A 42,841-nucleotide genomic window follows, 5' to 3' on the forward strand; every position below is an offset into this window, starting at 1 on the left:
GGTGCGGTCGAGCTCAGGGTGGGGGCGTCGAGCGCCGACGTCCGCGCCGTCGTCCGGCTCGAGCTCGTCGGCAGCACCCGTCAGGTCGGCGCCGACCGCGTGCTCCTCCCGGACGTCGAGGTCGTCGCGGGCTGATGCAGGTCGACGGACCGCTGGAGCAGGTGCGCGAGCACCGCACCTCCGTCGTCCCGCCGGACGACCTGGAGCCGTTCTGGCGCAACGCTCTCGACCTTCCCGCGACCCGCGTCGAGCTCGAGCCGGTCGAGTCCGGGCTGGTCGCGGTCGAGACCTTCGACGTCACGTTCACCGGCGCCGACGAGCACCCGGTGCGGGCGTGGCTGCACCTGCCCGCCGCCCCGCTGCGCACCGGACGGCTGCCGGCCGTCGTCCAGTACCAGGGCTACAACGGCGGGCGCGGTCTGCCGCACGAGCACGTCTTCTGGGCCACAGCCGGCTACGCGCACCTCGTGGTCGACACCCGGGGACAGGGCAGCGGCTGGACGACGGGCGCGACCGCCGACCCGGCGGGCGGCGGCCCCGCGCAGCCGGGGTTCCTCACGCGGGGCGTCGAGAGCCGGGAGACGTACTACTACCGGCGGGTCTTCGTCGACGCCGTGCGAGCGCTCGACGTGGTGGCGACCCACCCGGCGGTCGACCCCGAGCGGGTCGTCGCGGCCGGTGGCAGCCAGGGCGGCGCGATGGCGCTGGCAGCCGCCGCGCTCGCGCCGGGAGCGGTGGCGGCACTGCTGTGCGACGTGCCGTTCCTGTGCGACCTGCCGCGTGCGGCGGCCGTGGCGCAGGCCGAGCCGTACCTCGAGCTGGTGCGGTACCTCGCCGCGCACCGCGACCGGGTCGCGCAGACCTTCGCCACGCTGGCCAGCTTCGACGGCGCCGTGCTGGCCCGGCTCGCCACCGCGCCCGCGCTGTTCTCCGTGGCGCTGATGGACCTCGTCTGCCCGCCGACCACGGTGTTCGCGGCGGTCAACGCCTACGGCGGCCCGGCCGACGTCGAGGTGTACGAGTTCAACGACCACGAGGGCGGCGAGGCGTTCCACCGCAGCCGCCAGCTCGAGTGGCTGCCTCGGGCGCTCAGTCGACGACGACCTGGAAGTTGACCGGCCGGCTGCCGGGGAAGGCGACCTGACCCGACGCGTCCAGCATCTTGAACCGCACGAAGCAGAAGCCGCTGGCGCCGGGCACCGTGATCTCGGCCGTGACGTCGACCAGCTTGCCGGGCGCCGTGTCGGGCACCGGGACGTCGGCGATGGTCTGGCAGGTGTCGCGTCCCTGGGGCAGGTCGACGCGGTGCAGCGTGTAGCCCTTCCAGGCGACGGTGCCGGCGTTCTTGAGACGCCACACCTTGTCGACCGTCGTCCCGTGGGCGACGTGCGCGCAGTCGGGCAGCGTGATGTCGGCGACGAAGGCGGCCTTGTCGCCCTCGTGGGTCGGCCCCTGCACCGGTGGGTTCTGCTGGTGCACCGGGCAGTCGGCCGCGAGGTACCGGTGCGGCGGCGTCGCGGCGGTCGGCGCGTGCCCGTGCGTCGCCGCCCACGCGACACCGCTGCCCGCCACCAGCAGCACCGCCACGAGCGCGACGAGCACGACCCGGCGCCGGCGGGGCCGTCGTCCGGTCGGCGTGGTGCCCCCCGGCTCGGGAACGGTCGAGGACGGCCCGGACGGCCCGGCCGCGGGCAGCGCGTCCTGCGGGTCGGCGACCGGGACGTCGATCCTGCCCCGGGTCGGCACCGCGGCGGCCGCGCTCGGCACGAGCACCACGGGCGTCGTCCGGACGACGGCCGGGCACACCGCGCGGCTGGCGCGCTCCCAGCGCTCGCGGTAGTCCGCCGGGTCGGCCCCGCAGGCCTTGACGAACTCGACCGTGGTGCCCCAGCTCGGCAGCCGGTTCCCTTGTGCCGCTTCGTGCAGCGTCGTGTGCGAGATGATCCGCGACCGACCCGACATGACGCGGAACGACGGCTTGCCCGCCGCGTCGCGCAGTGCCGTCAGATCCGCGGCGAACCCCTCGATCGCCGCTGCTCTCTCGAGCGCCTTCGTGTCCCCCACGGCCGCCTCCTCGCAGCACGCGCCCGACGTCGCCGGGCTGCGGTGGGGACGTTACCGGCAGACCGGGCGGCCCGGAAGGGGGAGAAGTCCCCGTTCCGGGCCGCCTGGCGACCGTGGTCGTGACTAGCCGGTGATCACGATCCCGGTGTAGTACGACTGCAGGATCGCGCGGTAGCCCTTGCCCGCGTTGGCCTGGTCGCGCGAGCCGTACTGCGACATCCAGTTGCCGTCGACCCAGCCACCGCACGCGGTGGTCGTCGAGCAGTAGTGCGCCTGCAGGACGTTGCCGCTGCGGGTCATCCGCACCGTCCACGTCCGGTCGACCGCTGCGCTGGTCGAGGCCACCGCGGACGACGGCCGGTAGACCTGGTCACCCGTGTCGTCGCGGACGTCGTAGCACGCGCCGCCCGGCGTCTTGCGGGTCGAGTGCAGCGCCCAGTACCAGGCGTAGCTCTTGACCGCCATGGCGCCGGAGTCGAGCGAGGCCGCCGGCCAGCTCGACACCCACTCGTTCGGCAGCACGTTCTTCACGTAGGTCTTGAAGTTGACCCGGTCGACCCGCCCGAGCCCCGTGCGGTACACGAGGATCGTGGTGGGCAGCGTGGTGTTGGTGCCGTCGGTCTTGCAGCCCGTGGGCGGTGCCGACGACAGCAGCTGGTGCGAGGCGTTGTTGTTCTTCAGCGTGGCGTTCAGGTTGCCGCGGGTGCCCGCGCCGAAGTCCTGGTGCGACCCCGCGAAGTTGCTGTTGAAGTACACCCGCACCGTCTTGCCGGTGCGGTTCCACACCGACGCCGCGTTGTTCTTGACGCAGAGCCCCTGGCCGTTGCCGGCTCCCTTGAACTCGTAGCAGCTCGGCTGGGTGGCTCCGTAGTCGTCGAGCGAGTCGGTGAAGTCCGAGATCGACCCGGCCTCGCCGCTGTTGAAGTAGTAGCAGAACTCCCCCGCGTCGCAGTGCCCGTCCCGGGCTGCCGCCGACGCGGACGGCGCGAACGCCAGTCCGGTCAGCAGCAGACCCAGCACGGCCAGCAGCGCGGAGAGCGCCGTCCTGGTCCTGGTCATGTCCGTCGTCCTCAGTCGTCAGGTCGTCAGGTCAGTGGACGTTGTAGCCGCGGGCGTGCCAGAAGGACGTCGGGTCCGGGTTGTCCAGCGTCGGGTCGCCGACGCTCTTGGCCGCCAGCGTGTGCCGGCCCGGACGCATCTCGACGTGGGTGTGCGCGGCGCCGCTGGACGACACCCCGTGCCACGACTCGTCCGCGATGACCTCGCCGACGCTGATGGCGTCGCCGATGGTGACGGCGGCCCGCGGCGCGGTGTGCAGGTAGATGACGGTCTTGTCGAGCGAGGCGTTGTAGACCGCGATGGTCGACAGGCCGCCGCTGCCCGTGGAGCCGCGGACCACGTTGATCACGGTGCCGGCGACGAGCGCGTGGACGTCGGAGCCGACGCTGCGCGCGATGTCGATGCCCTCGTGGCGCCCGGGCGTGCTCTGGTAGCCGTCGAAGCCGCAGGTGATCCGGCCGCCGGTCGCCTTGTACAGCCCGTACGACATGTCGGTGCGCGCCGCGAACGGGCCGAAGTCGTGCGAGGCGTTGTTGTTCTTCAGCGTCGCGTTGAGGTTGGCCTTGTCGCCCGCCGCGATGGTCTGGTACGAGCCGCCGTAGCCGCTGTTGAAGAACACACGCACCGCCACGGAGCTGCGGTTCCAGACCGAGGCCGCGTTGTTCTTGACGCACAGGCCCTTGCCGTTGCCGGCGCCCTTGAAGTCGTAGCAGCTGGGCTGGGTGGTGCCGTAGTCGTCGATCGACCCGGTGAAGTCGGAGACCGAGCCGGCCTCGTTGCTGTTGTAGTAGTAGCAGAACTCGCCGGCGTTGCAGACGCCGTCGCGCGAGGCGGCGAAGGCGGGCGAGCTGGCCGCGAGGGCCGGGACGGAGACCGCGAGCGCGAGGCCCGCCGTCGTGAGGGTCTTGCCGAGCGTCTTCATGGTGTCCTCCGGATCGGTGGTGGTGCCTGCTGTCAGGTGGTGCGTTCTGTCGGGTGGTGCCTGCTGCCAGGTGGTGCGGTGGTCGTGCGCGGCCGGCGTCACTGGGCGCGCTGGTACTCCTCCCACGTCACGATGGGCACGTGCGGGCCGTCGTCCGCCGCCCGGTCCGCCAGGCCGTTGAGGCCGAGGTAGTAGTCGCCGGTCTGGTGCTGCGCCTGGCTCGACAGGTCGGTGTCGTTGATCGCCGCGGCGTGGATGTGCCACGGCCAGTCGCCCTGGCTCGGGTTGCGCACCCAGGCCGCGAAGCCGACCTTGCGCAGCGTCTTGGCCACCGTCGTGCGCGTGCTGGCGGTCATGCCGGTGACCGAGATGTCGACGACGCCGCCGCCGTCGTGGGTGCCGGCCGACGTCGGGTCGCCGCCGGGGTTGTACGAGCCCTGCTCGAGCACCAGGTCGCGACCGAGCAGGCGCTCGGCCTCGACGATCATCGCCTTGGTGCGCGTGTCGACGAGCTGGCCGTCCATCGAGACGCGAGCGCCCGGCGTCACGACGTGCGCGACCGTGTAGCGGTTGGTGCCGAGCGAGGTCAGCGAGGTCTTGCCGGGCAGGCCGTTGGCGTCCAGGCCGGTGTAGCCGAGGGACTTCTGGAACCGCTGGTAGGCGGCCACCGTCTCGCTGCCGAAGTACCCGTCGACCCACTGCTGGTCGAGCATCCCCTTGGCCTGCAGCGCGCGCTCGACCGCCAGGACGCTCGCCTTGGCGCCGGTCGTGTACGTGTGGTCGGCCCGCCGCGGGTCGATCTGCGCGGCCTTGACGGTCGCCTCCACGTCGACGACGGGCAGCGCGGCGGCCGTGGCGCTGGCTGCTGACGCGCCGACCGGCACGAGAAACGCGACGGCGAGGCCGACGGCGAGGGACTGGCGGAACGGCATGAGACCTCCAGGTGCGGGGTGGCGGACCCCCCTGCGGGCCGCCGGCGCACACCCTGCGCCCGGACGCCAGGTGTCCGGCACCCCCGTCGCGCGCCCGGACGCCGCTCCCTGCTGTCAGCAGGGCGCTGACCTGCGAGGACGTCGGTGTTGTCAGACTGCGCCGCGCCCTGGCCTGACAGCCCGCGCGCCGCGTGGGGCGGGGCTCAGCGGCCGGGCGGCACCGTCTCGACGGGTCCGCCGCCGAGGTGGAACGGCGTCGCCGCCGGGCCCCGCTGCTGCGGGCAGCCGGCCAGCACGCGGGCGGACGCCGAGCGCTCGGCGTCCGTCATCCACAGGCCGTAGGCGGCCTTGACCGCGACCTGCCGGGCGACGTACTGGCAGCGGTAGCCGGTGTCGGGCGGCAGCCAGGTCGCCGCGTCGCCGTCCCCCTTGCGGCGGTTGGTCGGGCCGTCGACGGCGAGCAGGTTGAGCGGGTCGTTGGCGAACTGCTCGCGCCGCGCCGCGTCCCACTGCTGCGCGCCCTTCTGCCAGGCGTCGGCGAGCGGGACCACGTGGTCGACCTGCACGCGCGACGACGTCCCGGGACCGCGCACGAACGCGACCGAGCGACCGGTGTACGGGTCGTCCAGCGTGCCGCGCAGCACCACGCAGCCGTGGGTGCCGGCCTTCAGCACGTACGCGTGCAGGTCTCGCCGCAGGACGTCGTCGCGGGTGTCGCAGCCGTTGCGGTCGGTGTCGCTCCAGGCGGCGCCGAAGGCCGCGCGCTCGTAGCCGGTGCGCGGCGCACGCCCCTTCACCGGCACGCGGGCGAGCGCCGCGAGCGACGTGCCCGCGGCGCCGGCCTCGGTCGCGGGGACGGCGGTGGCTGCTGTGGCTGCGGGGCCGGCGCTGGCTGCGGTGGTTGCGGTCGCTGCCGGGCTCGGGCGCGGGTCGGCCGCCGCGCCGAGCCCCTCGCCGCTGGTGCGCAGCACCGCGCTGATCACCGAGGTCACGAGCACCGCGATCGCCACCGCGGCCACCAGCCCGGCGACGGCGGACGGCGCCCAGCGCAGCGGCGGCGGACGCAGCAGCTCGGTCGTCGCGACGTCGTGGTGCTCCACCGGGTGGGCGGGGACCCAGAACGTCCAGCCGGCTGGTGCGGGCGGCCAGGAGTGGTCGGGTTGCCAACCCGCCGGCGGCGTCCAACCCACCGGCGGCTGCGGCCACCCGGGCGGTGCGTTGAACTGCATGCGCGACCCCTGCTCCACGGCAATTGTTCGCCTGGCGCAGCAGCATGCCCCGCCCGGTGGCGCGGCGTGGGTGCTTTCGCGGAATGTCCCCTTCGCGTCAGCTGCGCGTCTCGCGCCGGTCCTGCACCAGCAGCGCGACGCCGGCGGCCACCACCAGCAGGCCGATCACCAGGATCGGCGTGCCCGGTCCGGGCAGGGGCACCAGCGCGATGCCGGCGCCGACCAGCGCCAGGCCCACCACCACCGTCGTCCGTGCCACGGCGGGAGCATCGCAGCCGCCCCGGCGCCCCCGCAGCGCTTTCGCACCATCTCAAGCAGACGGGCTCGAGAAAATGCGCTCGGGAGAGCCAGCGGCGGCCGGCGTGTCGGCGCGGGCGACGGCGCCGGTGACCAGCAGGTACTGGGCCGCGACGTAGGTGGCCATGACCGCGGCGTCCTGGCCGCCCACGTCCACGCCGGCGATGCCGAGGCCGATCAGCAGGTCGGACGCGACGAAGATCCCGCCGCCCCACGCCAGGCGCGCGCCCAGCGCGGAGGCCGAAGCGCCCATGGTCGCGAGCGCCGCGCTGTAGACCAGCACCGGCCAGCGCAGCTCGCCCAGGTGCGGACCGACGGCGAGGTTGGCCGCGACCCAGCCGGCGCCGTAGGCGAGGGCGGGCGCCGGGCGGCGGCGCAGCGCGTCGAGCGCACCCAGCTCGGCGAAGTGCCGCACGTAGCAGCCCTGCGCCACCAGGAAGGCGCCCATGCCCGCCAGCCACGCGGGCGTCGACCCCGACATCAGGGCGACGTCGCCCGCGGTGCTGGCCGCCAGGGCCGAGAGCAGCCACGGCGACGGACGACGACCCGCGGCCCGGGACGTCGCGACGGCCAGCGCCGCGATCGTCGGCACCAGCAGCGGCTTCGTCGCCAGCACCAGCGGCCGGACCTCGAGCAGCTGCGCCGCGCAGTGCACCGCGCCCAGCCCGAGCACCGCGATCCGCAGGGCGGGGACGAGGCGGGGTCGGCGCACCGGCGCAGCCTAGCGAGGCCGCGCCGGTGCGCTCCCGGGCCGAGCGGTCAGGCGGCCGCGACCGGCACGCCGTCGGCCGGCACGTCCTGCTTGCGGGCGTTGATGACCAGGCCGGCCACCAGCAGCGCGAAGCCGAACATCACCGCGCCCCAGAAGAAGGACACGTGGTAGCCGTGCACGAACGCCGACGGCAGCAGCCGCGGCGCGTCCTGCGGCGAGCGCAGGTTGTCGGCCATGTAGCCCGTCACCGCGCCGGCGAACAGCGTGTTGAGCAGCGCCGTGCCGAGCGACCCGCCGATCTGCTGCGAGGTGTTGAGTACCGCGCTGGCCACGCCGGCGTCGTGCGGCTCGACCCCGAGCAGCGCCGTGCTGGACGCCGGGATGAACACCCCGGCCAGGCCGAAGCTCATCAGCAGCTCGGGGATCAGCACGTGCGACCAGTAGGCCGTGCCGACGTCGATGCGGGTGAGCAGGAGCATGCCGACCACGGCCATGACCAGCCCGGGCACCATCAGCGGCTTGGGCCCGAAGCGCGGCAGCAGCTGCGCGACGATGCCGGCCGACACGATGATCCCGCCGCTGAACGGCAGGAACGCGAAGCCGGCCTTGAGCGGGCTGTACCCCAGGTTGATCTGGAAGTAGTAGGTGAGGAACAGGAACATGGCGAACAGGCCCGCGCCCACGAAGAGGAACACCAGGTAGGACCCGCCGCGGTTGCGGTGCGTCACGACCCGCAGCGGCAGCATCGGGTTGGGGCTGCGCCGCTCCCACAGCACGAACGCCACGAGCAGCACCAGGGCGAGGCCGAGGAAGGTCAGGGTGGCGCCGTTGGTCCAGCCCTTGACCGACGTGTCGCCGGCGATCTCGGGGTGCGCGGCGCGAGCGGCCTCGGTGAACCCGTAGACCAGCGAGAACAGGCCACCGGTGGCGAGCAGCACGCCCGGCACGTCGTACCGGGTGTCGCCGTGCGCCTTGCTCTCGTGCACCAGCACGGTGGCGGCGGCAGCCACGACCAGCGCGACCGGCACGTTGACGCCGAGGCACCAGCGCCACGAGGTGTACTCGGTGAGCGCACCGCCGACGATCAGGCCGATCGCGGCACCGCCGCCGGCGAGCGCGCCGAAGACGCCGAACGCCTTGGCCCGCTCCTTCGGCTCGGTGAACATCACCGTGACGATCGACAGCGCCGCGGGGGCCATCAGCGCGGCGAACGCGCCCTGCAGGCCTCGGGCCGCGAAGAGCAGCTGCTGGTTGGGCGCCAGGCCACCGAGCGCCGAGGCACCCGCGAAGCCGAGCAGGCCGATGATGAAGGTGCGTTTGCGGCCGGTGTAGTCGGCGATGCGACCACCGAGCAGCAGGAGCGCTCCGAACGCGAGCGTGTAGGCCGTGACGACCCACTGCCGGTCGGCGTTGCTGATGTCGAGCGCCTTCTGCGCGGACGGCAGTGCGATGTTCACGATGGAGGCGTCGAGGATGATCATCAGCTGCGCGGCGGCGAGCACCGTCAGCGCCCACCACCGGCGCGGGTCGGGGGCGTCGGCGCCGGTCTCGGCGGACGCGGGGGCAAGTGAGTCGGACACGGGGTCTCCCGGAGAGCTGGCCAGAACTGCTTGCGTGATGCAAGCAAGAACCTAGGGAAGCCCACCGACAGTCCCGATCGCACGATCTTTTTCCGCCCGTTCACCGACGCGCAACGGGCACGAGGGGGCGAACCGGGCGAACCCTCCTACGTCCGCGCCTCCGCCGGCGCCCGGCGCGACCGGACGTCGCCCGTCATGTCCTCGAGCTCGCGGCCCTTCGTCTCGTCGACCTTCCAGAGCACGAAGAAGAACGACAGCAGCGCGAACGCCGTGTACAGCCCGTAGGCGAGCACCAGCGAGACCGCCGAGAGCGGCGGGAAGGTCGTGGTGATGATGAAGTTGGTGATCCACTGCGCGGCGGCGGACACCGACAGCGCGGCGCCCCGGATCTTGTTGGGGAACATCTCGCCCAGCAGCACCCACACCACGGGTCCCCACGTCGCGCCGAACGACACGACGAAGAGGTTGGCGCCCACCAGCGCGATGCCCGACCACGGGCTGCCGAGCTGCGGCGTCTTGGTGCCGTCGTCCGCGACGGTGATGACCGCCTGGGTGAACGCCAGCGTCATGGCCCCCAGCGCCACGACCATGCCCGCGGACCCCGCGAGCAGCAGCACCCGACGTCCGATCTTGTCGACGAGCGCGATGGCCACCACGGTGACCGCCATGTTCGTCACCGCGGTGATCGCCGAGATGACGAACGAGTCGGACTCGCTGAAGCCCACGGCCTGCCACAGCGTCGTCGAGTAGTAGAAGATCACGTTGATGCCGACCAGCTGCTGGAAGGCCGACAGCGCGATGCCGACCCAGACGATCGGCATCAGCCCGAAGGTGCTGCCGCGCAGGTCCTTCATCGACGGCGTGTGCTCGCGGTCGATCGTCTTCTGGATGTCGTCGATCTTGCGGTCGGGCTGGCGCAGGCCGACGAAGCGGCGCAGGACGTCGGCGGCCGTCTTCAGGTCGCCCTTGGCCACCAGGTAGCGCGGCGACTCCGGGATCTGCAGCGCGAGGACGCCGTAGACCAGCGACGGCACCACTCCCACCAGGAACATCCAGCGCCACGCCGGCAGGCCCAGGATCTGGTCGTTCGCGCCCCCGGCGGTGTTGGCCCAGAAGGCGTCCGAGAGCAGCGCGACGAAGATGCCGATGGTGATCGCCATCTGCTGCAACGACCCCAGCCGCCCGCGCATCGAGGCGGGGGCGATCTCGGCGATGTAGGCGGGCGCGATCACCGAGGCGATGCCGATGCCCAGACCGCCCACCAGGCGCCAGAACGCGAGGTCCCACACCGAGAACGCGAGACCGGCCCCGATCGAGCTGGCGAAGAAGAGGACCGCGCCGATCAGCATCACGCGGGTGCGGCCCCACCGGTCGGCCCAGCGGCCGGCGTACCAGGCGCCCGCCGCGCAGCCCAGCAGCGCGATCGCGACGACGAAGCCGGTGACGAAGGACGAGAGCTCGAACTGGCTCTCGACCGCGTCGACCGCACCGTTGATCACCGACGAGTCGAAGCCGAACAGGAAGCCGCCCACGGCCGCCGCCACCGAGAGCATGACCACCTTGCCGTGGTGCTCCTGGGCCGAGCTCGACGGCGCGGCGTCCTCTCGCGCGTCCGACATGGGTCGTCCTCTCGCTCGGCGGTACGAAGATCGCGGTCCGGGACAGTTCTACGCCCGCCGGACAAACCCGGCCACCGGGGAACCGCTCGCGCGCCGTCCGTGACCGGCGTCTCGTCGCACGTGGTCATGACCACCCCCGCGGCGCCGGTAGGATGGAGGACGTCGGCGCGCGCCGTCGAGCTGAACGGGTCCGTCCCGGGCGGCTGGCGGCCCCAGGCACGTCACATCTCGGCGCTCCGACACCCCACCGGCCAGCAACCGCTGACGTCCGGTGCCACGGGTGCCCCCTGGAGCGCCCGGCGTGTCGACGCCTCGCCAGCAGCGCCGCTGTGCGGCTCGTCGTCGTGCCAGCCGTCACGAAACGAGTTCACCCTCTTGTCTTCGCACCACCCCAGCACCGACCGTCAGCGCGTGCGACCCGTCAAGGTCGCCGCCGACAACGCCTTCCTGGCCCTCGGCCTGCCCGAGCTGCTCGTCGAGCGGCTGGCCCGCGACGGCGTCACCGCGCCGTTCCCGATCCAGGCCGCGACCATCCCCGACGCCCTGGCCGGACGCGACGTCCTCGGCCGCGGCCAGACCGGCTCCGGCAAGACCTTCGCCTTCGGCCTGCCGATGCTCGCGCGGCTCGCCGGCGGCCGCACCAACCCGCGCAAGCCCCGCGCCGTCGTCCTCGTGCCGACCCGCGAGCTCGCCATGCAGGTGCACGACAGCCTCGAGCCGCTCGCCCACGTCATGGGCGTGCGGGTCAAGCTCGTCGCCGGCGGTCTGCCGTACCACAAGCAGATCAGCGCGCTCGAGCGCGGCGTCGAGGTGCTCGTCGCCACGCCGGGCCGCCTGACCGACCTGGTCGACCGCGGCGCCTGCGACCTCTCCGAGGTCGAGATCGCGGTGCTCGACGAGGCCGACCACATGTGCGACATGGGCTTCTTCCCCGCCGTCACCGAGCTGCTCGACCACACGCCGAGCACCGGCCAGCGCCTGCTGTTCTCCGCGACGCTGGACGGCGACGTGGACCGTCTCGTGCGCGACTACCTGACCGACCCGGTGACCCACGAGACGGACGGCGCCACCGCGTCGGTCACGACGATGGAGCACCACGTGTGGCTGGTGAAGCCCGCCCACAAGGCGCCCGTCACCGCCGCGCTCGCCGCGCGCGAGGGCCGCACCGTCGTGTTCGTCCGCACCAAGCTCGGCGCCGACCGCGTCGCCGGCCAGCTGCGCGAGCAGGGCGTCCGCGCGGCCGCGCTGCACGGCGGCCTCGGCCAGGGTGCGCGCAACCGCACGCTGGGCGCGTTCAAGGACGGCCACGTGCCGGTTCTCGTCGCCACGGACGTCGCGGCTCGCGGCATCCACGTCGACGACGTCAGCCTCGTCGTCCAGGTCGACCCGCCGGCCGACCACAAGGACTACCTGCACCGCGCCGGCCGCACGGCCCGCGCCGGTGGCACCGGCACGGTCATCACCCTGGCCCTGCCGCACCAGCGCCGCCTCGTCGACCGCCTCACCACGGCGGCCGGCGTCGAGACCACGCCCGAGATGGTGCGGCCGTTCGACGACGCCGTCCTGCAGGTGACCCGTGGTGCGACGCCGAGCGGCGAGCTGGTCGAGGAGCGCGACCTGTTCCCGCGCCGTCCGGCCCGTCCGCGGCGCGGTGGCGGCTACGCCGGTCGTCGCGAGGGCGGTCCGCGCCAGGGCGGTCCCCGTCGTGAGGGCGGCCCCCGTCGCGAGGGCGGCCCCCGTCGCGAGGGCGGCCCGCGTCACGGCGCCCCGCGCCGACACCAGAACGGCTGACCGCCAGGACATGCCAAGGCTCGGGCCTGCTTTCCAAGGGCTGCAACCCTTGGACAGCAGGCCTGGCCCTGCATGACGTGATCAACTGCGACCGGGTCAGCGGGCGGGAGCGGCTCCGCGGCGGTTCTCGATCCAGGTGCGCGTCGGCGCCTGCTCGACGGTGGGGCGGCCGAAGAGCCAGCCCTGCGCGTGGTCGCAGCCCATGTCGCGCAGCAGCTCGGCCTGCTGGGTGCTCTCGACGCCCTCGGCCGTCACCGAGTACCCGTGCGCGTGGGCGAGCTCGACGATCGCCCGGACGACGGCGCTCGGCCGTGACGTGCCGTCGAGCCGCTTCACGAACGACCGGTCGACCTTGATGAACCCCACCGGCAGGTCCTGCAGGTACGACAGCGCCGAGTAGCCGGTGCCGAAGTCGTCGACGCCGGTGAGGATGCCGACCGCCTTGAGCGCGCGCATGGCGTCCTGCGCCGGTGAGTCGCCCGGCACCAGGCTGGTCTCGGTGAGCTCGAGCCGCAGCGCGGACGACGGCACGCCGTGCCGCTCGAGCAGCCGGGTCACCTCGCCGTCGAAGCCGGGCTGGCTCAAGGTCCGCGCCGAGACGTTCACCTGCATCATCAGCTCGTTCTCGCCCGTGGCCGCCCACTGCGCGAGGCGCGCCACGCCGGTCTCGAGCATCCAGCGGTCGAGCTCGACGATCAGGCCGGTGTCCTCGGCGACGTCGATGAAGCCCTCGGGCAGCACCAGGTCGCCCTCGTCGTCCACCAACCGCATGAGCGCCTCGACGCCCACGACGCGCTCGTCGGCCAGCCGCACGATCGGCTGGTGCACCGCGACCAGCCGGCCGCGCTCGATGGCCGCCCGCAGCCGCCGCTCGGCGCGCACCCGCGACTCGGCCTCGGCGCGAAGGGCGCTGTCGTACAGGGCGACCCGGTCACGACCCGCGGTCTTGGCGCGGTACATCGCGAGGTCGGCCTCGCGGAACAGCTCGCCGCCGGCGCGACCCGCGTGCGACGCCACCGAGATGCCGATGCTGCCGGTGCAGACGAGCTCGACGCCCTCGACCGTGATCGGCTGGCGCACCTCGTCGAGCAGCCAGCGCGCGACGTCGACCGCGGCCTCGACACCGGCGACCCATGGCAGCAGGACGACGAACTCGTCGCCGCCGAGCCGGGCCACGGTCGGCGAGCAGTCGCTGACGTCGTGCAGCTCGAGCGCGCTGGTCAGCCGGTCGGCCACGGCCACGAGCAGCGCGTCGCCGACGGCGTGGCCGAGGGTGTCGTTGACGAGCTTGAACCGGTCGAGGTCGAGCAGCAGCAGCGCCGCCAGCGGGCCCAGCCCGTCGGAGAGGTCGGCCGCGAGGTCGCCGTCGATCGGCAGCAGCTCGGCCGGGTCGGGCTCGGGCAGCGTGGCGATGCTGCGCCGGGTGAGCTCGTCGAGGACGGTGCGGTTGGCCAGGCCGGTGAGGCCGTCGCGCGCGGCCATGCGGGCCACCTCGCGCTCGGCGCCGCGCTGGCTCGTGACGTCGACCGTCGCGCCGAAGACACCGGTCAGGACGTCGCCGTCGAGCATCGCGCGCGACCAGGCCACCAGCTCGCGCCACCCGCCGTCCGCGTGGCGCAGCCGCAGCGTCTCGGTGCGCCCCTCGGGGGAGTCGGCGACGTGCTCCTGCATCGAGCAGCGGCGGCGGTCGTCGGGGTGCAGCAACGACTCCCACAGCTCGAGCGTCGGCGTCACCGACTCGTCGACACCGGTGATGTCGTACATCTCCGGCGACCACTGCAGCTCGTCGGCGACCGCGTCCCAGCGCCAGAGGCCCGTGCCGGTGAGGCTCGACGCGGCCGACAGCCGCAGCCGCTCGCCGGCCAGGTCGGTGCGGATCGTCGACGCCACCATCGCGGCGGACGCCGAGTAGGCCAGCAGCGACAGGACGTCGCAGTCCTCCTGCGAGAACGCGTGCGGCTCGGCCGAGCCCAGGACGACGACGCCGAGCGAGATCCCGCCGTGGCGCACCGGCGCCACGACCAGGGAGCGCATGCCGTACCGCTCGTGCATCACCGGAGCGATGCGCGGGTCGGTGGTCGCGTCGTGGCACAGCAGCGGCTCGCCGAGCAGCAGCGACTTCTCGCTCAGGGTGCCGCGGGCCGACAGCCGGTGACCGGCCTGGAGCAGACCGCCGGTGACGCCGGCCACCGCGGCGATGCGCAGGTGCCCGGCGTCGAGCAGCGGCACCGCGACCGACCCGCCGAGGATGCGATGGGTCTCGTCGACGAGTGCCTGCGCGACGTCGTCCGGCGCCGGCCCGGACCGCGCGATGTGGTGCTGCGCCTCGACGAGCACCTTGAGCCAACGTTCCGGCGGCAGCACGGACTGCGCGGGCACCGGGAGGTGGCGCGCGGTGTCCTGCCCCCCGTCGGCCATCCCCACCTCCGTCGCGAACGACACGCAGACGACCCATGGTGTCACGCACCGGAGCCGCACGGTGCCCGAACGGCGAAGACCACCCCACTGGCCCCATCTGTCGCTAAGCGACCATCCCGGCCGCCAGCGTCGCGCCGTCCTGGGCGTCGACGAGCAGGAACGCGCCGGTGCGCCGGTGCGCGGCGTAGGGCTCGGCCACGACGGGGCTGGCCAGGCGCACCTGCACCACGCCGATGTCGTTGAGCTGCAACGACTCTGCCGGCTTGGTGGCGAGGTCGTCGAGGTCGAGCCGGCCGACGACCTCGCGGACGACGGCCTGCACCGTGCGCGTAGTGTGCTTCACCAGCACGCGCGCGCCGGGCAGCAGCGGCCGGTCGCCGAGCCAGCACACGGTGGCGCGCAGGTCCTGCGTGGGCTCGGGAGCGTCGTCCGCGGCGGCGATCAGGTCGCCCCGCGAGACGTCGACCTCGTCGGCCAGCCGCACGGCGACCGAGCGGGGCGCGAAGGCGACGTCGAGCGGCCCGTCGGCGGTGTCGATGCCGGCGACCGTCGTGCGCCGCCCCGACGGCAGGACGACGACGGGGTCGCCGACGCGCACGACGCCGGACGCGATCTGGCCGGCGTACCCGCGGTAGTCGACGTGCCGCGGGTCGCGCGCCCCGCCCTGCGGCCGCAGGGCGAGCTGCACCGGCAGGCGGAACGGCTCGTGCCGCGGGTCGTCGACCGGCGGCAGCTGCTCGAGCAGCTCGAGCACGGCCGGCCCGTCGTACCAGGGCGTGCGGGCAGACCGCTCGACGACGTTGTCGCCGTCCAGCGCGCTCACCGGCACGACCCGGACGTCGGCCAGGCCCAGCTCGCGGGCCAGGGACTGCACCTGCGCGTCGAGCCGGGACACCACCGCGGGGTCGAAGCCCACCAGGTCGATCTTGTTGGCCACCACCACGACGTGCGGCACGCGCAGCAGCGCGGCGACCGCGAGGTGGCGCCGCGTCTGCTCGAGCACGCCCTTGCGGACGTCCACCAGCACCAGGACGGCGTCGGCCGTGCTCGCGCCGGTGACCGTGTTGCGCGTGTACTGCACGTGCCCCGGGCAGTCGGCCAGGACGAACGAGCGGCGGGCGGTGGCGAAGTAGCGGTAGGCGACGTCGATGGTGATGCCCTGCTCGCGCTCGGCCCGCAGGCCGTCGGTGAGCAGCGCGAGGTCGACGCGCTCGAGGCCGCGGTCGCGGCTGACCCGCTCGACGTGGTCGAGCTGGTCGGCGAGCACCGACTTGGTGTCGTGCAGCAGCCGCCCGACGAGCGTGGACTTGCCGTCGTCGACCGAGCCGGCGGTGGCCAGGCGCAGGAGGGTGCTCATCAGAAGTAGCCCTCCTTCTTGCGGTCCTCCATCGCGGCCTCGCTGAGCCGGTCGTCGGCCCGCGTCGCCCCGCGCTCGGTGATGCGCGTCGCCGCGACCTCGACGACGACGTCCTGCACCGTCAGCGCGTCGCTCTCGACGGCGCCGGTGCACGACATGTCGCCGACCGTGCGGTAGCGCACCCGCCGGGTCTGCACGTGCTCGCCGTCGCGCGGCCGGGCGTGCTCGCCGACCGCGAGCAGCATGCCGTCGCGCTCGAAGACCTCGCGCTCGTGCGCGTAGTAGAGCGCCGGCAGCTCGATCCGCTCGCGCTCGACGTACCGCCAGACGTCGAGCTCGGTCCAGTTGCTCAGGGGGAAGACGCGCATGTGCTCGCCGGGACGGTGTCGGCCGTTGTACAGGTTCCAGAGCTCCGGGCGCTGGTTGCGCGGGTCCCACTGGCCGAACTCGTCGCGCAGGCTGATGACGCGCTCCTTGGCCCGCGCCTTCTCCTCGTCGCGGCGGCCGCCGCCGAAGACCGCGTCGAACCGGTGCTCGGCGATGGCGTCCAGCAACGGCTGGGTCTGCAACGGGTTGCGCGTGCCGTCGGCCCGCTCGCGCAGGCGGCCGTCGTCCAGGTAGTCCTGCACGCGCGCGACGTGCAGCCGCGCACCGAGCCGCTCGACGGTGGTGTCGCGGAAGGCGAGCACCTCGGGGAAGTTGTGCCCGGTGTCGACGTGCAGCAGCGGGAAGGGCAGCGGCCCGGGCCAGAACGCCTTCGCCGCCAGGTGCAGCATCACGACGGAGTCCTTGCCACCGCTGAAGAGCAGGGCCGGGCGCTCGAGCTCGGCGACCACCTCGCGGATGATGTGGACGGCCTCGCTCTCGAGCGCGTCCAGCTCGTCCAGCCGGTACGGGACGTCGGCCTCGACCGCGCTCGCGGGCAGCAGCTGGGTCATGAGTGGATCCCGCACTCGACCTTGTCGGTGCCCGCCCACCGGCCGGACCGCGGGTCCTCACCCGGTGCCACGCGGCGGGTGCAGGGCTCGCAGCCGATGCTCGGAAAACCCTGCGCCACCATCGGGTTCCGCGGCAGGTCGTGCTGCACCTGGTAGGCCTCGACGTCGTCCGCGGTCCAGCGCGCGAGCGGGTTGACCTTGAGCATGTCGTGGTTCTCGTCCCAGGCGACGACGGCGGTGGCGGCACGGGTCGGCGCCTCTTCCCGGCGCACGCCGGTGACCCAGCCGGCGTACGGCTCCAGCGCGCGGGCCAGCGGGTCGACCTTGCGCAGGAAGCAGCACAGCCCGGGGTCGCGGTCGTGCAGCTGCGGGCCGTGCTCGGTGTCCTGCTCCTGCACCGTCTGGCGCGGCAGGACGTCGACGACGGTCACATCGAGCCGGCGGGCCACGACGTCGCGGGTCTCGAGCGTGGCTGCGAAGTGGTAGCCGGTGTCGAGGAACAGCACGTCGACGTCCGGCAGCACCTGCGAGACCAGGTGCGGCAGGACGGCGTCCTGCATGCTGCCGGCGACGGCCAGCCGGCCGCCGGTGGCCTCGACCGCCCACCGCACGACCTCGAGCGCGGGGGCGTCGTCGAGGTCTCGTCCCGCCTGCTCGGCCCGCTCGCGCAGGTCCGCGGTGGTGGTGCTCACGCCAGCGCCTCCTCGTCGGCCCGCACGGCCCAGGTGGCGAACCGCTCGCCGGGCTCGCGCTGGGCCACGAACCGGCGGACGACGCGCTCGACGTAGTCCGGCAGCTCCTCGGCGGTGACCTTGAGGCCGCGCACCTTGCGGCCGAAGCCCGGGTCGAGGCCGAGCGCGCCGCCGAGGTGCACCTGGAAGCCCGGCACCTGCTCGCCGTCGTCGTCCGTGACGATCTGGCCCTTGAGCCCGATGTCGGCGACCTGGATGCGCGCGCAGGAGTTGGGGCACCCGTTGACGTTCAACGAGATCGGGGCGTCGAGGTCGCCGAAGACGTCCGTGAGGCGATGCTCGAGCTCGCTGATCGCGTGCGCCGCGAGCGCCTTCGTCTCGACGATCGCGAGCTTGCAGAACTCGATGCCGGTGCAGGCCATGGTGCTGCGGCGGAACGGGCTCGGCGTGGCGTCGAGACCGAGCTCGCGCAGGCCGTCGACGAGCGGCTCGAGCTGGTCGTCGGCGACGTCCAGCACCAGCAGCTTCTGGTGCGGCGTGAGGCGTACGCGCTGCGAGCCGTGCGCCTCGGCCAGGTCGGCCAGCTGCGTGAGCAGGGTGCCCGAGACCCGGCCGACGGTCGGGGCGGCGCCGACGTAGCTGAGCCCGTCGCGCTGGCGGTGCACGCCGACGTGGTCGCCGACGTCCGCGGTGGGCTCGGGGGCGGGGCCGTCGAGCAGCCGTCGCCCGAGGTAGTCCTGCTCGAGCACCTCGCGGAACCTCTCGGGTCCCCAGTCGGCGAGCAGGAACTTCAGCCGGGCCTTGTGCCGCAGCTTGCGGTAGCCGTGGTCGCGGAAGACCGAGGTCACGCCCGCCCAGACGTCGGGGACGTCGTCCAGGGGCACCCACGCGCCCAGCCGCACGCCCAGGCGCGGGTTGGTCGAGAGCCCGCCGCCGACCCAGAGGTCGAAGCCCGGCCCGTGCTCGGGGTGGACGACGGCGGTGAAGGCGACGTCGTTGATCTCGTGGACGACGTCGTTGGTGGGCATGCCCGTGATCGCCGTCTTGTACTTGCGCGGCAGGTTGCTGAAGGCCGGGTCGCCGACGTACCGGCGCTGGATCTCGTCGATCGCCCAGCTGGGGTCGACGATCTCGTCCTCGGCGATGCCGGCGACCGGGCTGCCGAGGACGACGCGCGGGCAGTCGCCGCACGCCTCGGTGGTCTGCAGCCCCACGGCCTCGAGCCGGCGCCAGATCTCGGGCACGTCCTCGACGCGCACCCAGTGCAGCTGCACGTTCTGCCGGTCGGTGATGTCGGCGGTGTCGCGCGCCAGCTCGGTGCTGAGCTCGCCGACGACGCGCAGCTGCTCGGTGGTGAGCGCGCCGCCGTCGACGCGCACCCGCAGCATGAAGTAGCGGTCCTCGAGCTCGTGCGGCTCGAGGGAACCCGTGCGGCCGCCGTCGATGCCGGGCTTGCGCTGCGTGTAGAGCCCCCACCACCGGAAGCGGCCGTGCAGGTCGTCGTCCGTGATGCTGTCGAAACCCTCGCGCGAGTACACCTGCTCGATGCGGGCGCGGACGTTCAGCGCGTCGTCCTCGGCCTTGAACCGCTCGTTGCCGTTGAGCGGCGTGCGGTCGCCCAGGGCCCACTGGCCCTGCGACGGAACGGGCCGGCCCGCGGGTGCGGTCTGGGAAGGGGTCGTGGCGGTCATGCGTCCTCGGGGTCTGAGGGCTCCGCGGGTGCGCTGCAGCGCGCCGGACGGTGCGAGGGGACGACGTCGACGTCGTCAGGGCGGCTCAGACGCCGCGACAGATCATGCTGCGCGTGCGCCCGAGGTCGACGTGGCGTCGACTCACGAGGTGGGGCTGCGCGGGGATCACCCGTCGATGGTCGCACACCGTCCACCTGGTGGCACGGCCTCTCGACATGTGGGACAACGGGACGATCCGGACGTCCCCGACGGCTCGGCGTGTGCAGCCTGCGGCAAGCGCTCAACCTCACTACGGTGACTGCCGACCTGACCCTTCAGGGTCGGGGGCCGAGCGGGGAGCGGGATGGACGAGCAGGGCGAGCTGGCGACGCGCTTGCTGGAGCGAGCGCAGTCCGGCGAGGAGCACGAGGTGCTCGCGGAGGCCGAGCGGCTGCTCCGCGAGCCCACCGGCGACCTCGTCGACGGCGCCCCCGCCCTGCACTACGCGCGGGCCGTCGCGCTGGCCGTGATCGGCGACGACCGGGCCTGCATGGCGGCGTGCGACCTGATGGTCGCGGCGGCCGACCGCGAGGGCAGCCCCGGCTGGCGCTCGTGCGCCCTCGCCCTGCGGGCGGACGAACGGCTGCGGCTCGGCGAGCAGGACATCGCCGAGCAGGACATGGAAGCCGTGCTGCGCGACCTCGTCGACGCCGAGGCCGGGGCGCGCGCGGAGGCCAGCGGGCTGGACGCGCGCGTGGCCAGCCGCGCCCACACCGGTGTCGCGCTGGGCTACCACCACCTGCGGCTCTACGAGCTCGCGGTGCCGCAGTACGAGGCGGCCTTCGAGCTCAGCCTGCGCTCGGACGACGGCACCGACGCCGCCTGCATGTGGCTGCTCAACCTCACCTACCTGCACCTGGACTGGGCGCTCGAGCTCTACCGCGTCGGGCAGCCGGCCGAGGCCGAGAAGCACAGCCGCGAGGCCGAGTCGTTCGCCTCACGGGCGCGCGACGCCGCCGGCCGGCCGCAGAGCAAGCGCTGGCGCGACATGGGCGGGCTGCTCGCGGCGTGCGCGCGGGCCGACAGCCCCGACCCGGACGCCGCGCTCGCCGACATCGAGAAGTACGAGGCCCGCATCACGGCGCACGGCATGGAGGTCGAGTTCTCGGGCGCCGCGCCGTTCCACGCGGTGGCCCTGAGCCGCTGCGGCCAGCACGCCGAGGCGCTCGAGCTGATCGAGCAGGCCATCGCCTCGCTCGGGCCGGGCGCCCCCTGGACGGCGGTCGCGGCCGCCCAGCACACCCGCGCGCACCTGCTCGCGTCCGGTGGTTCGGCCGACGCCGCCGCCGCGCTCGAGTACGGCGAGGCGCTGGCGCAGGCCCTGTGGCGGCAGCGGCTGCGGTCGCTGCACGTCGCCACGACCATGCAGTCCTACGACGTGCTGCGGGCCGAGCACGAGCGGGTGTCCGAGAGCGCCCGCACCGACCCGTTGACGGGCATCGCGAACCGGCGGGCCTTCGACGCCGCGGTCGAGGCGCTGCGCGAGGCCGCCGACGGGAGCCGGCCGGTCGCCGTCCTGCTGGTCGACCTCGACCACTTCAAGGAGATCAACGACACGCTCGGGCACGACACCGGCGACGACGTCCTGCGGCGCGTGGCGGTGGCCCTGACGACGAACCTGCGCGACGGCGACCTGGTGGCGCGCCTCGGCGGTGACGAGTTCGCCGCGCTGCTGCCGGGCGCGAGCGTCGAGGCGGCGCACCGGGTGGCGCAGCGCATGGTGAAGGCGGTCGACGCGATCGACGACTGCACCGCCACGGCCAGCATCGGGATCTCGAGCGGCGACGCGCGGGCCGTGTCGTCGTCCGTCGCCACCGCCGACCGGGCCATGTACGAGGCCAAGCGGGCCGGCGGCAACCGCGTCAGCCGCGGCACCCCCACCCCCTGACCGCACCACTCACCACGCCTTGCGGCGGGCAGCCAGCAGCCGGGCGCCTCCCTCCTGGCGCCCGGCCGCTGGGTCTGCAGGACCTCTCGTCGAGGTCAGCGGGCGGTGGCGCCCAGCTTCGTCGCGGCGGCGACGACGTCCACCAGGCCCGTGCCCTTGTCGAACGACGTGGTGTACGCGCCGACGGTGCTGTAGGCCGCGCCGTCGGTGTACTGGTGGGCCGTCGACTTCAGGGCGTCCTCGACCTGCGCCGGGGTCGCGCTCGGGTTCGCCTGGAACATCTGCGCCACGATGCCCGCGATGTGCGGCGCGGCCATCGAGGTGCCGCTGATCGTGTTGAAGGTGCCGATGTCGAGCGCGCCGGGGCCGTTCACGGGGTCGAGCCCGGTCGAGCAGATGGGCAGGTACAGCCGGCAGGACGACGTGATGTTCTCGCCCGGGGCCGAGATGTCCGGCCAGGTCGAGGTCTGCGACGCCGCGCCGCGCGAGCTGTAGTCGCTGACGGTGCCGCTGCGGGTACCGGTGTTCTGGTCGTTGTACGAGGCCACCGAGATGATGCCGCCGGTCGGGTCCTGGCCGGGCGGGTTGGTCAGCGACGACGATCCGTCTCCGCCGTCGTTGCCCGCGGCCCAGACCGTCACGACGCCCTCGGCCGCCAGCGCGCGCTGCAGCTTGACCGTCGCGGAGTTCGGGTCGAACGCGCCGCCACCCGTCGGGCCGTACGAGTTGTTCGTGACCTTGATCGGCGGGCAGGTGGACGCCGGGACGCCGGCACCGCAGGGGTGCGCGTGGTTCTCGAGCACCCAGTTCAGCGCCGAGTCGGCACCCACGATGAGCAGCACCGCGCCGGTGGAGATGTCGACGAGCTTGGCGCCGGGGGCCGCGCCCTGCAGCTTGCGCCCGTCGGTGGTCGTCGTCGGGCGACCCGCGACGATGCCGTTGACGTGCGTGCCGTGGCCGCCGCCCGACAGCGTGTCGGTGTCGACGGACGTCGGCAGGTCGACGATGCAGCTCGTGCTCTGCGTCGACTCGTCGAGGCAGACCGACTTCAGGCTGCGCACGACGGCGGTGCCGCCGTCCGCCTCCTTGAAGAACGGGTGGGTCGGGTCGACGCCGCTGTCGATCACGGCGACGCTGACGCCCTTGCCGTCGAGCCTCGAGCCGTTGGCGCCGTCGAGCGTCGAGACCGCCTCGGCGCCGCGGGTGGCCTGGTGGGAGTGGTCGAGGCTGAACGCGATCGGCTGGTTGCCCTCGACGTAGGTGACGCCGGGCTGGCTGCGCACCGCCTGGATCTGGGTCTTGGTGCCCTTGGCGACCGCGACGCCGATCGTGTCGAACGTCGTGGTGAGGTGCAGGCCGGACGCCTGCACGGCCTTCTTGGCGGTCGCGATGTCGGTGCCGTGCACCATGACCTGCTCGGAGGCGACCGACGACAGCGCGCCCAGGCGCTTCGCCAACCACGGCTGCAGGCTCGCCTGCGAGGACGCCGCACCCGCCGGGGCCGCGCTCAGGCCGAGCGGCACCAGCGCCCCGGCCACCAGGACGGCGCCCCAGCGGGCCCGTCGTCCGACACCTGCAGGTCGCGCTCGGTTGCTGATGCGCACCGTCGTCCTCCAGCTCTCGCCCCGGCCCCGTGCCGGACGGCGTCCGACGGGCTCAACGAGCGAACGAGACAGAGGTCACGTTCCGGGCAGGTGCCCCGCGAGGACGGCGTCGACGTGGGACCGCACCGGCGGCCACTCGAACGCGGGCTTCGACAGCCGCAGCGACACCACGCCGTGCAGCGCCGACCACACGGCGACGGCCGCCAGCTGCGGGTCCGGCGCGGCGCCCGGACCGGCGTGCGGGACGGCTGCCGCGAGCTCGACGACGGTGTCGAGCAGTCCGCTGCCCGCGGTCATCGCCCGCTCCTGCTCGGTGGTGAGCTGGCGCAGCGCCCGTCCCTCGAACACGACCGTGTACGGCCCGGGGTGCGCGAGCCCCCACCGCACGTACGCCTGCCCGACCGCCCGCACGCGCGCGACCGGGTCCTCCCCCGCCCGCCGGGCCGACCGACGGACGACGGCCCCGAGCGCGGCGAGGTGGTGGCCGACCAGCGCGACGACCAGCTCGTCCAGGTCGGCGAAGTGGGCGTAGACGCTGGGCGCCGCGACGCCGGCCTCGCGGGCGACGGCGCGCAGGGTGAGGGCGGCGTCGCGCCCGTCGCGCTCGAGCAGCCGGGTGGCGGCCTCGAGCAGCTCGTCGCGCAGCCGGGCGCCCTGCCCCCGAGGGTTGGCGGCGCGGGCAGCAGGCACGGTCGAGCGCTCCTCGGAGTGGTGGGGTTTGCGCTGGAAGCCTAACAGGCGTTACCTTCAGATATCACCTAACGCACGTTAGTCAAAGGAGCGACCATCATGGTCCTGCACGACCCCGTCCTCGTCACCGGGTGCTCCAGCGGGATCGGCCGGGCCGTCGCCCTCGACCTGCTCGCCCACGGCCACACGGTCTACGCCACGGCGCGCCGTCCCGAGACGCTCGACGAGCTGGCCGAGGCGGGCGCGCAGGTGCTCCCGCTCGACGTCACCGACGAGGCGTCCATGACCGCCGCGGTCGCCGCCGTCGAGGCGGCCCACGGCCAGGTCGGCACCCTCGTCAACAACGCCGGCTACGGCGAGTACGGCGCAGTCGAGGAGGTCTCGATCGACGCGGTGCGACGCCAGTTCGAGACCAACGTCTTCGGCCTGTCGCGGCTAGTGCAGCTCGTGCTGCCCGGCATGCGCCGCGCCGGCCGCGGCCGCGTCGTCAACATCGGCTCCATGGGCGGCCGCATCACCTTCCCGGCCGGCGGGTACTACCACGCGTCGAAGTACGCGCTCGAGGCCATCAGCGACGCGCTACGGGTCGAGGTCGCACCGTTCGGCGTCGAGGTCGTGCTCGTCGAGCCCGGCATGATCCGCACCGGGTTCGGCGACGTCGCCGCGGGCACGCTCGCCTCCACGTCGGACGACGCCCCCGCGACCGACGGCGGCACGGCCTCGCCCTACGACGAGCTGCGCCAGCACGCCGACCAGGTCATGGCCGACGGCTACCGCGGCCCGTTCTCGGTGCCTCCCGCCAAGGTCGCCCGCGTCGTCCGGCGGGCGGTCGAGTCCCGTCGTCCGCGCTCGCGCTACCTCATCACCCCGGCCGCGCGCGCCATGGTCGCCCTGCGGCGGTTCGGCGGCGACCGCGCGTGGGACGCGTTCGTCCGCCGTCAGTTCTCGGTGCCGTCCCGACCGGCTCGCTGACGCTTCCGGTTGCGGCGCAACGGATCAGCCCGCAGGCTCCGAGCATGCGCCTGCGGACCGTCTCGCCGACCCAGCCCGGCCTGTCGCGCCGCCGGCGGGGCAAGGGCTTCCTGTACTTCGACCGCGACGAGCGCGTCACCGACGCCGAGGTCATCACCCGGATCAAGGCGCTCGTCATCCCGCCGGCGTGGGACGACGTCTGGATCTGCCGCTGGCCCAACGGGCACATCCAGGCGGTCGGCACCGACGCCGCCGAGCGGCGCCAGTACCTGTACCACCAGGAGTGGCGGCGGCAGCGCGACCAGGCCAAGCACGACCGCGTGCTCGAGGTGGCGGCGCGGCTGCCGAAGGCGCGCCAGCAGGTGTCGCAGCACCTCGCGCTCGACGGCATGCCGCGCGAGCGCGCGCTGGCCACCGCGTTCCGCCTGCTCGACCTCGGCTTCTTCCGGATCGGCGGCGAGACCTACGCCGAGCAGAACGGCAGCTACGGCCTCGCGACGATCATGCGCGACCACGTCACCGTGACCGACGACGAGATCGTCTTCGAGTACGTCGCCAAGTCCGGCAAGGAGCGGTACGTCGCGCTCGGCGAGCCCGAGGTGCTCGAGGCCGTGCGCGCACTGAAGCGCCGTCGCGGCGGGGGCGAGGAGCTGCTGGCGTTCCGCGAGGGTCGCGGACCCTGGCGCGACATCACCAGCGAGGACATCAACGAGTACGTGAAGCAGGTGGTCGGCGGCGAGGTCTCGGCCAAGGACTTCCGCACCTGGCACGGCACCGTGCTCGCGGCCGTCGCGCTCGCCGTCTCGACCAACGCCGCGACCAACCCGACGGCCCGCAAGCGCGCGGTCGCTCGGGCGATGCGCGAGGTGTCGGACTACCTCGGCAACACCCCGACCGTGGCGCGCGCGTCGTACGTCGACCCGCGCGTGGTCGACCTGTTCGAGGACGGCGTCACGGTCGAGCACGCGCTGCGCAAGCTCGGCGAGGGCGCCGGGCCCGGTCACCCCGCGACCCACGGCGCGATCGAGAAGGCCGTGCTGCGCATGCTGCGGCAGGCGCCGGCCTCCAAGACCCGCGCCCGCCGCAGCTGACCAACCCCGACTTGTGAAGGGTTCCCAACCCTTCAGAGGCGCTTGAAGGGTTGGCAACCCTTCACAAGTGCGGGAGGGGTTACTTGACCTCGCGCCGGACGCTGGCCCACAGGCCGGCCACGAGGGGCACCACGACCCAGATCGTCACCGAGGTCAGCGACTCCCAGCCCTTGCCGTCCAGGCGGAACGCGCCCAGCCGGTCGAAGGTGCTGAACACGTCGAACCACGGACCGGCCGACTTCAGCACGGTGTTCGCGATGACCGAGAACAGCAGCGGCGCCACGAAGAACGCCGTCAGCGCCACGCCCGTGATCGGGATGACCGCGCCGAAGCCCGCGCCCATCAGCACGAACAGCGCCTGGGTCTCGAAGGTGCCGACCCAGTACTTCCACGACTCGGTCCAGTCGACCGGGCTGCCCGAGATCGCTCCGGCCAGCGCGGTCGCCGCAGCGGCGGCCGCGATCACCGCCACCATCACCGCCACCATGAGCAGCACCGCCGCGACGAGCTTGGCGAGCAGCACCGGCACGCGGCGCGGCGAGAGCGTGAAGGTCGTGAGCGCCGTCCGCTGCGTCCACTCACCGGTCATCGCCAGGATCCCCAGCACCGGCAGCAGCATCGCCGTGGGCAGCAGCGCGACGTCGGTGAAGTCGCGGAAGCTGATCGGGTCGGACGTCGGTGCGTGCCAGGTCTGCCAGACCAGCCACACCAGGCCGACCAGGCCCAGCGCGACCATGACGCCGAGCACCCACCGCCCGGCGCGGTAGTCCACGGCCTTGCGCAGCTCGATCCGGGTGAGCCGCACGAACGACGGCCGCACGACGCGACCACCGGACGACGCCACGCGCCCGGGCGACGGAGCGGTGCTGACGGGGGTGGAGACGGCGGTGCTCATGCTGCGTCCTCGGTGGTCGAAGGGGCGGCGAGCGTCGTGCCCGCCGTCAGGCTGAAGAACAGGTCCTCGAGGCCGGCGCCGTCGGCGGCGCGCAGCTCGACCAGCACCTGCCCGGCAGCGGCGGCCGCGCGGCCGACCTGCTCGGGCGAGGCGTCGACGGCCCAGCCGCCGTCCGCGGTCGGCGTGGGCGACAGGCCCGCGGTCTGCAGCGCCGCCCCCAGCGCGGCGCTGTCGAGAGCGCGGACCTTCACGCCCGAGCCGGCCAGCAGCTCGTGCAGGTCGCCGCTCGCGACGATCCGGCCCTTGCCGATGACGACCAGGCGATCGACGGTGGCCTGCACCTCGCTGAGCAGGTGGCTCGACAGCAGCACCGTGCCGCCGCGGGCCGAGAAGTCCTGCAGCAGCTCGCGCATCCAGCGGATGCCCTCGGGGTCGAGGCCGTTGGCGGGCTCGTCGAGCACCAGCGCGGCCGGGTCGCCGAGCAGCGCGACCGCGATGCCGAGCCGCTGGCGCATGCCGAGCGAGTACTGGCCCACGCGACGTCCGGCGGCCTGGGCCAGCCCGACCCGCTCGAGCATGTCGTCGGCCGCGCGCGGGGACGTGCCGAGCACCTGCCCGGCGACCCGCAGCGTCTCGCGGCCGGTGCGGCCGGCGTGCGCCGCGGCGGCGTCGAGCATGACGCCGACGACGCGGCCCGGGTTGGGCAGGTCGTGGTAGCGCTTGCCGTCGACCAGGGCGGTCCCTGACGTCGGCGGGGTCAGCGCGGTGAGCATGCGCAAGGTGGTGGACTTGCCCGCGCCGTTGGGCCCGAGGAAGCCGGTGACAGTGCCGGGGCGGCACTCGAAGCTGACGTCGTCGACGGCCGTCGTGCGGCCGTAGCGCTTGGTGAGGTTCTGGACCGTGATCATGCGGACCAGCCTGGCCGGGAGGACCCCCGCGGCGGATCGGCCGCGCGGCTCGACCACCCCCGACGAAAGTCGGTGATCTCGGGGCCCGGCACCCGACGTCCGGACGACGCCCGGACGACGGCCGCCGCCCTAGGGTGGACGACGTGAGCGTCCTGCCCGGGGTCGTGCGCCGCTGGCGGCGGGCGCGCGCGTTCGTCGCGCGGATCAGCCCGCGCGCCCGCGACGTCACGATCCTGCTCATCACGTTGGGCGCCGGGCTGGGCTACACCTTCAGCCTGGACGGCAAGGCCGCCGACGGCTGGGTCTTCACGGTGCTCGTCCTCAGCTGCGCGGCCGCGGTCGCGCTGTGGTGGCGCCGCCGGTTCCCGGTGGTCGTCACCCTCGTCACGCTCGTCATCGCGGTGATCACGGCGCTGCCGGTGGCCGTGGCCTTCGCGGTGCTGACCCTGACCATCCGCCGGCGCGACCGCGTGCTCGCGATGGTCGTGGGGCTCTGCTTCGCGACCGACGTCGTGCGCGAGCTGGTGACCGGCAGCAACGCGTTCACCACGCTCGCCGGCTCGGCCCTGTTCTGGAGCGCGCTCGTCGCGATCGGCGCGTACATCGGCGCGCGGCGCGACCTCGTCGTCTCGCTGCGCCAGCGCGCCGAGACCGCCGAGGCCGAGCGCGAGCTGCGGGCCGAGCAGGCGCGGCTCGCGGAGCGGAACCGGATCGCCCGCGAGATGCACGACGTCCTGGCGCACAAGGTGTCGCTGATCGCGCTGCACGCGGGCGCGCTCGAGGTGAACGCCGACGCGGGGCCCGAGCAGGTCGAGCGGACCGCGGCGCTCGTGCGCACGACGGCCCGCGAGGCGCTCGACGACCTGCGCGGCGTGCTCGGCGTGCTGCGCACGGACGCCAAACCGGACGGCGCCGACCTCGCCCCGCAGCCCGGCCTGGCCGACGTCGCGTCGCTGGTCGAGTCCTCGCGCGCGGCGGGTGTGGCGGTCGAGCTGGAGTGCCGGGTCGAGGGCACGCCGCCCGACGTCCTGGGCCGCACCGCGCACCGCGTCGTCCAGGAGTCGCTCACCAACGTGCACAAGCACGCGCGGTCGGCGTCGACGTCCGTGCTGCTCGACGGGGCGGCCGGGCGCGGCCTCGACGTGGTCGTGCGCAACAAGGTGCCGGTCGCGGCCGGCAGCCTGCTGCCCGGCAGCGGCATGGGGCTGGTCGGGCTGGCCGAGCGGGTCGCGCTGGTGGGCGGCACGCTCGAGTCCGGCCGCACGGACGACGGGGGCTGGCGGGTGCGCGCGCACCTGCCGTGGGGCGGGGCCGACGAGGGGGGCGCGGCATGACGCGCGTGCTGGTGGTGGACGACGAGGCGCTGGTGCGCGCCGGGCTGCGGATGATCGTCGCGGCGGCCGACGACCTCGAGGTCGTGGCCGAGGCCGAGGACGGCGCCGACGCGGTGGCCGCCGTGCAGCGGCACCGGCCGGACGTCGTCCTGATGGACATCCGCATGCCGAAGGTCGACGGCCTGGCCGCCACGCGCGCGCTGCTCGCCCTCGACGAGCCGCCGCGCGTCGTGGTGCTGACGACGTTCGACCTCGACGACTACGTCTTCCGCGCGCTCGAGGCCGGCGCGAGCGGGTTCCTGCTCAAGGACACGCCGCCGCGCGAGCTGGTGCGCGCCGTCCAGGTCGTCGCGGCGGGCGAGGCGATGCTGTCGCCCGCGGTCACCCGCCGGCTGATCGGCCACTTCGCCGACGGCGGCAGCTCGCGGCGGCGCACCGCCGAGCAACGGCTCGAGGTGCTGACCGCCCGCGAGCGCGAGGTGCTGGCCGCCGTGGCGCGCGGGCTGTCGAACGCCGACGTCGGCCGCGAGCTCTACATGAGCGAGGCCACGGTCAAGGCCCACGTGTCACGCCTGCTCACCAAGCTCGACGCCGGCAACCGGGTGCAGGTCGCGATCCTCGCCCACGACGCCGGTCTGGTCTGAGCGGCGGCCTGGCGCGCTCAGTCCCAGCCGAGGTCGTGCAGGCGTGCGTCGTCGATCCCGAAGTGGTGCGCGATCTCGTGGACGACGGTGACGGCCACCTCGTCGACGACCTCGCGGCGGTCGGAGCAGACCCGCAGCGTCGGACCGCGGTAGATCATGATGCGGTCCGGCAGCTGCGGGCCGCCGCCCCAGCCGTGGTCGCGCTCGGTCAGCGGCACGCCGACGTAGAGGCCGAGCAGGTCCGACGGCTCGTCGGGCGGCGGCTCGTCGTCGACCAGCACGACGACGTTGCGCATCAGGCGGGTGAGCTCCTCGGGCACGTCGTCGAGGGCCGCCGACACGGCGTCCTCGAACTCGGCCTCGCTCATCTCGACCACGGGGTCAGTCTGCCCGCCCCGAAGCGGTCAGGCGGCGTCGAGGCGGGCGAGCTCGTCGGCGGTGAGCTCGAGGTCGACCGCCTGCACCGAGTCTCGGATCGTCTCCGGCCGGCTCGACCCCGGGATCGGGACCACCCACGGCGACTTCGCCAGCTCCCACGCGAGCGCCACCTGCTGCGGGCTCACGCCGTGCGCCTCGCCCACCTCGGCGAAGGCCGCGGCCGACGTCCCGAGGTCGGCGGCGTTCGAGATGCCGCCGAGCGGGCTCCACGGCAGGAAGGCGATGCCGAGCTCGTCGCACAGGTCGAGCTCGGCCTGGCTGGAGCGGAACTGCGGCGAGAACTGGTTCTGCACGCTGGCCAGCCGCCCGCCGAGGATCTCGCGGGCCTGGCGGATCTGGTCGGGGTTCGCGTTGGAGATGCCGGCCTGGGCGATGACGCCCTCGTCGAGCAGGTCGCGGATCGCGCCCACCGACTCCTCGTACGGCACGTCGGGGTCGGGGCGGTGGAACTGGTAGAGCCCGACCTGCTCGACGCCGAGCCGCTGCAGCGAGCCCTGGACGGCGGAGCGCAGGTGCTCGGGCGAGCCGTCGAGGGTCCACGAGCCGTCGCCCGGCCGCAGGTGGCCGCCCTTGGTGGCGACGAGCACGGACGACGCGTCGCCGCCCCAGCTGCGCAGCGCCTCGGCGACCAGCGCCTCGTTGTGGCCGACCTCGTCCGCGTGCAGGTGGTAGGCGTCGGCGGTGTCGACCAGCGTGACGCCGGCGTCGAGCGCCGCGTGCACGGTGGCGATGGCGCGCTCGCGGTCGGGACGGCCCTCGATCGACAGCGGCATGCCGCCCAGGCCGATGGCGGAGACGGTCGCGGTGCCCAGGGTGCGGGTCTTCATGCGGGTCCTCTCGTGGAGATCGTCGGTCCCTGGCGGCAGCCCCGCGAGCGGCCCAGATGTTCCCGCTTTGGAGAACGACGACGCCGTCCCCTATGCTGATCCGCGTCCTCGACGCTGGCACGTGTGGGGCGTCAACGGCGCCCCCATCGTCTAGCGGCCCAGGACACCGCCCTTTCAAGGCGGCAGCGCGGGTTCGAATCCCGTTGGGGGTACGACGCCACGCTGCCGGTAGGATCGGGTGGTTGCAGTTCAAGGCCCCGTAGCGCAGTTGGTTAGCGCGCCGCCCTGTCACGGCGGAGGCCGCGGGTTCGAGTCCCGTCGGGGTCGCCACAGCGTGCTCGGAGCAGTCCGAGCCCGCTGCCGGGCCAGGTAGCTCAGTTGGTACGAGCGTCCGACTGAAAATCGGAAGGTCGGCGGTTCGACCCCGCCCCTGGCCACCAGAACGCATGCTTGGCCCGCTCGCCCGTTGCACCGCGCGGGGCCTTCTCAAGCGGAGCGCTGAGGCGCGGATCCGCAGGTGTACGGCCAGCCTCCTTCCTGGACCACCTCTGCCCGTTGCGTCGCAGCGGAAGGTGTGACGACGTGAGCTGCAGCGCAACGATGGGTTACCTATACCTATGGATTCCGCTAGGTCAGGGCTATGGAATCTGCAACATTAGCGGTATGATTTCTGCTAGATCCGCGACAGCTGCCCGCAGTCCGGCGATCAAGAGAGCGTCAGGAGCCCGAGCGATGGCGACAGGCAACGGCTACCGCGACCGCGTCGTCGACGACGAGCTGGACCAACGGCTGAGCGCCATCGGTGCAGTCGTCATCGAGGGTCCGAAGGCGTGCGGCAAGACAGAGACGGCAACCCAGACGGCAGCCACCACCTACCGCCTGGACATCGATCCATCGGCCCGCAACGCGGCAACCGTGGCCCCAGATCTACTGCTCGACGACCCGAGCCCGGTGCTGCTCGATGAATGGCAGGTGGTCCCAAGCCTGTGGAACCACGTCCGTCGTGCCGTCGACGACCGCGCCCCGAGCAAGGGCCTCTACATCTTGACCGGATCGTCGACCCCAAGCGACGACGTCAACCGGCACTCTGGCGCTGGCAGAATTGCCGTCATCCAGATGCGGCCGATGTCGCTGCTGGAGTCAGGTCACTCCACCGGACAAGCGTCACTCAGACAGGTTCTCGGTGGTCACAACGTCACCGCGAAAGACTCGGGCCTCTCCATTCCTGACCTCATTGAACGAATCTGCGTCGGCGGGTGGCCGGCCCTGCTCGATGCCAGCCCTGCAGACGCCCGCCGCTGGCTTCGCGACTACCTCACCCAGATCGTGCAAGTCGACATCCACACGCTGGGTGTACGACGTCGTGACCCCGAGAACGTCCAACGGCTCCTCCACTCACTGGCCCGCAACGTCGGCACCGCCGCCAAGGTCACCGCCTTGACCAAGGACGTTGGGGGCGCCGATGGCTCGGTCGCGCGTTCCACCGTCGACGGATACCTCGATTCGCTGTCGAGGCTGCGCCTGACCGAGAACTCACCAGCTTGGGCCCCTCACATGCGTTCGGCCACCCCGCTGCAGTCATCAGCCACTCGCTACTTCGTCGACCCCTCACTCGCGGTAGCTGCGCTCGGCCAAGGGCCCGTCCAACTACTGGGGGACCTCAACGCAACAGGCTTCTTCTTCGAGAACCTCGTCGTGCGCGACGTCCGGGTCTACGCCCAACAGCTCGGCGGTCAGGTCTACCACTGGCGAGACCAGAACCATCACGAGGTCGACATCATCGTCGCGCTGCCCGACGGTCGTTGGGGCGCTTTCGAGGTGAAGATGAACCCCGATGACTCCGACAAGGCAGCAGCATCCCTCCTGTCCTTCGCAGCGAAGGTCGACCAGGGCAAGGCAGGCCGACCTGCCGCGCTGGGTGTCATCACGTCCACAGGCTTCGCCTACCGCCGCCCCGATGGCGTCTCGGTGCTCCCGATCGGGACCCTCGGACCATAGCTCGCGCCCTGGCGCAGCAAACCGGACCGCACTTCAGCCCCGGCTGGCCTGCGGTTCCGTCGTCCTGGCCGCCCCGCCCCGCACGCGCCGGGCGATCGTCAGGGTCGTGAGCGCCTCGGCGTCGGCCGGGCCGGCCTGGGTGAAGCGGAACTCGGCCGCGAGCCCGTCGCCGAACAGGCGGTCGCCCGCACCCACCACTGTCGGGAAGGTGATCACCCGGTACTCGTCGACCGCGTCGGCGGCCGCGAGCGCCCGCACCAGGCTCAGGCTCCCGATCACGACGACGTCGCGCGCCTCGCGCTCGTGGCGCGCCCACTCGACCGGGTCCTCCGTCAGGGCCTCCGACCCGCTCCACGCCGCGGCGTCGATGCCGGTACGCGTCGCCACCCGCTTGGGCACGGCGTTCATGACGTCGGCGAAGGCGCCGTCGCGGTGCGGCCACAGCTGGGCGAAGTGCTCCCATGTGCGGCGCCCGTAGAGCTGCACGCCCTCGGCCTGACGACGTCCGAGCCGGAACTTGTCGTCGCTCACCGGCCCCGCGCCGTACCGGAAGGCCCAGCCGCCGTGGTCGGTGCCCCAGCGGCCGTCGGGGTCGGACACCACGCCGTCCAACGTCGCGAACTGCACCACGATCACGTCACCCATCACGCGCTCCTCGCGTCAGCGGCGGCCCGGCGGCCGCCCTCACCCGTACCTACTCGCGCCGGCGCGAGAACTCATCGCCGGACGACGGGACCGGCCCGCCCTAGGCTCTGCCGGGTGGCCAGCACCGACCTGCACGAGGCGTACCGCGGCCAGCTGCTCGCGCACTGCTACCGGATGCTCGGCTCGTTCGACGAGGCCGAGGACCTGGTGCAGGAGACGTTGCTGCGCGCCTGGAAGGCGGCCGACCGGTACGACCCGGACCGGGCGTCGGTGCGCACGTGGCTGCACCGCATCGCCACCAACGTCTGCCTCACCGCGCTGGCCGGGCGCGGACGACGACCGCTGCCCAGCGGGCTCGGACCGGCCGGCGACCCGCAGTCCCCGCTCGAGCCCGCGCTCGACGTGCCGTGGCTGCAGCCGTTCCCCGACGTCGCGCTCGGTGACCCCGCGGACGCCGTCGAGCAGCGCACCGGGCTGCGGCTCGCGCTCGTCGCGGCGCTGCAGCTGCTGCCGCCCCGTCAGCGGGCGGCCCTCGTGCTGCGCGAGGTGCTGCGGATGTCGGCAGCCGAGGTCGCGGAGGCGCTCGACACCTCGGTGGCGTCGGTGAACAGCAGCCTGCAGCGGGCCCGGGCCGCGCTGAAGGAGGCGGGCGCCGACCTGGACACCCTGCGCGAGCCGGCCGACCCGCACGAGCGCGACGTCGTCGAGAGGTACGTCGCGGCCTTCGAGGCGGCCGACGTGGTTGCGCTGACACGGCTGCTGGCGGACGACGTGGTCATGGAGATGCCGCCGGTCGCGCTGTGGCTGGCCGGTCGCGCGGGCTACCAGGAGTTCATGGAGCGGGTGTTCGCCCGGCGCGGGCCGGGCTGGCGGGTGCAGCCGGTGCGCGCCAACGACAGCTGGGCCGTCGCGACGTGGGCGCCAGACCCAGAGGGCGGTGGGTACCGGGCTCACTCGGTGCAGGTGCTCGAGGTCTCCGGCGGGCTGGTGCGGCGCAACGTGTCGTTCGTCGTGCCCGACCTGGTGCGCCGCTTCGCGCCCGAGGGTCCCTGAGCGTCGGGAGGAGGTGCTCGGCCCCGCCCGCTGGCGGGACCGAGCACCTCAGCCGATCACGTGTCGTGCAGCGAGCTGACGCGGTTGACCGCGCTGGCCTTCACGTTGTTGTGACCGACGTAGGGGAACGACTCCCACATGGTGCCCGTGTAGCCGGCCCCGTCGAACAGGTCCCAGGTGTGACCGCTGCGGTTCCAGATGCTCTCGATGTTGTTGTTCATGCCGGTCGGGCCGTTGCTGTCGCCCAGGTCGCCGTCGGCGGTCGAGAACCAGGCGATGGCACCCGTGCCGTTGGGACCCGTGAACACGCACATCTTGAACTCCGGGCAGCGCGCCCAGCCGGTGGCTGCCGACGCCGGGGGCGCCGCCACCAGCACGGCCGCAGCCGCACCCAGCGCGGCCGCACCCGCCATGATCTTCGTCCGCATGTGAACTCCGTTTCGCCGTTGTTGCCCCCGTTCGTCACGAATCGGGGAGTTCGTGCGACCGGACGGTAGCAGCGGACGTCGTCGCGGACGTCGGCAAGAACGCGGGCACCTGGCCGCGCACGCGCGGTCCGTGGCGCAGGAGGTCGTAGGCCAGCCCGGCCGTGAGCCCGCCGACGGCGAGCAGCAGCACCGCCTGCTGCCACGCCGCCCAGCCGAGCGGTCGCGCCGACAGGTGCGCCAGCAGCGTGAGCACCAGCCCGCGACCGACGACCGCCACCGCCGCCACCAACAGGGTGTCGTCGCGCGGAGACGTCGAGCGGGACAGCCGCTGCAGCAGCGCCACGACCGCGACCAGCCCGGCGGCGTAGACCGCCACCAGCGCGGGCGTGCGGTCGGGCACCGCGGCCACGAGCAGGGCGCCGCCCACGACGCACAGCGCCGCCGACACCCGGCACGTCACGACCCGCCCGTGCCGCACCAGGAAGGTGCGCTTGCCGAGCAGCGCGTCGCCGCGGACGTCGCGCACGTCCTTGAGCAACAGCCGCCCGATCACCGCGGCGTACAACCCACCCAGCAGGACGACGTCCGCGCGCCGCACGTCGTGGCCGCCCGCGAGCAGGCCGACCAGGTACGGCACCCCCACCACGTCAAGGGGGAGGACGAGCGAGGCGAGCGCACCGCGGCGCGACAGGCGCAGCGGCGGCAGCGAGTAGGCGGCCCCGAGGGCGGTGCCGGCGACGAGGACCAGGAGCACCGGCCAGCCGAGCAGCGCGGCGGCGCCGAGGGCGAGCACCGCTCCGGTGACGGCCACGACGACGAGGTCGCGCGGCGCCCAGCCCGACGCCAGGGGGCGGCGCGGGTCGCCGGCCAGGTTGACCCGGTCGACCTCGGCGTCCGCCCAGTCGTTCAGCACCACCGAGACCAGCAGGAAGCCGACCACCACGACGAGTGACAGGGCGACCAGCCTCGGGTCGCGTGCCGCACCCCGCTGGGCCAGGCCGATCGCGGCGTAGCTGCCGAGCAGCAGCACCAGCGCGGGACGGGCCATGAGCACCACGAGCCGCACGCGGGCGACGAGGCCGCTCACTTGTTGTCCCCCCACGAGTTCAGCGCGACCATGAAGAGGATGGCGGCCCCCAGCAGCGCCAGGCCGCAGACGCCGACGACCACGGCGGTGACGATCCCCGCGACGTGCCAGGCGGTCAGCGGCCGCTTCTGCGGGGCGGGCCGGTAGGGCTGCGCCCACCCGGCCTTGGGCTCCTCGTGCCGGTACGGGTCCTGCTGGTCCACGGCTCCCCCTCGAGCGTCGGCTGCGTCGAGGGTAGCCCGGGACGGCGCAGGGGCCGGGCCTTCCGGCCCGACCCCTGCGCTTGCAGCCCTGCGCCCCGTCAGTGCGCGGAGTGCTGCGACAGCCGGCGGTCGAGCGCCTTCGGCAGCCACCAGTTGCGCCGACCCAGCACCGTCATCGCGGCCGGCAGCAGCACCGCCCGGACGACGGTCGCGTCGACCAGCACCGCCGCGGCCAGCCCGACGCCGAGCTGCTTGAACTCCAGCAGCGACAGGGTGCCGAAGATGCTGAACACCCCGATCATCACCGCGGCCGCGCTGGTGACGACGCCTGCCGACGACGTCACGCCGCGCGCCACCGCCAGCTTCGTCGGCAGCCCCGCGTCGTGCGCCTCGCGGATCCGGCTGACGACGAACACGTGATAGTCCATCGACAGGCCGAACAGCACCACGAAGAGGAACAGCGGCAGCCAGTCGATGATCACGCCGGTCGAGCTGACGCCCAGCAGCCCGTTCGCGAACCCGTGCTGGAACACCAGTACCAGCAGCCCGTACGCCGCACCCACCGACAGCAGGTTGAGCACCACGGCCGTGGCCGCGACGACGACCGAGCGGAACGAGATGACCAGCACCACGAAGGTCAGCCCGAGGACGAACGCCATGACCCACGGCAGGTGCGCCCGCATCGAGCTGCCGAAGTCGGCAGCGCCCGCGGTCGGGCCGGTGACCAGCACCTCGGCCCCGGGCAGCGCCGACCGCACCGACGGCACGAGGTCCTGCCGCAGCACCTCGAGCGAGCGCTGCGCGGCCGGGCTGCTGAAGTCGCCGGGCACGGGCAGGTCGACGGTCGCCGTCCGGCCGTCCGGCGAGATGCGGGGCGTGACGTCGTCCAGGCCGGCGAAGCGTCCGGTGCGCTGGGCGGCGGCCACCAGGCCGTCGACGCCGCGCTGCAGGGCCACGGTGTCGAGCCGGTCGTCCGAGTGCACCACGACGGTGTGCGCGAACCCGGTCTGCGGGAAGGCGTCCGTCATCCGGTCGTAGGTCTGGATGATCGGGATCGAGCGCGGCAGCGAGTCCACCCCGGCCTCACCGGTGCGCATGCCGAGCGCGGGCAGCGCCAGGCCGACCATCGCGATCCCGGCCAGCACCAACGAGATCAGCGGACGACGGAGCACCACCTTCATCACGGCCGGCCAGAAGCGCCCGTCCTCGTGACCGCGACGCAGCCGGTGCAGCAACGGGATCCGCGGCCGGTCGACCTTGTCGCCGAGCGCGGCGAGCATCGCCGGCAGCGCCGTCAGGGAGCCCAGCACCGCGACGGCCACGACGAGCATCGTGCCGACGGCCATCGACAGGAACGTCGCGTCGCCCGAGAGCAGCAGGCCCGACATCGCGATGAAGACCGCGAGGCCCGACACGACGACGGCCCGGCCGCTGGTCTGCGCCGCGATCTCGACGGCCGAGCGCCGGTCGGCGCCCTTGGCCCGCTCCTCGCGGGCCCGGCGGACGTAGAACAGCGAGTAGTCCACGCCGACCGCCATGCCGATCAGCAGGATCACGCTGTTGAGCGAGTCCATGACCGGCAGCACGTGCGAGACGAGGGCGCTGAGGCCGATGCCCGCGGCCACGGCGGACAGCGCCAGGACGACCGGCACGCCGGCGGCGATCAGCGCGCCGAACGACAGCAGCAGGATCGCCAGCGTCACCGGCAGGCTGAGCTTCTCGGCGCGCGAGAAGTCGCGGTCGACCTGCTCGCCCAGCGACTGGTTCACCGAGGCGTCACCGAACTGCTCGACCCGCAGGTCCGGGTGCGCGTCCGAGACCGCCCTGGTCGCGGCCAGCACGGCCGGCACGGCGGCGTCCGCCGCGTCCCCGGCTGCGGTGCCGGTGGCGCCCTTCACGTCGAGCACGACCGGAACGAGCGCCGAGCGGCCGTCCTCCGACAGCACCAGGGGCTCGACCTCGGCGACCTGCGGCAGGGCCTTCATGCGGTCCGTGATCTCGCGGCCGACCTGCTGCGCGGTCGCGCGGTCGAGGTCGCCGCTGCGGGTCTGCACCAGCACGTTCTCGGTCGGGCGTGCCGGGTACCCGGCGTCCTGCACGACCCGGTCGGCGCGGCCCGAGTCACCGGTGCCGGCCTCGGCGCCGGTGAGCAGCCGGGTGCCGGTGAGCTGGCCGGCCGCGAACACGACGGCCACGAAGAGGAACCAGCCGACGAGTGCCTTGGCGCGGTGCCGGGTGCTCCAGCGGGCGAGCCGCAGCACGGCTCCGGAGCGCGGTTCGGGCTCGGGGGGCCGCGCTGACGGGGCGCGGTCGGTGGGGGCGGTGAGCGTCATGACGGTTCTCCTACGGGCGCAGTCGATCTGACGACCCAACGCTGGCGGTCGGGTCCGGTCCGCGTCTGTCCGGGAGACTCCCCAACCGGGGTAGGGGTAACCCCCGGTCGACCTCGGGGGCTGACCCCGTCGTGGTCAGGGCGCGAGATCCCTACGGTGGAGCCGTGATCAAGAACCTCTACGGCTCGAGGACGTGGCTGGCCCTGGCCTACGTCGTCCTCGGCCTGCCGGTCGGCGTCGTGACCTTCACGGTCGCGATCACCGGCATCGCCACCGGCATCGGGCTGCTGCCGCTCTTCCTCTTCGGCCTCGTCGTGCTGGTCGCCACCGCGTACGTCGTGCGCGGCATCGCCGCGCTCGAGCGCGGTCGCGCCGGCCTCTTCCTGGACGTCGACCTGCCGGCCCGACCGCGGCCCGGCACGCCGCCCGACGCGGGGTGGCTGCGCCGCACGTGGGCGGGCGCGACGTCCGCGGGCACGTGGAAGGAGCTGGCCTACTGCCTGCTGATGCTCCCCCTCGGCGTGCTCGGCTACTCACTGGTCGTCTCGGTGTGGGCGGTCGCCCTGGCCGGCCTGCTGCTGCCCGCGTACGGGTTCGCGCTGCCGGGCGGGGAGGTCAGCGGCTGGGTGCACTGGCCGCCGGCGCTCGAGGTGGCCGCGGGGTTCGTGATCGGCGTCCTGGCGCTGCTCGTGGCGCCGTCGGTCACGAAGGCCCTGGCCGACGCGCAGCTCGCCCTGGTGCGGGCCCTGCTCGCGCCGAGCGGCGCCGAGCTGCTCGCCGCGCAGGTCTCGTCTCTCACCGAGTCGCGCGCCCGCGTGGTTGACGCGGCGGACGCCGAGCGGCGCCGGATCGAGCGCGACCTGCACGACGGCGCGCAGCAGCACCTGGTGTCGCTCGCCATGAACCTCGGGATGGCCAAGGAGAAGCTCGACTCCGACCCGGAGGCGGCGCGCGACCTCGTGACCCGCGCCCACCAGGAGGCCAAGGACTCGATCACCGAGCTGCGCAACGTCATCCGCGGGGTCTACCCGGCCGTCCTCACCGACCGCGGGCTCGACGCCGCGCTGTCGGCACTGGCCGCGAGATCCCCTGTGCCCGTGCGGCTCGAGGTCGACCTGCCGCGCCGGCCCAGCCCCACCACCGAGGCGATCGCCTACTTCGTGGTGTCGGAGGCGCTCACCAACGTGGCCCGTCACTCCGGCGCCACCCGGGCGTCGGTGCACGTCGAGCAGCGCGGCGAGAAGCTGCAGGTCGCCGTCGTCGACGACGGCCGCGGCGGGGCGCGCGAGGACTCCGGTACCGGCCTGGCCGGGCTGCGCGACCGCGTGCGCGCCGTCGACGGCACCTTCCAGATGACCAGCCCCAGCGGGGTGGGCACGACCGTCGCCGTGGAGGTGCCGTGCGCGTCGTGATCGCCGAGGACTCCGTGCTGCTGCGCGAGGGTCTGGTCCGCCTGCTCACCGACGCGGGGCTCGAGGTCGTCGCCGCCGTCGAGGAGCCGGAAGCGTTGCTGCGCAGCGTCGACGAGCTGCTGCCCGACATCTGCGTCGTCGACATCCGGATGCCGCCGACCCACACCGACGAGGGCATCCGCGCCGCACTGGTGATCCGCGCGCAGCACCCGGACGTCGGCGTTCTGGTGCTGAGCCAGTACGTCGAGGAGCGGTACGCCACCGACCTCATCGCGTCCGACACCCGCGGCGTGGGCTACCTGCTCAAGGACCGCGTCGCCGACGTCACGGAGTTCGTCGAGGCGGTGCGCCGCGTGGGGTCGGGCGGCACCGCGCTCGACCCCGAGGTCGTGCAGCAGCTGCTCGTGCGCAGCCGCCGCCACGACCCGCTCGGCGGTCTGACGCCGCGCGAGACCGACGTCATGCGGCTGATGGCCGAGGGCCGTTCCAACCAGGGCATCGCGGCCGAGCTCGTCGTGGGCGAGGGCGCGGTCGAGAAGCACGTCAGCTCGATCTTCCTCAAGCTCGCACTGCCGCCCGCCGAGCAGGACCACCGCCGCGTGCTGGCCGTCCTGCGCTACCTAGGAGGCTCGTGATGACGGTCCAGGACGTGGCACCCACCGCGCCGGCTCCCACCCCCCAGGGCGGCAACGCCCGACCGCTGCTGCGCGGTCTCGGCATCGCGCTCGCCGTGGCGTCGGTGCTCGCCGGCACGTTGAGCCTGGTGGGCTCGCTGGCGCGAGACTCGTTGCAGCGCAGCGCGACCTACCAGGGGGTGCGGGTCGTCGACGTCGACGTCAGCGCCGAGCACGTCGAGCTCGTGGCCGGCCCGGAGGGGTCGACGCAGCTGACCCGGCGCATCTCGTGGTCGCTCGCGCGGCCCACGGTCACCGAGCAGCTGGACGGCGACCGCCTCGTCGTTCGCTCGCACTGCCCCTGGTCGTTCGGGCGCGGCTGCTCGGGCCGGGTCGAGCTCGTCGTGCCGCCCGGCACCGAGGTGCACGCGCACAGCTCGGCCGGTTCGGTGAGCGCCACCGGGCTGACCGGGGTGCTCGACCTGTCGTCGAGCGCGGGCGGGGTGGACGGCGAGGACCTGGCCGCGGCCACCGTGCGCGCGCAGTCGTCGGCGGGCTCGGTCGAGCTGGCGTTCGCGACCGCGCCGACCTCGGTGGACGCGACGTCCAGCGCGGGGTCGGTGGAGGTCGCGCTGCCGCGCGGCGCGGAGTCGTACCTTGTCGACGCCGGCTCCAGCGCGGGGTCGACGGAGATCGGCGTGCGCACCGACCCGACGTCCGCCCACCGGGTGCGCGCGCGGTCGAGCGCCGGCTCGGTGCACGTCGTCTACGCGAACTAGCGCGGTCGGCGCGTCAGGGGGTGGGCACCGGCTGGGGCGGGCGCGGGCCGCGGTAGGCGCCGTGGCCGCGGAACCGCAGCGGCGTCTCGTCGTACTCCTCCAGCGCGTGCGCGACCCAGCCCACGGAGCGCGCGACCGAGAACACCACCTCGCCGGCGCTGCGCGGCATGCCGGACGCGATGCCGAGCGCGGCGAGCGCGAGGTCGACGTTGGGGTGCAGCCCGCTGGCTTCCTCCAGGGCGTCGACGGCCGCGAGCACCTCGGCGGCGGCGGGCGCGCGGTGCAGCCGGTCGAGCAGCTCGGTGGCCCTCGGGTCGCCGTCCGGGTAGCTGCGGTGGCCGAAGCCCGGCAGGGGCTGGCCCGCCCGCAGGCGGTCGGCGACGACGGACCGGGCGTCGCCCGCCAGCACCTCGCGCAGCAGGCCGTCGGCCAGGGCGCTGGCCGCGCCGTGCAGCGGGCCTTCCATGGCAGACAAGCCGGTGGCGACCACGGCGTAGGGGTTGGCGCGCACCGAGGCCGCGGTGCGCACCGCGACGGTCGACACCGCGAGGTCGTGGTCGAGCAGCAGCACCAGCGCGGCCTCGAGCGCGTCGAGGAGCGCCTCGTCGGCCGGCCGCGCCGTGAGCCGCGACCACAGCCGCCGGGCCACCGGCACCTCGCCGTCGGGACCCTTGCGCGGGGTGCGGGCCGCTCCACCGCGCGGACCGGTCGCGACCGGCAGCGCGTCGACCATGACGGCTACCAGACCGCGCGCGGTCGGCAGCACCGCGCTGGGCCGGACGTCGAAGCGCAGGGGCTCGGCCGCCGATGCCGCGGCGACGGCCACGCGCAGCGCCGCGACGAGGTCGACCGGCTCGGGCAGGACCGCGACCGCCGCGCGTGCCACCGCCAGCGGCCCGGACGCCGCGGTGAACCGTCGGGCGCGGGGGTGCCCGACCTCGCCGGTCCACAGCCAGTGCGCGGCGGCTTCGAACCCGAGCGCCCGGCTCAGCCCCACCGCGTCGACGCCGCGGAACGAAAGCCGGCCGTCCTCGATCAGCGTGACGTCGGTGTCGACCACCGGGCCGCGCCACGTGCCCGACGTCGCCGGACGACGGCGCCGCTCGCCGTCCAGCAGCGCCTCGACCTGCGCCCGGTCGAAGGTGCTGCCCCGGCCGGACGGGTCGCGCTCGCTGCTGAGCAGCCCGCGGCTCACGTACGCGTAGACGGTCTGCAGCCGGACGCCGAGGCGGTCGGCGACCTCCTGGCTGGTCAGGCGGGCCGGTCGTCGAGGGCTCATACATTGACTGTATCAACGTTGACACACGTCGACATCAGGAGCGACCGTCAAGATCGAGGAGCCGGCGCAGGAGCCGGCCATGACCGCCGGGAGCCACCGTGACCGCCGTCCACGACCAGCCGCTCGACGTCCCGCCCGGCCTCAAGGGCGTCGTGGTCACCGACACCGCGCTCGGCGACGTCCGCGGGCGCGAGGGGTTCTACCACTACCGCCAGTACTCGGCGGTCGAGCTGGCGCAGCAGCGAACGCTCGAGGACGTCTGGCACCTGCTCGCCGAAGGCCACCTCCCCGACGCCGCCGAGCGAGCCGCGTTCACCGCGCGCGTCGCCGCCGCCCGGCACCTGCCGCCGTCCGACGCCGCGGCGCTGCCCGCGATCGC

General features: G+C 73.7%; 40 protein-coding genes and 3 tRNA genes (1 of these 43 running past the window's edge). 17 read left to right on the top strand and 26 right to left on the bottom strand.

The features are described 5' to 3' along the window. Nucleotides 1–135, top strand: partial view of a glycoside hydrolase family 3 N-terminal domain-containing protein gene (locus ACYVJ4_RS06600; RefSeq protein WP_460459318.1) — the final stretch only. It extends 2,151 nt beyond the left edge of the window; 135 of the gene's 2,286 nt are visible here — the last part of the coding sequence; its start codon lies beyond the left edge, outside the window; it ends in the stop codon at nt 133–135. Beyond that, the gene (locus ACYVJ4_RS06605) at nt 135–1,115 is read left to right on the top strand and encodes an acetylxylan esterase (RefSeq protein WP_460459319.1); all 981 of its coding nucleotides are present in this window, start codon (nt 135–137) and stop codon (nt 1,113–1,115) included. The genes ACYVJ4_RS06600 and ACYVJ4_RS06605 overlap by 1 nt, the downstream gene beginning before the upstream one ends. On the opposite strand, the gene ACYVJ4_RS06610 is transcribed toward ACYVJ4_RS06605, so the two are convergent. The 9 genes from ACYVJ4_RS06610 to ACYVJ4_RS06650 all read right to left on the bottom strand — a co-directional run bounded on the left by ACYVJ4_RS06610 (nt 1,090) and on the right by ACYVJ4_RS06650 (nt 10,414). After that, entirely contained in the window at nt 1,090–2,064 is a 975-nt protein-coding gene (locus tag ACYVJ4_RS06610) for an NBR1-Ig-like domain-containing protein (RefSeq protein WP_460459320.1), read from the bottom strand. The two genes, ACYVJ4_RS06605 and ACYVJ4_RS06610, sit on opposite strands and share 26 nt — an antisense overlap. A gap of 123 nt (nt 2,065–2,187) precedes the next feature. After that, entirely contained in the window at nt 2,188–3,123 is a 936-nt protein-coding gene (locus ACYVJ4_RS06615) for a peptidase inhibitor family I36 protein (protein ID WP_460459321.1), read from the bottom strand. A gap of 31 nt (nt 3,124–3,154) precedes the next feature. Further along, nucleotides 3,155–4,045 (bottom strand): peptidase inhibitor family I36 protein, encoded by an 891-nt coding sequence (locus ACYVJ4_RS06620; RefSeq protein ID WP_460459322.1) that lies wholly within the window; start codon nt 4,043–4,045, stop codon nt 3,155–3,157. 98 nt (nt 4,046–4,143) lie between these two features. Next, nucleotides 4,144–4,977 carry a peptidoglycan-binding domain-containing protein gene (locus ACYVJ4_RS06625; protein WP_460459323.1) on the bottom strand — a complete coding sequence of 278 codons (834 nt, stop codon included), beginning with the start codon at nt 4,975–4,977 and terminating at the stop codon, nt 4,144–4,146. Between the two features lie 203 nt (nt 4,978–5,180). Continuing rightward, nucleotides 5,181–6,206, bottom strand: coding sequence for an HNH endonuclease family protein (locus ACYVJ4_RS06630; RefSeq protein WP_460459324.1), 1,026 nt, complete (start codon nt 6,204–6,206; stop codon nt 5,181–5,183). Nucleotides 6,207–6,303: 97 nt separating this feature from the next. Next, nucleotides 6,304–6,465, bottom strand: a complete 162-nt coding sequence (locus tag ACYVJ4_RS06635) for a hypothetical protein (protein ID WP_460459325.1) — start codon at nt 6,463–6,465, stop codon at nt 6,304–6,306. Nucleotides 6,466–6,516: 51 nt separating this feature from the next. After that, a complete protein-coding gene (locus tag ACYVJ4_RS06640; protein ID WP_460459326.1) occupies nt 6,517–7,215 on the bottom strand; it encodes a lysoplasmalogenase in 699 nt (232 codons plus the stop codon). 47 nt (nt 7,216–7,262) lie between these two features. Beyond that, entirely contained in the window at nt 7,263–8,795 is a 1,533-nt protein-coding gene (locus ACYVJ4_RS06645; RefSeq protein WP_460459327.1) for an MFS transporter, read from the bottom strand. A gap of 146 nt (nt 8,796–8,941) precedes the next feature. Beyond that, nucleotides 8,942–10,414 carry a sugar porter family MFS transporter gene (locus tag ACYVJ4_RS06650; RefSeq protein ID WP_460459328.1) on the bottom strand — a complete coding sequence of 491 codons (1,473 nt, stop codon included), beginning with the start codon at nt 10,412–10,414 and terminating at the stop codon, nt 8,942–8,944. Between the two features lie 327 nt (nt 10,415–10,741). Here ACYVJ4_RS06650 and ACYVJ4_RS06655 point away from each other — a divergent pair, with 327 nt between their 5' ends. Then, a complete protein-coding gene (locus ACYVJ4_RS06655; protein WP_460459356.1) occupies nt 10,742–12,205 on the top strand; it encodes a DEAD/DEAH box helicase in 1,464 nt (487 codons plus the stop codon). Between the two features lie 96 nt (nt 12,206–12,301). On the opposite strand, the gene ACYVJ4_RS06660 is transcribed toward ACYVJ4_RS06655, so the two are convergent. The 5 genes from ACYVJ4_RS06660 to ACYVJ4_RS06680 all read right to left on the bottom strand — a co-directional run bounded on the left by ACYVJ4_RS06660 (nt 12,302) and on the right by ACYVJ4_RS06680 (nt 19,301). Beyond that, complete coding sequence (locus ACYVJ4_RS06660) at nt 12,302–14,623, bottom strand: putative bifunctional diguanylate cyclase/phosphodiesterase (RefSeq protein ID WP_460459329.1); 2,322 nt, start codon at nt 14,621–14,623, stop codon at nt 12,302–12,304. 103 nt (nt 14,624–14,726) lie between these two features. Then, entirely contained in the window at nt 14,727–15,980 is a 1,254-nt protein-coding gene (locus ACYVJ4_RS06665) for a sulfate adenylyltransferase subunit 1 (RefSeq protein WP_460459330.1), read from the bottom strand. After that, complete coding sequence (gene cysD, locus ACYVJ4_RS06670) at nt 15,980–16,918, bottom strand: sulfate adenylyltransferase subunit CysD (RefSeq protein ID WP_460459331.1); 939 nt, start codon at nt 16,916–16,918, stop codon at nt 15,980–15,982. The genes ACYVJ4_RS06665 and cysD overlap by 1 nt, the downstream gene beginning before the upstream one ends. Continuing rightward, nucleotides 16,915–17,610: a phosphoadenylyl-sulfate reductase gene (locus ACYVJ4_RS06675; RefSeq protein ID WP_460459332.1), complete on the bottom strand. Its 696-nt coding sequence runs from the start codon at nt 17,608–17,610 to the stop codon at nt 16,915–16,917. Before ACYVJ4_RS06675 ends, cysD begins: the two co-directional genes overlap by 4 nt. Then, nucleotides 17,607–19,301: a nitrite/sulfite reductase gene (locus tag ACYVJ4_RS06680; RefSeq protein WP_460459333.1), complete on the bottom strand. Its 1,695-nt coding sequence runs from the start codon at nt 19,299–19,301 to the stop codon at nt 17,607–17,609. The genes ACYVJ4_RS06675 and ACYVJ4_RS06680 overlap by 4 nt, the downstream gene beginning before the upstream one ends. 343 nt (nt 19,302–19,644) lie before the next feature. Between ACYVJ4_RS06680 and ACYVJ4_RS06685 the strand changes: the two genes are divergently transcribed. Then, the gene (locus ACYVJ4_RS06685) at nt 19,645–21,228 is read left to right on the top strand and encodes a GGDEF domain-containing protein (protein ID WP_460459334.1); all 1,584 of its coding nucleotides are present in this window, start codon (nt 19,645–19,647) and stop codon (nt 21,226–21,228) included. A gap of 95 nt (nt 21,229–21,323) precedes the next feature. Here ACYVJ4_RS06685 and ACYVJ4_RS06690 read toward each other — a convergent pair whose 3' ends face one another. After that, nucleotides 21,324–22,826: a S8 family peptidase gene (locus ACYVJ4_RS06690; protein WP_460459357.1), complete on the bottom strand. Its 1,503-nt coding sequence runs from the start codon at nt 22,824–22,826 to the stop codon at nt 21,324–21,326. Between the two features lie 81 nt (nt 22,827–22,907). Further along, nucleotides 22,908–23,522 carry a TetR/AcrR family transcriptional regulator gene (locus tag ACYVJ4_RS06695; protein WP_460459335.1) on the bottom strand — a complete coding sequence of 205 codons (615 nt, stop codon included), beginning with the start codon at nt 23,520–23,522 and terminating at the stop codon, nt 22,908–22,910. A gap of 99 nt (nt 23,523–23,621) precedes the next feature. Between ACYVJ4_RS06695 and ACYVJ4_RS06700 the strand changes: the two genes are divergently transcribed. Both ACYVJ4_RS06700 and ACYVJ4_RS06705 read left to right on the top strand, forming a co-directional pair. Beyond that, nucleotides 23,622–24,494: an oxidoreductase gene (locus tag ACYVJ4_RS06700; RefSeq protein WP_460459336.1), complete on the top strand. Its 873-nt coding sequence runs from the start codon at nt 23,622–23,624 to the stop codon at nt 24,492–24,494. A 44-nt stretch (nt 24,495–24,538) separates the two neighbouring features. Further along, a complete protein-coding gene (locus tag ACYVJ4_RS06705) occupies nt 24,539–25,585 on the top strand; it encodes a DNA topoisomerase IB (RefSeq protein ID WP_460459337.1) in 1,047 nt (348 codons plus the stop codon). Between the two features lie 79 nt (nt 25,586–25,664). On the opposite strand, the gene ACYVJ4_RS06710 is transcribed toward ACYVJ4_RS06705, so the two are convergent. Beyond that, the gene (locus tag ACYVJ4_RS06710; RefSeq protein WP_460459338.1) at nt 25,665–26,480 is read right to left on the bottom strand and encodes an ABC transporter permease; all 816 of its coding nucleotides are present in this window, start codon (nt 26,478–26,480) and stop codon (nt 25,665–25,667) included. Next, complete coding sequence (locus tag ACYVJ4_RS06715) at nt 26,477–27,388, bottom strand: ABC transporter ATP-binding protein (RefSeq protein ID WP_460459339.1); 912 nt, start codon at nt 27,386–27,388, stop codon at nt 26,477–26,479. Before ACYVJ4_RS06715 ends, ACYVJ4_RS06710 begins: the two co-directional genes overlap by 4 nt. A gap of 143 nt (nt 27,389–27,531) precedes the next feature. Here ACYVJ4_RS06715 and ACYVJ4_RS06720 point away from each other — a divergent pair, with 143 nt between their 5' ends. Next, on the top strand, nt 27,532–28,722 hold the full coding sequence (locus ACYVJ4_RS06720; protein WP_460459340.1) for a sensor histidine kinase: 1,191 nt from the start codon (nt 27,532–27,534) through the stop codon (nt 28,720–28,722). Continuing rightward, nucleotides 28,719–29,366, top strand: a complete 648-nt coding sequence (locus ACYVJ4_RS06725; RefSeq protein WP_460459341.1) for a response regulator — start codon at nt 28,719–28,721, stop codon at nt 29,364–29,366. The genes ACYVJ4_RS06720 and ACYVJ4_RS06725 overlap by 4 nt, the downstream gene beginning before the upstream one ends. Before the next feature lie 17 nt (nt 29,367–29,383). On the opposite strand, the gene ACYVJ4_RS06730 is transcribed toward ACYVJ4_RS06725, so the two are convergent. After that, nucleotides 29,384–29,734, bottom strand: a complete 351-nt coding sequence (locus ACYVJ4_RS06730; protein ID WP_460459358.1) for a metallopeptidase family protein — start codon at nt 29,732–29,734, stop codon at nt 29,384–29,386. Nucleotides 29,735–29,770: 36 nt separating this feature from the next. Continuing rightward, nucleotides 29,771–30,631: an aldo/keto reductase gene (locus tag ACYVJ4_RS06735; protein WP_460459342.1), complete on the bottom strand. Its 861-nt coding sequence runs from the start codon at nt 30,629–30,631 to the stop codon at nt 29,771–29,773. A 139-nt stretch (nt 30,632–30,770) separates the two neighbouring features. On the opposite strand from ACYVJ4_RS06735, the gene ACYVJ4_RS06740 reads away from it, so the two are divergent. From ACYVJ4_RS06740 to ACYVJ4_RS06755, 4 genes are all read left to right on the top strand, one after another. Then, a tRNA-Glu gene (locus ACYVJ4_RS06740) sits at nt 30,771–30,843 on the top strand. A 41-nt stretch (nt 30,844–30,884) separates the two neighbouring features. Further along, a tRNA-Asp gene (locus ACYVJ4_RS06745) sits at nt 30,885–30,961 on the top strand. Between the two features lie 33 nt (nt 30,962–30,994). Then, nucleotides 30,995–31,071 (top strand) — tRNA-Phe (locus ACYVJ4_RS06750). A gap of 292 nt (nt 31,072–31,363) precedes the next feature. Continuing rightward, the gene (locus tag ACYVJ4_RS06755; protein ID WP_460459343.1) at nt 31,364–32,629 is read left to right on the top strand and encodes an ATP-binding protein; all 1,266 of its coding nucleotides are present in this window, start codon (nt 31,364–31,366) and stop codon (nt 32,627–32,629) included. Nucleotides 32,630–32,662: 33 nt separating this feature from the next. On the opposite strand, the gene ACYVJ4_RS06760 is transcribed toward ACYVJ4_RS06755, so the two are convergent. After that, on the bottom strand, nt 32,663–33,274 hold the full coding sequence (locus tag ACYVJ4_RS06760; protein WP_460459344.1) for a dihydrofolate reductase family protein: 612 nt from the start codon (nt 33,272–33,274) through the stop codon (nt 32,663–32,665). Nucleotides 33,275–33,388: 114 nt separating this feature from the next. Here ACYVJ4_RS06760 and ACYVJ4_RS06765 point away from each other — a divergent pair, with 114 nt between their 5' ends. After that, entirely contained in the window at nt 33,389–34,327 is a 939-nt protein-coding gene (locus ACYVJ4_RS06765) for an RNA polymerase subunit sigma-70 (RefSeq protein WP_460459345.1), read from the top strand. Between the two features lie 56 nt (nt 34,328–34,383). Here ACYVJ4_RS06765 and ACYVJ4_RS06770 read toward each other — a convergent pair whose 3' ends face one another. From ACYVJ4_RS06770 to ACYVJ4_RS06785, 4 genes are all read right to left on the bottom strand, one after another. Further along, nucleotides 34,384–34,755 carry a peptidase inhibitor family I36 protein gene (locus ACYVJ4_RS06770; RefSeq protein ID WP_460459346.1) on the bottom strand — a complete coding sequence of 124 codons (372 nt, stop codon included), beginning with the start codon at nt 34,753–34,755 and terminating at the stop codon, nt 34,384–34,386. A 34-nt stretch (nt 34,756–34,789) separates the two neighbouring features. After that, nucleotides 34,790–35,842 (bottom strand): UbiA family prenyltransferase, encoded by a 1,053-nt coding sequence (locus tag ACYVJ4_RS06775; protein ID WP_460459347.1) that lies wholly within the window; start codon nt 35,840–35,842, stop codon nt 34,790–34,792. Further along, complete coding sequence (locus ACYVJ4_RS06780; protein WP_460459348.1) at nt 35,839–36,045, bottom strand: hypothetical protein; 207 nt, start codon at nt 36,043–36,045, stop codon at nt 35,839–35,841. Before ACYVJ4_RS06780 ends, ACYVJ4_RS06775 begins: the two co-directional genes overlap by 4 nt. Before the next feature lie 98 nt (nt 36,046–36,143). Continuing rightward, the gene (locus tag ACYVJ4_RS06785; protein ID WP_460459349.1) at nt 36,144–38,378 is read right to left on the bottom strand and encodes an MMPL family transporter; all 2,235 of its coding nucleotides are present in this window, start codon (nt 38,376–38,378) and stop codon (nt 36,144–36,146) included. 164 nt (nt 38,379–38,542) lie between these two features. On the opposite strand from ACYVJ4_RS06785, the gene ACYVJ4_RS06790 reads away from it, so the two are divergent. From ACYVJ4_RS06790 to ACYVJ4_RS06800, 3 genes are read left to right on the top strand one after another with little or no spacing between them, the layout of a single operon-like run. Further along, nucleotides 38,543–39,790 (top strand): sensor histidine kinase, encoded by a 1,248-nt coding sequence (locus ACYVJ4_RS06790; RefSeq protein ID WP_460459350.1) that lies wholly within the window; start codon nt 38,543–38,545, stop codon nt 39,788–39,790. Continuing rightward, a complete protein-coding gene (locus tag ACYVJ4_RS06795) occupies nt 39,778–40,425 on the top strand; it encodes a response regulator transcription factor (protein ID WP_460459351.1) in 648 nt (215 codons plus the stop codon). The genes ACYVJ4_RS06790 and ACYVJ4_RS06795 overlap by 13 nt, the downstream gene beginning before the upstream one ends. Beyond that, nucleotides 40,425–41,183 carry a DUF4097 family beta strand repeat-containing protein gene (locus ACYVJ4_RS06800; protein ID WP_460459352.1) on the top strand — a complete coding sequence of 253 codons (759 nt, stop codon included), beginning with the start codon at nt 40,425–40,427 and terminating at the stop codon, nt 41,181–41,183. The genes ACYVJ4_RS06795 and ACYVJ4_RS06800 overlap by 1 nt, the downstream gene beginning before the upstream one ends. Nucleotides 41,184–41,196: 13 nt before the next feature. On the opposite strand, the gene ACYVJ4_RS06805 is transcribed toward ACYVJ4_RS06800, so the two are convergent. Then, on the bottom strand, nt 41,197–42,462 hold the full coding sequence (locus ACYVJ4_RS06805) for a citrate synthase (RefSeq protein WP_460459353.1): 1,266 nt from the start codon (nt 42,460–42,462) through the stop codon (nt 41,197–41,199). A gap of 98 nt (nt 42,463–42,560) precedes the next feature. Between ACYVJ4_RS06805 and ACYVJ4_RS06810 the strand changes: the two genes are divergently transcribed. Continuing rightward, on the top strand, nt 42,561–42,841 hold a 281-nt coding region (locus ACYVJ4_RS06810; protein WP_460459354.1), incomplete at its 3' end, for a citrate/2-methylcitrate synthase.

The sequence above is a fragment of the Angustibacter peucedani genome, from assembly GCF_054779595.1.

What these genes read in the sequence shown, in the direction of transcription:
- cysD (WP_460459331.1), bottom strand. Translation starts at nt 16,918, where the DNA reads ATGACCCAGCTGCTGCCCGCGAGCGCGGTCGAGGCCGACGTCCCGTAC.
- ACYVJ4_RS06715 (WP_460459339.1), bottom strand. Translation starts at nt 27,388, where the DNA reads ATGATCACGGTCCAGAACCTCACCAAGCGCTACGGCCGCACGACGGCC.
- ACYVJ4_RS06660 (WP_460459329.1), bottom strand. Translation starts at nt 14,623, where the DNA reads ATGGCCGACGGGGGGCAGGACACCGCGCGCCACCTCCCGGTGCCCGCG.
- ACYVJ4_RS06710 (WP_460459338.1), bottom strand. Translation starts at nt 26,480, where the DNA reads ATGAGCACCGCCGTCTCCACCCCCGTCAGCACCGCTCCGTCGCCCGGG.
- ACYVJ4_RS06650 (WP_460459328.1), bottom strand. Translation starts at nt 10,414, where the DNA reads ATGTCGGACGCGCGAGAGGACGCCGCGCCGTCGAGCTCGGCCCAGGAG.
- ACYVJ4_RS06605 (WP_460459319.1), top strand. Translation starts at nt 135, where the DNA reads ATGCAGGTCGACGGACCGCTGGAGCAGGTGCGCGAGCACCGCACCTCC.
- ACYVJ4_RS06800 (WP_460459352.1), top strand. Translation starts at nt 40,425, where the DNA reads ATGACGGTCCAGGACGTGGCACCCACCGCGCCGGCTCCCACCCCCCAG.
- ACYVJ4_RS06685 (WP_460459334.1), top strand. Translation starts at nt 19,645, where the DNA reads ATGGACGAGCAGGGCGAGCTGGCGACGCGCTTGCTGGAGCGAGCGCAG.
- ACYVJ4_RS06730 (WP_460459358.1), bottom strand. Translation starts at nt 29,734, where the DNA reads ATGAGCGAGGCCGAGTTCGAGGACGCCGTGTCGGCGGCCCTCGACGAC.
- ACYVJ4_RS06755 (WP_460459343.1), top strand. Translation starts at nt 31,364, where the DNA reads ATGGCGACAGGCAACGGCTACCGCGACCGCGTCGTCGACGACGAGCTG.
- ACYVJ4_RS06615 (WP_460459321.1), bottom strand. Translation starts at nt 3,123, where the DNA reads ATGACCAGGACCAGGACGGCGCTCTCCGCGCTGCTGGCCGTGCTGGGT.
- ACYVJ4_RS06735 (WP_460459342.1), bottom strand. Translation starts at nt 30,631, where the DNA reads ATGAAGACCCGCACCCTGGGCACCGCGACCGTCTCCGCCATCGGCCTG.
- ACYVJ4_RS06700 (WP_460459336.1), top strand. Translation starts at nt 23,622, where the DNA reads ATGGTCCTGCACGACCCCGTCCTCGTCACCGGGTGCTCCAGCGGGATC.
- ACYVJ4_RS06725 (WP_460459341.1), top strand. Translation starts at nt 28,719, where the DNA reads ATGACGCGCGTGCTGGTGGTGGACGACGAGGCGCTGGTGCGCGCCGGG.
- ACYVJ4_RS06630 (WP_460459324.1), bottom strand. Translation starts at nt 6,206, where the DNA reads ATGCAGTTCAACGCACCGCCCGGGTGGCCGCAGCCGCCGGTGGGTTGG.
- ACYVJ4_RS06665 (WP_460459330.1), bottom strand. Translation starts at nt 15,980, where the DNA reads ATGAGCACCCTCCTGCGCCTGGCCACCGCCGGCTCGGTCGACGACGGC.
- ACYVJ4_RS06680 (WP_460459333.1), bottom strand. Translation starts at nt 19,301, where the DNA reads ATGACCGCCACGACCCCTTCCCAGACCGCACCCGCGGGCCGGCCCGTT.
- ACYVJ4_RS06805 (WP_460459353.1), bottom strand. Translation starts at nt 42,462, where the DNA reads ATGAGCCCTCGACGACCGGCCCGCCTGACCAGCCAGGAGGTCGCCGAC.
- ACYVJ4_RS06760 (WP_460459344.1), bottom strand. Translation starts at nt 33,274, where the DNA reads ATGGGTGACGTGATCGTGGTGCAGTTCGCGACGTTGGACGGCGTGGTG.
- ACYVJ4_RS06785 (WP_460459349.1), bottom strand. Translation starts at nt 38,378, where the DNA reads ATGACGCTCACCGCCCCCACCGACCGCGCCCCGTCAGCGCGGCCCCCC.
- ACYVJ4_RS06705 (WP_460459337.1), top strand. Translation starts at nt 24,539, where the DNA reads ATGCGCCTGCGGACCGTCTCGCCGACCCAGCCCGGCCTGTCGCGCCGC.
- ACYVJ4_RS06620 (WP_460459322.1), bottom strand. Translation starts at nt 4,045, where the DNA reads ATGAAGACGCTCGGCAAGACCCTCACGACGGCGGGCCTCGCGCTCGCG.
- ACYVJ4_RS06770 (WP_460459346.1), bottom strand. Translation starts at nt 34,755, where the DNA reads ATGCGGACGAAGATCATGGCGGGTGCGGCCGCGCTGGGTGCGGCTGCG.
- ACYVJ4_RS06625 (WP_460459323.1), bottom strand. Translation starts at nt 4,977, where the DNA reads ATGCCGTTCCGCCAGTCCCTCGCCGTCGGCCTCGCCGTCGCGTTTCTC.